At 36.2% G+C, this 56,935-nt stretch carries 62 protein-coding genes and 1 tRNA gene (2 of these 63 running past the window's edge); 47 read left to right on the top strand and 16 right to left on the bottom strand.

Annotation, left to right across the window (positions count from 1 at the left end; all coding sequences use genetic code 11):
* On the top strand, positions 1–341 hold the 3' portion of the coding sequence (locus ACK4R1_RS04960) for an O-methyltransferase (RefSeq protein ID WP_409684298.1). It extends 301 nt beyond the left edge of the window; 341 of the gene's 642 nt are visible here — the last part of the coding sequence; its start codon lies beyond the left edge, outside the window; it ends in the stop codon at positions 339–341.
* A gap of 39 nt (positions 342–380) precedes the next feature.
* On the opposite strand, the gene ACK4R1_RS04955 is transcribed toward ACK4R1_RS04960, so the two are convergent.
* The 5 genes from ACK4R1_RS04955 to ACK4R1_RS04935 are packed head-to-tail and all read right to left on the bottom strand — an operon-like array spanning position 381 to position 4,881.
* Positions 381–935 (bottom strand): phosphatase PAP2 family protein, encoded by a 555-nt coding sequence (locus tag ACK4R1_RS04955; RefSeq protein ID WP_409684296.1) that lies wholly within the window; start codon positions 933–935, stop codon positions 381–383.
* On the bottom strand, positions 935–1,258 hold the full coding sequence (locus ACK4R1_RS04950) for a twin-arginine translocase TatA/TatE family subunit (protein ID WP_409684294.1): 324 nt from the start codon (positions 1,256–1,258) through the stop codon (positions 935–937). The genes ACK4R1_RS04955 and ACK4R1_RS04950 overlap by 1 nt, the downstream gene beginning before the upstream one ends.
* Positions 1,259–1,302: 44 nt before the next feature.
* Positions 1,303–3,552, bottom strand: coding sequence for a M1 family metallopeptidase (locus ACK4R1_RS04945; RefSeq protein WP_409684292.1), 2,250 nt, complete (start codon positions 3,550–3,552; stop codon positions 1,303–1,305).
* A gap of 59 nt (positions 3,553–3,611) precedes the next feature.
* On the bottom strand, positions 3,612–4,112 hold the full coding sequence (locus ACK4R1_RS04940; RefSeq protein ID WP_409684290.1) for a DUF6702 family protein: 501 nt from the start codon (positions 4,110–4,112) through the stop codon (positions 3,612–3,614).
* Between the two features lie 10 nt (positions 4,113–4,122).
* A complete protein-coding gene (locus ACK4R1_RS04935; protein ID WP_409684288.1) occupies positions 4,123–4,881 on the bottom strand; it encodes a hypothetical protein in 759 nt (252 codons plus the stop codon).
* Positions 4,882–5,185: 304 nt separating this feature from the next.
* On the opposite strand from ACK4R1_RS04935, the gene pepE reads away from it, so the two are divergent.
* Entirely contained in the window at positions 5,186–5,896 is a 711-nt protein-coding gene (gene pepE / locus ACK4R1_RS04930; RefSeq protein WP_409684286.1) for a dipeptidase PepE, read from the top strand.
* Between the two features lie 142 nt (positions 5,897–6,038).
* On the opposite strand, the gene ACK4R1_RS04925 is transcribed toward pepE, so the two are convergent.
* Positions 6,039–6,111: transfer RNA gene (locus ACK4R1_RS04925), tRNA-Gly, on the bottom strand.
* A gap of 122 nt (positions 6,112–6,233) precedes the next feature.
* Between ACK4R1_RS04925 and ACK4R1_RS04920 the strand changes: the two genes are divergently transcribed.
* Positions 6,234–6,677 (top strand): GNAT family N-acetyltransferase, encoded by a 444-nt coding sequence (locus ACK4R1_RS04920; protein WP_409684284.1) that lies wholly within the window; start codon positions 6,234–6,236, stop codon positions 6,675–6,677.
* On the opposite strand, the gene ACK4R1_RS04915 is transcribed toward ACK4R1_RS04920, so the two are convergent.
* A complete protein-coding gene (locus ACK4R1_RS04915; protein ID WP_409684283.1) occupies positions 6,666–7,373 on the bottom strand; it encodes a murein L,D-transpeptidase catalytic domain family protein in 708 nt (235 codons plus the stop codon). The two genes, ACK4R1_RS04920 and ACK4R1_RS04915, sit on opposite strands and share 12 nt — an antisense overlap.
* Before the next feature lie 191 nt (positions 7,374–7,564).
* On the opposite strand from ACK4R1_RS04915, the gene ACK4R1_RS04910 reads away from it, so the two are divergent.
* Together ACK4R1_RS04910 and gpmI are read left to right on the top strand one after the other, a co-directional pair.
* Entirely contained in the window at positions 7,565–10,021 is a 2,457-nt protein-coding gene (locus ACK4R1_RS04910) for a DUF5916 domain-containing protein (protein WP_409684281.1), read from the top strand.
* Between the two features lie 73 nt (positions 10,022–10,094).
* Positions 10,095–11,621: a 2,3-bisphosphoglycerate-independent phosphoglycerate mutase gene (gpmI, locus tag ACK4R1_RS04905; protein ID WP_409684279.1), complete on the top strand. Its 1,527-nt coding sequence runs from the start codon at positions 10,095–10,097 to the stop codon at positions 11,619–11,621.
* A gap of 395 nt (positions 11,622–12,016) precedes the next feature.
* On the opposite strand, the gene ACK4R1_RS04900 is transcribed toward gpmI, so the two are convergent.
* The gene (locus tag ACK4R1_RS04900) at positions 12,017–13,285 is read right to left on the bottom strand and encodes an acetyl-CoA hydrolase/transferase family protein (protein WP_409684277.1); all 1,269 of its coding nucleotides are present in this window, start codon (positions 13,283–13,285) and stop codon (positions 12,017–12,019) included.
* Between the two features lie 145 nt (positions 13,286–13,430).
* Between ACK4R1_RS04900 and ACK4R1_RS04895 the strand changes: the two genes are divergently transcribed.
* The 10 genes from ACK4R1_RS04895 (at position 13,431) to ACK4R1_RS04850 (ending at position 26,303) form a co-directional block, all read left to right on the top strand.
* Positions 13,431–14,105, top strand: a complete 675-nt coding sequence (locus ACK4R1_RS04895) for a TetR/AcrR family transcriptional regulator (RefSeq protein WP_409684275.1) — start codon at positions 13,431–13,433, stop codon at positions 14,103–14,105.
* A gap of 2 nt (positions 14,106–14,107) precedes the next feature.
* Entirely contained in the window at positions 14,108–15,775 is a 1,668-nt protein-coding gene (locus tag ACK4R1_RS04890; RefSeq protein WP_409684273.1) for a peptidase domain-containing ABC transporter, read from the top strand.
* A 2-nt stretch (positions 15,776–15,777) separates the two neighbouring features.
* Complete coding sequence (locus tag ACK4R1_RS04885; RefSeq protein WP_409684271.1) at positions 15,778–17,124, top strand: HlyD family secretion protein; 1,347 nt, start codon at positions 15,778–15,780, stop codon at positions 17,122–17,124.
* A complete protein-coding gene (locus ACK4R1_RS04880; protein WP_409684270.1) occupies positions 17,124–18,509 on the top strand; it encodes a TolC family protein in 1,386 nt (461 codons plus the stop codon). The genes ACK4R1_RS04885 and ACK4R1_RS04880 overlap by 1 nt, the downstream gene beginning before the upstream one ends.
* Before the next feature lie 75 nt (positions 18,510–18,584).
* The gene (map, locus tag ACK4R1_RS04875; protein ID WP_409684268.1) at positions 18,585–19,403 is read left to right on the top strand and encodes a type I methionyl aminopeptidase; all 819 of its coding nucleotides are present in this window, start codon (positions 18,585–18,587) and stop codon (positions 19,401–19,403) included.
* 169 nt (positions 19,404–19,572) lie between these two features.
* On the top strand, positions 19,573–20,343 hold the full coding sequence (locus tag ACK4R1_RS04870; protein WP_409684266.1) for a class I SAM-dependent methyltransferase: 771 nt from the start codon (positions 19,573–19,575) through the stop codon (positions 20,341–20,343).
* Between the two features lie 65 nt (positions 20,344–20,408).
* The gene (locus ACK4R1_RS04865) at positions 20,409–21,662 is read left to right on the top strand and encodes a DUF5103 domain-containing protein (RefSeq protein ID WP_409684264.1); all 1,254 of its coding nucleotides are present in this window, start codon (positions 20,409–20,411) and stop codon (positions 21,660–21,662) included.
* A 73-nt stretch (positions 21,663–21,735) separates the two neighbouring features.
* Positions 21,736–22,122 (top strand): Co2+/Mg2+ efflux protein ApaG, encoded by a 387-nt coding sequence (gene apaG / locus ACK4R1_RS04860; protein ID WP_176305912.1) that lies wholly within the window; start codon positions 21,736–21,738, stop codon positions 22,120–22,122.
* 143 nt (positions 22,123–22,265) lie between these two features.
* The gene (gene pruA / locus ACK4R1_RS04855) at positions 22,266–23,894 is read left to right on the top strand and encodes an L-glutamate gamma-semialdehyde dehydrogenase (protein ID WP_409684262.1); all 1,629 of its coding nucleotides are present in this window, start codon (positions 22,266–22,268) and stop codon (positions 23,892–23,894) included.
* A 111-nt stretch (positions 23,895–24,005) separates the two neighbouring features.
* On the top strand, positions 24,006–26,303 hold the full coding sequence (locus ACK4R1_RS04850; protein ID WP_409684260.1) for a T9SS type A sorting domain-containing protein: 2,298 nt from the start codon (positions 24,006–24,008) through the stop codon (positions 26,301–26,303).
* A 31-nt stretch (positions 26,304–26,334) separates the two neighbouring features.
* Here ACK4R1_RS04850 and rsmG read toward each other — a convergent pair whose 3' ends face one another.
* Complete coding sequence (gene rsmG, locus ACK4R1_RS04845) at positions 26,335–26,964, bottom strand: 16S rRNA (guanine(527)-N(7))-methyltransferase RsmG (RefSeq protein ID WP_409684258.1); 630 nt, start codon at positions 26,962–26,964, stop codon at positions 26,335–26,337.
* A 107-nt stretch (positions 26,965–27,071) separates the two neighbouring features.
* Between rsmG and ACK4R1_RS04840 the strand changes: the two genes are divergently transcribed.
* From ACK4R1_RS04840 to ACK4R1_RS04770, 15 genes are all read left to right on the top strand, one after another.
* Positions 27,072–28,166: a fatty acid desaturase family protein gene (locus tag ACK4R1_RS04840; RefSeq protein ID WP_409684256.1), complete on the top strand. Its 1,095-nt coding sequence runs from the start codon at positions 27,072–27,074 to the stop codon at positions 28,164–28,166.
* A gap of 57 nt (positions 28,167–28,223) precedes the next feature.
* Positions 28,224–29,408: a pyridoxal phosphate-dependent aminotransferase gene (locus ACK4R1_RS04835; RefSeq protein WP_409684254.1), complete on the top strand. Its 1,185-nt coding sequence runs from the start codon at positions 28,224–28,226 to the stop codon at positions 29,406–29,408.
* A 128-nt stretch (positions 29,409–29,536) separates the two neighbouring features.
* A complete protein-coding gene (gene purT / locus ACK4R1_RS04830; RefSeq protein ID WP_409684252.1) occupies positions 29,537–30,700 on the top strand; it encodes a formate-dependent phosphoribosylglycinamide formyltransferase in 1,164 nt (387 codons plus the stop codon).
* Positions 30,701–30,706: 6 nt separating this feature from the next.
* Positions 30,707–31,075 (top strand): DUF6370 family protein, encoded by a 369-nt coding sequence (locus tag ACK4R1_RS04825; protein ID WP_409684250.1) that lies wholly within the window; start codon positions 30,707–30,709, stop codon positions 31,073–31,075.
* Positions 31,076–31,158: 83 nt separating this feature from the next.
* On the top strand, positions 31,159–31,734 hold the full coding sequence (locus tag ACK4R1_RS04820) for a Crp/Fnr family transcriptional regulator (protein WP_409684248.1): 576 nt from the start codon (positions 31,159–31,161) through the stop codon (positions 31,732–31,734).
* A gap of 204 nt (positions 31,735–31,938) precedes the next feature.
* Entirely contained in the window at positions 31,939–32,655 is a 717-nt protein-coding gene (locus ACK4R1_RS04815) for a pirin family protein (RefSeq protein WP_409684247.1), read from the top strand.
* A gap of 70 nt (positions 32,656–32,725) precedes the next feature.
* Positions 32,726–33,010 (top strand): GNAT family N-acetyltransferase, encoded by a 285-nt coding sequence (locus ACK4R1_RS04810; RefSeq protein ID WP_409684245.1) that lies wholly within the window; start codon positions 32,726–32,728, stop codon positions 33,008–33,010.
* Between the two features lie 10 nt (positions 33,011–33,020).
* Positions 33,021–33,428 carry an OsmC family protein gene (locus ACK4R1_RS04805; protein ID WP_409684243.1) on the top strand — a complete coding sequence of 136 codons (408 nt, stop codon included), beginning with the start codon at positions 33,021–33,023 and terminating at the stop codon, positions 33,426–33,428.
* Positions 33,429–33,432: 4 nt separating this feature from the next.
* Positions 33,433–33,663: a (4Fe-4S)-binding protein gene (locus tag ACK4R1_RS04800; protein WP_409684241.1), complete on the top strand. Its 231-nt coding sequence runs from the start codon at positions 33,433–33,435 to the stop codon at positions 33,661–33,663.
* The gene (locus ACK4R1_RS04795) at positions 33,660–34,187 is read left to right on the top strand and encodes an NADPH-dependent FMN reductase (protein ID WP_409684239.1); all 528 of its coding nucleotides are present in this window, start codon (positions 33,660–33,662) and stop codon (positions 34,185–34,187) included. Before ACK4R1_RS04800 ends, ACK4R1_RS04795 begins: the two co-directional genes overlap by 4 nt.
* Before the next feature lie 153 nt (positions 34,188–34,340).
* On the top strand, positions 34,341–35,213 hold the full coding sequence (gene fabD / locus ACK4R1_RS04790) for an ACP S-malonyltransferase (protein WP_409684236.1): 873 nt from the start codon (positions 34,341–34,343) through the stop codon (positions 35,211–35,213).
* 77 nt (positions 35,214–35,290) lie between these two features.
* Positions 35,291–36,079, top strand: a complete 789-nt coding sequence (locus ACK4R1_RS04785; RefSeq protein WP_409684234.1) for a HipA family kinase — start codon at positions 35,291–35,293, stop codon at positions 36,077–36,079.
* On the top strand, positions 36,057–36,440 hold the full coding sequence (locus ACK4R1_RS04780; protein WP_409684232.1) for a DUF3037 domain-containing protein: 384 nt from the start codon (positions 36,057–36,059) through the stop codon (positions 36,438–36,440). Before ACK4R1_RS04785 ends, ACK4R1_RS04780 begins: the two co-directional genes overlap by 23 nt.
* Before the next feature lie 10 nt (positions 36,441–36,450).
* Entirely contained in the window at positions 36,451–37,131 is a 681-nt protein-coding gene (locus tag ACK4R1_RS04775; protein WP_409684230.1) for a peptidoglycan DD-metalloendopeptidase family protein, read from the top strand.
* A gap of 5 nt (positions 37,132–37,136) precedes the next feature.
* Positions 37,137–37,394 (top strand): hypothetical protein, encoded by a 258-nt coding sequence (locus ACK4R1_RS04770; RefSeq protein ID WP_409684228.1) that lies wholly within the window; start codon positions 37,137–37,139, stop codon positions 37,392–37,394.
* An 84-nt stretch (positions 37,395–37,478) separates the two neighbouring features.
* On the opposite strand, the gene ACK4R1_RS04765 is transcribed toward ACK4R1_RS04770, so the two are convergent.
* From ACK4R1_RS04765 to ACK4R1_RS04755, 3 genes are all read right to left on the bottom strand, one after another.
* Positions 37,479–38,378, bottom strand: a complete 900-nt coding sequence (locus ACK4R1_RS04765) for a DMT family transporter (protein ID WP_409684227.1) — start codon at positions 38,376–38,378, stop codon at positions 37,479–37,481.
* Positions 38,379–38,425: 47 nt separating this feature from the next.
* On the bottom strand, positions 38,426–39,439 hold the full coding sequence (galE, locus tag ACK4R1_RS04760) for a UDP-glucose 4-epimerase GalE (RefSeq protein ID WP_409684225.1): 1,014 nt from the start codon (positions 39,437–39,439) through the stop codon (positions 38,426–38,428).
* Positions 39,440–39,518: 79 nt separating this feature from the next.
* The gene (locus ACK4R1_RS04755; RefSeq protein WP_409684223.1) at positions 39,519–40,658 is read right to left on the bottom strand and encodes a DegT/DnrJ/EryC1/StrS family aminotransferase; all 1,140 of its coding nucleotides are present in this window, start codon (positions 40,656–40,658) and stop codon (positions 39,519–39,521) included.
* 96 nt (positions 40,659–40,754) lie between these two features.
* Here ACK4R1_RS04755 and ACK4R1_RS04750 point away from each other — a divergent pair, with 96 nt between their 5' ends.
* The 3 genes from ACK4R1_RS04750 (at position 40,755) to ACK4R1_RS04740 (ending at position 44,522) form a co-directional block, all read left to right on the top strand.
* Positions 40,755–41,990, top strand: coding sequence for a 3-deoxy-D-manno-octulosonic acid transferase (locus tag ACK4R1_RS04750; protein ID WP_409684221.1), 1,236 nt, complete (start codon positions 40,755–40,757; stop codon positions 41,988–41,990).
* A gap of 43 nt (positions 41,991–42,033) precedes the next feature.
* A complete protein-coding gene (locus ACK4R1_RS04745) occupies positions 42,034–44,178 on the top strand; it encodes a S46 family peptidase (protein ID WP_409684219.1) in 2,145 nt (714 codons plus the stop codon).
* A 158-nt stretch (positions 44,179–44,336) separates the two neighbouring features.
* The gene (locus ACK4R1_RS04740) at positions 44,337–44,522 is read left to right on the top strand and encodes a hypothetical protein (RefSeq protein ID WP_409684217.1); all 186 of its coding nucleotides are present in this window, start codon (positions 44,337–44,339) and stop codon (positions 44,520–44,522) included.
* 82 nt (positions 44,523–44,604) lie between these two features.
* Here ACK4R1_RS04740 and ACK4R1_RS04735 read toward each other — a convergent pair whose 3' ends face one another.
* From ACK4R1_RS04735 to ACK4R1_RS04725, 3 genes are all read right to left on the bottom strand, one after another.
* Positions 44,605–44,958, bottom strand: coding sequence for a DUF1508 domain-containing protein (locus ACK4R1_RS04735; protein ID WP_409684215.1), 354 nt, complete (start codon positions 44,956–44,958; stop codon positions 44,605–44,607).
* Between the two features lie 339 nt (positions 44,959–45,297).
* Positions 45,298–45,768, bottom strand: a complete 471-nt coding sequence (locus tag ACK4R1_RS04730; protein ID WP_409684213.1) for a hypothetical protein — start codon at positions 45,766–45,768, stop codon at positions 45,298–45,300.
* Between the two features lie 59 nt (positions 45,769–45,827).
* Positions 45,828–46,214: a hypothetical protein gene (locus ACK4R1_RS04725; protein ID WP_409684211.1), complete on the bottom strand. Its 387-nt coding sequence runs from the start codon at positions 46,212–46,214 to the stop codon at positions 45,828–45,830.
* Between the two features lie 154 nt (positions 46,215–46,368).
* On the opposite strand from ACK4R1_RS04725, the gene ACK4R1_RS04720 reads away from it, so the two are divergent.
* From ACK4R1_RS04720 to ACK4R1_RS04670, 11 genes are all read left to right on the top strand, one after another.
* Positions 46,369–46,677 carry a hypothetical protein gene (locus ACK4R1_RS04720; protein WP_409684209.1) on the top strand — a complete coding sequence of 103 codons (309 nt, stop codon included), beginning with the start codon at positions 46,369–46,371 and terminating at the stop codon, positions 46,675–46,677.
* Between the two features lie 146 nt (positions 46,678–46,823).
* Positions 46,824–47,042 carry a hypothetical protein gene (locus tag ACK4R1_RS04715; protein ID WP_409684207.1) on the top strand — a complete coding sequence of 73 codons (219 nt, stop codon included), beginning with the start codon at positions 46,824–46,826 and terminating at the stop codon, positions 47,040–47,042.
* Between the two features lie 198 nt (positions 47,043–47,240).
* The gene (locus ACK4R1_RS04710; protein ID WP_409684205.1) at positions 47,241–47,432 is read left to right on the top strand and encodes a hypothetical protein; all 192 of its coding nucleotides are present in this window, start codon (positions 47,241–47,243) and stop codon (positions 47,430–47,432) included.
* Between the two features lie 10 nt (positions 47,433–47,442).
* Positions 47,443–47,709 (top strand): hypothetical protein, encoded by a 267-nt coding sequence (locus tag ACK4R1_RS04705; RefSeq protein ID WP_409684203.1) that lies wholly within the window; start codon positions 47,443–47,445, stop codon positions 47,707–47,709.
* A 5-nt stretch (positions 47,710–47,714) separates the two neighbouring features.
* Positions 47,715–48,107 (top strand): hypothetical protein, encoded by a 393-nt coding sequence (locus ACK4R1_RS04700; RefSeq protein WP_409684201.1) that lies wholly within the window; start codon positions 47,715–47,717, stop codon positions 48,105–48,107.
* Positions 48,108–48,256: 149 nt separating this feature from the next.
* On the top strand, positions 48,257–48,511 hold the full coding sequence (locus tag ACK4R1_RS04695) for a hypothetical protein (RefSeq protein WP_409684199.1): 255 nt from the start codon (positions 48,257–48,259) through the stop codon (positions 48,509–48,511).
* Positions 48,512–48,665: 154 nt separating this feature from the next.
* Positions 48,666–48,989 (top strand): hypothetical protein, encoded by a 324-nt coding sequence (locus ACK4R1_RS04690; RefSeq protein WP_409684198.1) that lies wholly within the window; start codon positions 48,666–48,668, stop codon positions 48,987–48,989.
* 172 nt (positions 48,990–49,161) lie between these two features.
* The gene (locus ACK4R1_RS04685; RefSeq protein WP_409684196.1) at positions 49,162–50,040 is read left to right on the top strand and encodes a hypothetical protein; all 879 of its coding nucleotides are present in this window, start codon (positions 49,162–49,164) and stop codon (positions 50,038–50,040) included.
* A gap of 254 nt (positions 50,041–50,294) precedes the next feature.
* Entirely contained in the window at positions 50,295–50,705 is a 411-nt protein-coding gene (locus ACK4R1_RS04680; RefSeq protein ID WP_409684194.1) for a hypothetical protein, read from the top strand.
* A gap of 259 nt (positions 50,706–50,964) precedes the next feature.
* On the top strand, positions 50,965–51,423 hold the full coding sequence (locus ACK4R1_RS04675; protein ID WP_409684192.1) for a hypothetical protein: 459 nt from the start codon (positions 50,965–50,967) through the stop codon (positions 51,421–51,423).
* A 183-nt stretch (positions 51,424–51,606) separates the two neighbouring features.
* Entirely contained in the window at positions 51,607–51,837 is a 231-nt protein-coding gene (locus ACK4R1_RS04670; RefSeq protein ID WP_409684190.1) for a hypothetical protein, read from the top strand.
* 865 nt (positions 51,838–52,702) lie between these two features.
* On the opposite strand, the gene ACK4R1_RS04665 is transcribed toward ACK4R1_RS04670, so the two are convergent.
* Positions 52,703–53,434 carry a hypothetical protein gene (locus tag ACK4R1_RS04665; RefSeq protein ID WP_409684188.1) on the bottom strand — a complete coding sequence of 244 codons (732 nt, stop codon included), beginning with the start codon at positions 53,432–53,434 and terminating at the stop codon, positions 52,703–52,705.
* Positions 53,435–53,783: 349 nt separating this feature from the next.
* Between ACK4R1_RS04665 and ACK4R1_RS04660 the strand changes: the two genes are divergently transcribed.
* The 3 genes from ACK4R1_RS04660 to xerA form a co-directional block, all read left to right on the top strand.
* Positions 53,784–55,361, top strand: coding sequence for a SulP family inorganic anion transporter (locus tag ACK4R1_RS04660; RefSeq protein WP_409684186.1), 1,578 nt, complete (start codon positions 53,784–53,786; stop codon positions 55,359–55,361).
* An 8-nt stretch (positions 55,362–55,369) separates the two neighbouring features.
* Positions 55,370–56,530: a Na+/H+ antiporter NhaA gene (nhaA, locus tag ACK4R1_RS04655; protein WP_409684184.1), complete on the top strand. Its 1,161-nt coding sequence runs from the start codon at positions 55,370–55,372 to the stop codon at positions 56,528–56,530.
* Between the two features lie 172 nt (positions 56,531–56,702).
* On the top strand, positions 56,703–56,935 hold the 5' portion of the coding sequence (gene xerA / locus ACK4R1_RS04650) for a site-specific tyrosine recombinase/integron integrase (protein WP_409684183.1). 595 nt of this gene lie beyond the right edge of the window; the window shows 233 of its 828 coding nt (coding positions 1–233); the start codon lies at positions 56,703–56,705; its stop codon lies beyond the right edge, outside the window.

The following is a 56,935-nucleotide window of genomic DNA, read 5'->3' as shown; positions in this document are numbered from 1 at the left end:
ATTTTGATAGAAGTGAATGGTCAAGCCAAATTTCACAACATCTTGGCGACGCTTTAGAAATTATTCCAACTTTAAATAAGAAATACGATTTGGTCTTTATTGATGCTGATAAGGAAAACTACATCAACTACTTTCACTTGATTGTTCCGATGATGAACAAAGGTGGCATCATACTTTCCGACAACGTTTTGTGGAGTGGCAAAGTTTTGGAAGAATTGAATCCAAAAGACATTACGACTAAAATCATTTTAGAATACAACCAACTATTGAAAAATGATCCAAGGGTTGAAACCGTTTTACTGCCGATTCGCGATGGGTTGACAGTTTCAAGAGTGAAATAAAAATTACGCCCCGAGGTTGAAAAGCTGCATTGAACGAAGTTAATTACGAATTACGAATTTTGCGTACAGTTTGTAACAAATGAATCCTAGCGTTGCTCCGAAAATATAGCCGGTTAAAATATCCGATGGAAAATGCAACCCAAGGTAAATTCTGCTGTAAGCGAATATCAAAGGGAAAAGAAACAATAAATAAGCATGTTTGTAATATCGCTTTAAAATCATAAAACCAAAAACAGTACTTGCCATTGAATTGGCAGCATGACCCGAGAAAAAGCTAAACGATTTACTGGTTTTCACCAATCTGATGATGCCTTTGATTTCTTCGTCGTTGCAAGGCCTCATGCGTTCAAAATTATATTTGAAAAGATTCACCGTTTGATCACAAATCAAAATCATCACTGCGGTAAAAAGCACATAATAGCCAAAATTTTTCCAGCCAATCTTCTTTTGTAAAAGATAAAAAATGAATAAGAATATCGGAGCCCAATATACTTGCTTGGTAATAATCAACCACAGTCCATCGAAACGTTCAGAACCCAAACCGTTCAAATAGACTAATAATTCCTTATCGAGTTGAATTATTTTTTCGAGCATTAAAATTGGCGTTTAATTGGACCGGTTAGAGAGTCTAAATCTTCTGCAGCTTTGTTGACTTCTGGCAATATATTTTCGGAGACATTGCTTTTTACTTTTTCAACTTCGTCCGTAAATGTTGATGTTAATCCTTTTACCGAATCATTAATTTCTTTAACCTCTGCGCTTTTTTGAATTTCAGATTTAATATCGTTGGTTGCATTTTTTACTTGCGCCATTATTTTACCCAAAGTTCGTGCGATTTCCGGAACTTTATCAGAACCGAAAAGCATCAATGCTATGAAAACGATAAAAATTAATTCGCCACCGCCTATTCCAAACATATTTGAAGTGCTTAATTATAAAGTCGCAAAGTTACAAAGTTCTGCTAATCAAATTTTGATTTTTCCGTTGTTTTTGGCCAAGAATTATTTGAAGTGTTAATGTCAGCCGTTTCCTCTTTCGGATCGACTACAATTTTAGCAATGGCTTTTTGAGTGGCAAAAGTTCTGTTGACTTCTTTGTCATTCATTCTCCAAATTTGAGCCGGAAAATAATGGTTTTCAGTCGTTCCGTCTTCAAAGGTAATTTCGACGATAATCGGCATTACCAATCCGCCGGGTTTGTCAAAAGTCACTTGGTAAAAATACTTTGGCTCACTTAACTTGGCTCTTTCCTCTGCGGTGAATTGTTTGTTCACATAATCCTCCAAAGCTTGAAAGTCTTTAATTTTAAAAGGTTTATTCAACTCCGGTTTGAAATCTGAACTTCCTTCAGCAATCATGTAAACCATAGCTCCGTTTCTTGAATCACGACGACGTCTGGTCTTTAAAAAATCGCTGACTTCTTTCGAAGCTTCATTGGATACAAAATATTTTTTTACTTCTTTAATTCCTATATCAGTGTAATCAGTAGTGTAAAACCAACCACGCCAAAACCAATCTAAATCGACTGCCGAAGCGTCTTCCATCGTTCTGAAAAAATCTTCCGGTGTTGGATGTTTGAACTTCCATCGGTTCGCATAAGTTTTGAAGGCATAATCAAATAATTCATGACCCATAATCGTTTCCCGCAAGATGTTTAAGGCCGTTGCCGGTTTTCCGTAGGCGTTGTTCCCAAATTGACGCAAACTCTCTGAATTGGTCATTATCGGTTCCAAACCGGTTTGGTCACCACTCATATAAGGAATAATATTTTTGGCCGGACCACGACGGGTTGGAAAATTTGGATCAAATGACTTTTCAGCTAAATATTCCATAAACGAATTCAAACCTTCATCCATCCATGTCCATTGACGTTCATCGGAGTTGACAATCATCGGGAAAAAATTGTGCCCAACTTCGTGACAAATTACGCCTAACATGCCATATTTTGTTTGGTCGGAATATTTTCCATTTTCGTCAGGACGACCATAATTCCAACAAATCATTGGGTATTCCATTCCTTGGTCGCGTGCATTAATTGAAACTGCTTTTGGATAAGGATAATCGAAAGTGTAGGAAGAATAACTTTTTAGCGTATGCGCTACAATTCGGGTAGAATATTCTCCCCAAAGCGGATTGCCTTCTTTTGGATACAACGAAATCGCCATTGAAGTCGTGCTACCGGTTTTGACTGCCATCGCATCATAAATGAATTTTCTGGAAGTGGAAATTCCAAAATCACGTACATTTTCGGCTTTGAATTTCCAAGTTTTTTTCTTTTCAGAAAAGCCTTTTTCTGCCGCTTCGGCTTCGGCTTGTGTAACTACTACAATCGGTTTGTCGAAAGACTTTTCAGCTTCGGCATATCTTTTTAATTGTTCGGCTGTAAAAACTTCGCTTCTGTTCATTAATGAACCTGTAGCTTCCATGATATGATCGGCCGGAACAGTAATGTTTACTTCATAGTTTCCAAAAGTCAAAGCAAACTCGCCTGAACCCCAAAACTGCATATTTTGCCAACCTTCAACATCGTTATAAACCGCCATTCTTGGATAAAATTGCGCTAAAACATACAGATTGTTACCATCTTTTTCAAAATGCTCATAACCCGAACGACCGCCATCAATAGTATAATTGTTGATGTTGTACCACCATTTGATGGAGAAAGTAATTTTTTCTTTGTGCTTTAAAACCTTAGGCAACTCTATACGCATCATGGTTTGGTTGATGGTGTACGCCATAGGCTTTCCTTGCACATCTTTTACATATTCGATTCTGAATCCACCATCAAAATCTTCTTCTAAATATTTTCTGGAAAAAGCTTGCGCTGAAAAAGCGGGATCAGTTTTTTTATTTTCAACCAAAGGCGAATTGGAGTTTCTCGCTTTTTCGTTTTGGTCTAATTGTAACCATAAATAATCTAATGATTCCTTAGCATTATTAGTATAAGTAATGGTTTCTGTTCCGTATAACTTTTGGTTTTTATCATCTAATTCGACATCGATTTTGTAATCGGCTTGTTGTTGATAATATTCTGGACCCGGTGCTCCCGATGCTGTACGATACATATTAGGCGTTGCCATTAGGTCGTACATTTGTTTAAACTTATCCGGATTTCTTTCTTCTGATTTGGAATTTTTTGGAGTTTCTTGTGCTTGAAGTAATCCCATCAGCAGCAAGAAAAAAAATGATAAAACCTTTGTTTTACAATTCATAGCCTTATTTTTAAGGTCATAAATGTAGATAAATTTCTGTTACAGAATAAAATCGAAAATTATTTTAACATTCCTTTAGTGATTGATGCAGACAATAAAAGGTTTTGCTTCTTACCGTTATTATTAAATTGAATAATATTTTGTTGTTCAGAATGTACGTCAATAAGGATTGAATTTTCAACCTCGAGCGAAGTAACTTTAGACACTTCTTTAATACTTAAATAACAAATCACAACATTACTTTCCACTTCACTACTCAAATAATTATAGGCTTTGGATTTGCCGTTTACAATAAGTTTAAAGTTTTCTGCCAAATATTTTTTTAGTAGAGCAACATCTTCCGGCGTTTCCTTTTGGGTGCCGATATTGGTGCTTTTTTTATAGGCTTTGGTCACAGCATCATTCAAATCGTCCATGAAAATTCTGGTGGTAATTTCAATCCTTTTTTTCTGTGGTACAAAATCAATTTGGTAAATTGACACATAAAATCGATGCGAATCAGCCGATGTAAGTCCGACAAAAATCAATGACAAAAGGAATATTTTGAGCAATCTTTTCATAGTCATATTATTATTTCTCAGGTTTTATCAATGCCAAAAAATGGGTCGCTAATTCACTCATCCTAAACTTAGCCATCTCTTTATCTTTGGCATTTATTAACTCCATTAATTTTGGGTCTTCTACTATATAGTACAAAAACCCTTTGACATTCTCTTCAGGGATTTTCAATTTTTCAGTGAAATAATTGGTTTCGAATTGGTTTTCAATTTTGGTCATCAAAAGCTCTTTTTTCTCCACTTCGAGCTCTTTTTTCAACATAGCCGTTCTTCCGCTGATGGAGTTGATTAAGCCATCGAAACTCATTCCGCCAAGTGGAATTAACAACGGACTATACCAATGGAACTCTTCAGCGGCAGCCAATCTTCTTTCGGCCGGTGTATATTTTTTTGCCGGTTTGTCAAGGATGCCAAGTGAAACCGCATTAATGTCTTTGTATTCTTTGATTTCAACTTCTTGCAATGCAATCACTTTCGGAATGAGTGTAGTGGCCAGAAGCTTTTTGGCTAAATCATCTTCTTGAATAATAATGTCCTTAGTTTCAGTTTGTAAACTTTTGAATCGAAGCGTATCACCTACTTTCACAAACATTGAATAATCGCCGGTTTCATTAGTTGTAGTCGATGATTCTGAACGAAGATTGAAAACATTAATTTGGTTAAGCTCTTTGATAGCGCAAACAATTTTACCTTTAAGAAACACCAATTCTGCGGATTGTGAAAATCCAATATTGTGAATAAAAAAAAGTAAAATCAGTATTTTGTACTTCATTCGAATTGCTTTAATTAATAGTCAAAAGTAGTAACTATTTGCCATCAACCTGACAAGGATTAATACATTTTAGATAGTTAATACAAAAGCAGTTTACATTTTATTTTTGGTGTTGAATAAAATTTAGCTAATTAAACCAGTTATCACAAGAATCATTAGACTTGGTAAAAATATCTTACTGTTTCCTAAATAAATGCCAACATCTTGGTAATTATTTGTTAAATAAAATCAGTAAAAACACTATTTTTGAGATTTAATATTTGAAGGAAGACTACCATTGGAAGTCAGATAAAATGAATTGTAAATGAAAAAACTAATTATAGCCAGTACCTCAACGATACACGGAGGAAGTTATTTAGACTACTTGTTGGCAACCCTGGAAAATCACTTCAAAGACTGTAGTGAAATCCTTTTCATACCGTATGCTCGTCCAGGCGGAATATCTCATGACGATTATACGGCTAATGTTCGTCAGGCTTTCGCCAAAATTAACTTAACTGTGAAAGGTTTGCATGAATTTGAAAATCCTGTAGAAGGTATTCAAAAAGCACAAGGAATTTTTACCGGCGGTGGCAACACTTTTTTATTGGTTACCCAATTGTATCAAAATAAGGTGATGGACGTTTTAGCTAAAACGGTTGAAAGCGGAACACCTTATCTAGGTTCAAGTGCCGGAAGTAATATTACCGGCTTAACGATGCAAACGACCAATGACATGCCGATTATTTATCCGCCTAGTTTTAAAACTTTGGGGTTGATTCCGTTTAATTTGAATCCGCATTATTTAGATCCGGATACCAACAGCAAACACATGGGCGAAACCCGTGAAACCAGAATCAAAGAATTCCATGCTTTCAATTCGACTCCCGTTTTAGGGTTACGTGAAGGCAGTTGGTTAGAAGTTTCCGGCGAAAAAATAATTTTAAAAGGAAATTTAACCGCACGATTGTTTCAGCAGAATCAAACTCCTGTAGAGCTGGAGCCGGAAACAGATTTGGCTTATTTAGGAAAATGAAATTTAACCGCAGATTCGCAAATTAAAATAAAAAATCGTTTGAGACTTTCAGAGCGGAAGACGAGGCTTCCCGATGAATCGGGATAAACTTCTCGCCAAAACCAAAATAAAAAAGTCCCAAACTATAGTTTGAGACTTTCAGAGCGGAAGACGAGGCTCGAACTCGCGACAACCAGCTTGGAAGGCTGGAGCTCTACCAACTGAGCTACTTCCGCATTAATGTGGGTGCAAATATATAGAATAACTTTGCTTTGATGCAAATTTTTTTCAAAAAAAATGTTACAAAAAACAGTAGTGCATATAACCTTAAGAAAACCATTTAGTTATAAAAATAAAAATGTTAACCATTAGAAAAATTTCAGCCCAAGAGACCATTACAGTCCGTCATCCGGTGCTCAGAAAGGGAAAACCGATTGAAAGTTGCTACTTTGATGGTGACAATTTGACAAGTACAAAGCATTTTGGTTTGTATGAAAATGGAATTCTTCAAGGTGTAATCTCTCTTTTCGACCATAAAAGTCATCTATTTGAAGACAAAAATCAATCTCAAATTCGAGGCATGGCAGTTTTAGAAAACAATCAGGGAAAAGGATTCGGAAGCCTATTAGTTGAACATGCTGAAAAGATCCTCAAGGCTCAAAACGTTTCTTTAATTTGGTTCAATGCTCGTGAAAATGCCGTTGGCTTTTATCAAAAAATGGAATACGAAATCATTGGGAATTCCTTTGATATTCCTGACGTAGGCAAACATTATATAATGTGGAAAAGACTAAGAAGCTAACTTAGAAACTATTTCTTGCTTAACCGTAGGATGGTAAATAAACAAACAAGATTTGTCCTTAATCACATTGATGATTTTCTGGTTAAGCTCAACCGGAACTGCAGGACAACCCAAACTTCTGCCTAATCTTTTGTTTTGCTTGATAAAAGATTCCGAAACATAATCGGCACCATGCATTACTACCGCTCTTTCTCTGGCTTTATCGTTCAAGCCTTTTTGCAATCCGTCTAATTTTAGGGACATGCCGTGTTTTCCATTATAGATTTCGGCGGTAGCATAAAAACCCACGCTACTTTTAAAAGACTCGGCTTGGTTAGAAAAAGCTTGCGCAAATTCTTCACCTGTATTTCTACCGTGTGCTACTAATGTTTGAAACAAAACGATATTTTTATCCAAATCTATCACCCAAAGTCTTTTAGTATTAGAAGACAAACTAAAATCAACAATCGTCAATATATTTTTTTGAATCAACCCTTTTTCCTTGAGATGATTGAATCCGTCAAAAGCCAAATTAAAACACTCAAAACTAGGCAACGCAAAAGAATTAGCATCTATTTGACTATAAACAGATGCATTTGCTGAAGTCGCTTTCTCGGTTTTCTCCAAACTTGAAATTACTGGGTTTATTTTATCAGTTACAGTGTCGAAAGACATCAACAACACGAAAAACAACAAAGAGAAGGATTTATAATTCATTGACTGCTATAGGTTTAATATTAGACTTGGGTTGGGCAAATATATATTATATTTATCCAAAACCAAATTATTTGCCTTTTATTAAGCTAATTTTAATTTTCATAATACTTTATAAATCAATAGCTTTTATTTGAACAAAGATTGTAAATATCAATTAAATAGTTATTTTTGTTCGTCAAACAAAACCATCAATGCCTAAATTTTCTTACTTATTTCTTTATGCTTTTTTGCTTTTTTCCTGCTTAGTTTTTAGTCAAAAGAAAACACTTCAAACAAAATCTACTGATAACAAAATCACTATTGACGGTAAGTTTGACGAATTGGCTTGGAAAGATGCTAAAATGGCCACTGATTTTGTAATGATTGAACCTGACAACGGAAAACCTGCACCCAATGAAAGACGTACAGAAGTAAAAGTTGTTTATGACAATACTGCTATTTACATTGCTGCTACCTTATATGATGACGAACCTCAAAAAATACTAAAAGAGTTTACCTTAAGAGATGATTTTGCTACAGCTGATCATTTTGGCGTTCTCATCAACGGTTATAATGACGGACAACAAGAGTTTCGTTTTTTTGTAAGTGCCGCCGGTGTGCAACAAGATGGTGTTTATACCGAGGCCAAAGGTGAAGATTTTTCTTGGGATGCTATTTGGGAAAGCCATGTTGATGTTACTAATTTCGGATGGCGTGTTGAAATGAAAATACCTTATGCTGCACTCCGATTTCCTTCAGAAAAAAAACAAACTTGGGGCATCAATTTTTACCGCGAAGTTCGCCGTTTCAGACAACAATATTCATGGTCAAAACTAGATAGAAGTATTACCAACGAAAGTACACAAGCCGGAATTTTAGAAGGCATTGAAAACATTGAAACCCCTACCCGATTATTCCTAATTCCGTATGCTTCGCAATATTTGTATTCCAATAAATCGCAAAAAACTTTTGGTGAATTCAAAGGCGGAATGGACATTAAATATGGCATCAATGATGCTTTTACTTTGGATGCCATTTTAATTCCCGATTTTGGCCAAACCAAATTTGACAATGTCGAATTAAACCTGACCGCTTTTGAACAACAATTCAGTGAAAACCGACCGTTTTTTACCGAAGGAACCGATATGTTCAGCAAAGGCGATTTACTTTACACCCGAAGAATTGGTGAAACACCCGAAATTAATATCGCCGATGATGAAACAATAATTGACCAGCCCGGTTCTATTAGATTGATTAATGCTTTGAAAGTTTCCGGTAGAACCAAAAGTGGTTTGGGTATAGGTGTTTTAAATGCGGTAACAGAAAACACCAGCGTAGTGGTCAAAAATAACGACACCGGTGAAACGCGCCTACAAAATATAGCACCGCTGGCCAATTACAACGTCTTAGTTCTTGACCAACGTTTCAGAAAAAACTCTTCGGTGTCATTAATCAATACTAATGTAACTCGGAACGGCGAATTCAGAGATGCTAATGTTTCGGCTTTGGTGTGGGATTTAAACACCAAGAAAAATACCTATAACTTGTCGGGTGCTGTTAAATATAGTTATGTGAATAACATGGCTGACATAGATGATAAAAAAGGAATAGCGGCCAATATTAATTTAGGAGAAACGAGTGGCAACTATCGCTATAGTATTGGGAGTGTTTATGCCTCAACAGATTTTGACAACAACGATTTGGGCATCAATTTTATGACCCATTATCACGGTTTCTATATTAATTCTAATTACAGGACTTTAAATCCCAATAAAATATTCAACTCATTTCAAGCCTTTTTGAATACTTACACAGAGTTTGACAACAGAACCGGAAGAATTCAAGCCGGAAACCTGAATTTGTATTTTAACGCCTACGACAAACTAAACGACTTTTATGGCTTTGGAATTTACAGCAACCCATTGGATGTGTCCGATTTTTATGAGCCCAGATCCATAGGTGAACAGCGTTTTGTAAACATTCCAAGAAATGTTAGAACTTACTTTTTGTATTCTACCAATTACAACCGACCGTTTGCCCTTGACATCAATCCTTCCATCACTGTTTTTGATGAAAAAGGCAGAAAAAACTATACCGTTTTATTCAGTCCAAGATACCGTTTTAGCGATCGATTCTCTTTAATATATAGCTTTACCTTTAGCAGACAGAACAACAATGTAGGTTGGATTGATTTTGATGCAGATGACAACACCATTTTTGCCCGAAGAAACAGAATTACACACATCAATACTCTGCAAGGAAAATACTCTATCAACAACACGATGAACTTTAATTTAAATGTTCGCCACTATTGGTCTCATGCCACCAATAATGAAATATTAACTCTAATGGACGATGGGAGTTATGTAAACAATTCAAGTTATACCACCAATAAAAATTCGAATCTGAATTTATGGAATCTTGACCTCACTTATTCTTGGTGGTTTGCTCCGGGAAGTCAAGTTTCTGTTTTATATCGAAATAACGCCTTTTTGTTTAGTAGAGAATTTAACCGCCAATATGAAAGCAATCTCAATGATGTTTTGGACAGCGAAAACCTGAATCACGTTTTCTCTATCAGCATTCGTTATTTTATTGATTACAACTCGGTAAAAAATTCTCGCTTTTATAATTCGTTCACCAAACCTAAAACCAGAGAACGCTTCTAAAAAACAGAAAATTAGCCTTAACTTTGCTACTCACTCAAGGCTGAAGACCAAACTACAAGTAATAAAACACCCAATGAACAAGAAAGTAATCCTAATGATTTTAGACGGATGGGGAAAATCACCCGACCCAAAAGTATCTGCCATTAACAACGCCAATGTTCCGTTTATAAATAGTTTATACAAACAATATCCCAATGCCCAATTAAGAACCGACGGCCTAAACGTAGGCTTACCCGATGGTCAAATGGGGAATTCCGAAGTAGGCCACATGAATCTTGGCGCAGGCCGAATTGTATATCAGGATTTGGCCAAAATCAATTTGGCAGTAGAAAATAAAACTTTCAATAAAGAAAAATCGATTGCAGATGCTTTTGATTATGCTAAAGAATATGACAAAGCAGTCCATTTTCTCGGGCTGGTGTCTGATGGTGGGGTGCATTCGCATATCAATCACCTCAAAGGATTAGTAGATGCTGCTTATGATGCCCAACTTTCTAAAGTCTACATCCATGCTTTTACCGATGGTCGCGATGTTGACCCTAAATCGGGAGCGGGTTTTATAGCCGATATTACCAATCATATCAAAGGTACAACTGTTAAATTGGCCTCTGTCATCGGACGTTATTATGCCATGGATAGAGACAAACGCTGGGAACGCGTTAAGCTCGCCTATGATTTAATTGTAAACGGAAATGGGGTGCATTCAACCGACGCCGTAAAAAGCATTCAGGAATATTATGCCCACAATATTACCGATGAATTTTTGGCCCCAATAGTCATGACCGATGATAATGACGACCCAATTGCCACCATTAAAGAAGGCGATGTGGTTATTTTCTTCAACTTCCGAACCGATCGTGGCCGACAATTGACCGAAGTACTTTCGCAAAAAGACCATTTGGATCACAACATGCACAAAATGAATTTGTACTATGTAACGATGACCAATTACGATGATACTTTTAACAACATCTACCGAATTTTTGACAAAGACAACCTAAACGAAACCTTAGGCGAAGTTTTAGAAAAGTACGGTAAAAAGCAAATCCGCATAGCCGAAACCGAGAAATATCCGCACGTTACTTTCTTTTTTTCGGGCGGACGCGAAGAACCTTTTGAAGGCGAAACCCGAATTTTAAGAAACTCACCAAAAGTCGCCACCTACGATTTACAACCGGAAATGAGTGCCTTTGAACTCAAAGACGCTTTAATCCCAGAGTTACAAAAAGGTGAAGTCGATTTTGTGTGTTTGAATTTTGCCAATGGCGATATGGTAGGTCACACCGGCGTTATGGAAGCCGCCATCAAAGCTTGTGAAGCGGTTGACCTTTGTGTGGCTGCAGTTGTAGAAACCGCTTTGGCCAATAATTACACTACAATCATTATAGCCGATCACGGTAACTGTGAAACGATGATTAACCCTGATGGCTCGCCAAACACCGCACACACCACCAATCCGGTGCCGATAATTATGGTTGATAAAGACCACATAAGAGTGCACGATGGTGTTTTGGGTGATTTGGCTCCAACTATTTTAGAACTGATGGGCATTCCAAAACCTGAAGTTATGACTGGAAAATCGCTTTTAGTAAGATTATAAAGACCCTATACCACCAAATAAAAACTTTGCTATATCATCCCTAACGGGATTTCGACATCAGTGTAACTAGTTTTACTTTTACCTAGATAAAATCCCTAACGGGATAGTTTGAAAGAGCTGATTTTTTTCAAAAAAACTAAGCGATTATGACACCGTAGGTGTCAAATGTCGGCAAGTAGAGATTGTAAAATCAAACAAAATCCCGTTAGGGATGATATGACTTGGCTTGGCTAATTTAACACTTATGGTTGTTGATACCGCTTGTTTTGCAAAAGACAATCCCCATCTAGCCCTGATTGCAGTGAAAATAAAAAATGCTTCCTCAATTTGGAAGCATTTTTTATTGCAACGGAAAGCGGGAAAATGGACTGCAAATATGCCCTAGCCTTTCGCTCCTATTTCAACAGCTCATAATAACTTCTTTCGATATTTTCCTGATGCGTTGGATGAGCAATTTTGACCATTTCATTGAGGCGTTGCTTTAAGGTTTTGCCATACAAGTCGGCGATGCCATTTTCGGTAATGATGTATTGCACATGAGATCGAGTAGAAACCACACCGGCTCCTTGTTTTAAATAAGGAACAATTCTGCTTTCGCCTCTTTTGGTGATGGAAGGCAAAGCAATAATCGCTTTTCCACCTTCGCTTAAAGAAGCACCGCGAATAAAATCCATTTGGCCTCCAACGCCCGAGTACATTTTGGCACCAATAGAATCGGCACAAACTTGCCCGGTTACATCGACTTCGATAGCCGAATTAATAGCAACCATTTTAGGATTTTTTCGAATACGAGCCGTATCATTTACCATAGAGGATTCCTTCATTTCTATAAACGGATTGTCATTCACAAAGTCATACAACCGTTTGGAACCAATTAAAAAAGTAGCCAAAACTCTGCCGCGCAAGGTGCCTTTGTAGTTGCAATTGATCACATCGCTTTCAATCAAATCGATTACGCCGTCGGAAAACATTTCGGTATGCAAGCCTAAGTCTTTGTGATTTTTGAGTTTGCTCAAAGCCGCATTCGGAATCGAACCGATACCCATTTGCAAAGTGCTTCGGTCTTCGATTAACGAAGCGACATACTCGCCTATTTTTTCTTCTTCTTTGGAAAAAGGCGTTGGCGCATGACCATAAATAGCTTCATTAACTTCAACTAAATAATCAATTTCAGAGACGTGAAGAATACCGTCGCCAAAAGTTCTCGGCATTTGCGGATTGACTTGGGCAATGACAATTTTGGCATTTTCAATTGCCGCCACAGTGGCTTCGACAGAAACGCCTAACGAACAATAACCGTGTTTATCCGGTGGCGAAACGTGAATAAAAGCCACATCAATCAGCAATACTTTTTTGCGAAACAAATGCGGCAATTCGCTTAAAAAAACCGGTGTATACGAACCGTTTCCGGCGGTTAACGTATGCCGAACATTGGCCCCGATAAAAAAAGAATTCACATGAAAACTATCCGCTAATTCAATATTAGCATAAGGTGCCGGTCCTTCGGTATGCAAATGACAAACCTCAACATTGCGGAGTTCTGAGGCTCTTTCGGCTAAGGCTTGGGTTAAAATGGTTGGAGTAGCCGCCGCCGCTTGAACATAAACCCTATCGTTTGACTTTACTACTTTGACTGCTTCTGCAGCCGTAACATATTTGCTCATAACTAAAATTTAGGTCAAAATTAACTCGGAATCTTGTATAAAAATATGACATTTCTCATAAGACATTCGGTTAATAATTATAAATAAAAGTTAAAGTTTCAATATTAATAGTATTACTATTATATTTGCAAAAAACATTATCGACATGGATACCATTCTATCCAACATAAAAATTCAAGTAAACGAAAAGATTTACGTTAAAGATCCGGAAACCTCAGCGCTTGGAAAGAAAATCGTTCAAGAAAGTATTCTATTGATTGACGAAGTTGGGTTTGAAGTTTTCACTTTTAAAAAACTAGGTGAAAGAATTGGTTCCAATGAAAGTTCAATATATCGCTATTTTGAGAGCAAGCACAAACTCTTATTGTACCTGTCTTCGTGGTATTGGGGTTGGATGGAATACCGCTTGGTCTTTTCTACCTCTAATATAGTTGACCCGATGGACAAACTCAAAAGAGCCATCACCATAGTTACCGAAAAAATTGAAGATGATTCGACCACGTTACACGTCAACGAATCGATTTTGAATAAAATCATTATAGCTGAATTTACCAAAACACTACTAACCAAAGAAGTAGATGAAGAAAACAAAGAAGGCTTCTTTTTGGTTTACAAAAGAGTAATCAACCGTATTATTGAAATCATTCAAGAAGTAAATCCACAATATGGTTATGCCAAGAGCTTGGCTTCTTCAATGGTAGAAGGTTCGCTGCACCAACACTTTTTAAAAGACCATCTGAAAACCATTACCAATTGTAATGAAAATAATTCGCCTTCACAATTTTATATCGATTTGGTTCAAAAAACTTTAAGCAAATAACTATGGCACTAACAGCATCTCAAAGATTAGTCAACTTATTAAAACTCGACCGAAAAGACATTTATCAAGTGTTTTTTTACGCTATTTTCGCCGGATTGGTGAGTTTGTCACTTCCGTTGGGCATTCAAGCCATTATCAACCTAATACAATCGGGAAGAGTGAGTGTTTCTTGGATCGTTTTGGTATTTATTGTTATTGCCGGTGTCGCCTTGGTAGGGATTTTATCCTTAATGCAATTGCGCATTACCGAAAATTTACAACAAAAAATATTCATCCGTTCTTCATTCGAATTCGGTTTTCGCTTGCCTAGAATTAAAACTGATGCATTGCACAATCAATATCCGCCCGAATTGGCCAACCGCTTTTTTGACACTTTAACCATACAAAAAGGAGCTTCAAAATTACTGATTGACTTTTCTTCAGCCTTGTTACAAATTGTTTTCGGAATCATTTTGCTCTCGCTTTACCATCCGTTCTTTATCTTCTTTGGTATTTTTCTAATCTTGTTGTTGTATGTGATCTTTCGCTTTTCCTATAATTCAGGATTGTCAAGTAGTCTAAAAGAGTCGAAATACAAGTATAAAGTGGTGAGTTGGCTTCAAGAAATGGCGCGAAACAATTTTAGTTTCAAAAAAACATCCAACTTCGATTTTGCTTTAACCAAAAATGACCGTTTAGTTTCAGAATACTTGACTTATCGCGAGAGACACTTTGAGATCATCAAAAGACAATTTACCCAATTGATTGTTTTCAAAATCATTATCACCGCAGGATTATTGCTTATTGGCGGATATTTGGTACTGAACCAAAAGATGAACATTGGTCAATTTGTAGCCGCGGAAATCATTATTTTATTGGTCATCAATTCTGTTGAAAAGCTTATCATTGGGTTAGAAACCTTGTATGATGTTTTAACCGCAGTAGAAAAAATAGGGCAAATTACCGATTTGGAAATAGAAGAAACCAATTCAAAAACCGCCGATTATTGCTATACCAATATTCAATTAGCGGCAGAAAACCTGAGCTATAAATTCCCGGATGCCAATGATTATGTACTGGAAAAAATAAACCTAACCATTGAGCAATCTGAAAAAATATATTTAGAAGGATTAAACGGTTCCGGAAAAACAACCCTGATTCGCATCCTTTCCGGATTGTTGCAACCAACATCAGGTTCGTTATACATTAATGATGATACTTACCGAAAAATTGATTTGGAACAATACCGCTCGCAAATCAGCACCATTATCATTGGCGAAACACCATTTGAAGGAACAATTATGGAAAACATCACTTTCAACAATCCGCTGATTTCTCAAGAAGATTTGAAATGGGCGATTGAAAGCGTCAACTTGGGCGATTTCATCAAGTCTTTACCGAAAGGTTTAGACACGAAAATTTATCCCGAAGGCAAGCAATTGTCATCTTCGAATGCACAAAAAGTGCTTTTAGCGCGTAGTATTATTAATCGTCCTAAGATTTTATTCTATGAAGATGCATTAGATAAAATGGATAATGATGCTGCGAAAGAAGTCATCGATTTCATTACTGCTAAAGAAAACCAATGGACACTAATCGTTTCTTCAAAGAACGACTATTGGAAAGAAAAATGTTCCCGAAAAATCATCATGAGCGAAGGAAAAATTATTAATGACACTAAAAAACAATAACGATGCTTAACATTTCAAACAACAACAGAATTGGCGATAGCATAGAAAAATACAGCACGTTTAACACGCTAAGCAACCGACCGCATTACAAAATTTTGAACAAAATTATTGTAGGGGTTTCTCTATTGGGTTTATTGATATTGTTTTTGCCATGGACACAAAACATCTCGGGAACCGGTGCCGTTACTACTTTAAAGCCCGATCAAAGACCACAAACCATTCATTCTGCTATTGCCGGTAGAATTGAAAAATGGTATGTCAAAGAAGGTGATTTTGTACAAAAAGGCGATACCATTCTTTTTATTTCGGAAACCAAAGAGGATTATTTGGATCCCAACTTGGTTAAAAATACCGAAAGCCAACTCAAAGCCAAAGAACAAGCCGGAAAATCCTATGGTGGAAAAGTGACCTCGCTCGAAGCTCAAATTGCCGCCATTCAAAACGAACGCCAATTAAAGTTGCAACAAGCACAAAATAAAATCAAGCAATCACGACTTAAAGTCAAAAGCGACAGTATGGACTTAGTGGCCGTGAGAACCCAAATTAAAATCGCTACCACGCAATTCAATCGATCAGTAGCTTTAAATAAAGAAGGCTTAAAGCCGATGACCGATGTGGAAGAAAAACGCTTGAAATTACAAGAAACCGAAGCCAAAATCATCACGCAGGAAAATAAATTCTTAGCCAGCGAAAACGAGTTAATTAATGCTAAAGTAGAAATCAACCGAATTATTGCTGAATACAACGAAAAAGAACAAAAAGCCCGAAGCGACCAATTCACGGCGCTTAGCAGTCAGTACGACACTGAAGCACAAGTCAACAAACTCAAAAACCAATATACCAATTACCAAATTCGTAATGGCATGTATTACATCAAAGCACCACAAAGTGGTTATGTCAACAGAGCGTTACAATCAGGAATTGGTGAAACGATTAAAGAAGGCACACAAATAGTTAGTATCATGCCGGCAAAATATGATATTGCCGTAGAAACTTTCGTTACGCCAACAGACTTACCGTTACTACACAAAGGGGAAAAAGTGAGAATTTGGTTCGATGGTTGGCCTACAATAGTTTTTTCGGGTTGGCCCAATATGTCTTACGGAACTTTTGGCGGAAAGATTGTCGCCATCGAAAATTTTATCAGCGATAACGGAAAATTCAGAGTTTTGATTGCGCCGGATGAAAATGATATTCCGTGGCCAAAACAAATCAGTATTGGTTCGGGTGCACAAACCCTGGCATTATTAGACAATGTTCCTGTTTGGTTTGAGATTTGGCGAACGCTCAATGGTTTTCCGCCGAATTATTACCAACCGAAAAGCAATCTTCAAAAAGACAAAAAGTAATGAGGACGATAATTATAGCTTTTTTATTTTTCGGGATGTCGGTTTGGAGTCAAAACACTTCCAAAGAACTCACATATAACGAGTTTTTAGGCTATGTCAAAAAATACCATCCCTTAGTAAAAAGTGCCGATTTAGAACTTAATCAGGCGCAAGCCAATTTGATGATGGCCAGAGGTGGATTTGACCCAAAGATTGAAGTCGATTTTGAACAAAAAAAATTCAAAGACAACGAATACTATTCCATTTTAAACAGCAGTTTCAAAATCCCAACCTGGTATGGCGTTGAAATCAAAGCCGGATTTGACAACAATGATGGTATTTATCTGAATCCCGAAAATACGGTTCCGAATCAAGGATTGACCTCTCTTGGCATTTCAATTCCGCTTGGACAAGGTTTGTTCATTAACCAGCGCATGGCCGATCTGCGAAAAGCTAAAATTCAAGTCAATTTAAGTCAGGCCGAACGAAATTTAATGGCAGTTTCCGTTTTGTACGATGCTTCGGTAGCTTATTTCAATTGGAAGCGAAATTTTAACGAAGTTACCTTGTACCAAAGTTATTTAACCAATGCCGAAGTCCGTTACAATGGTATAACCAAATCCATTGAACAAGGCGACAAACCTGCGATTGACAGTGTTGAAGCCGGAATCATTGTTAGAAACCGAAAGCTCAGTTTAGAAGAATCCCGATTAAAATTGGCGAAAGCCCAATTGGAATTGTCAAATTTTCTTTGGTTAGAGAATAATGTACCGCTTGAATTGCAAGACGACATGATACCGGAGGAAAATTTGGCCGCGACCATCAAAGAAACCTTGCGAACCAACGATTTGATGTTGGAAAATCCATCACTGGAAAACCATCCGAAAATCAATGCGCTAGAAAACAAAATCGCAATGCTCGAAGTAGAACGGAAGCTCAAGGCCAATATGCTCTTGCCTAAAATCGACTTAGGCTATTCTTATTTATCCGAACCGAGTTACTTTGACAATTATCGTTTTCAGGATTATAAAGTTGGGGTGAATTTCTCATTTCCGGTATTTTTGAGAAAAGAACGCGGGAGTTTGCTATTGACTAAATACAAAATACAAGACACCAAATTCGATTTAGATTTAGAACGAGTGCAATTGAAAAACAAAATCAAAGCCCAACAAACTGAAATCGCTTCTTTAGAAAGACAGCAACAGTTAATTGAAAGCCTGGTGAACGATTACAGCACAATGTTGTCTTCTGAAGAACGGCTTTTTTCCTTTGGCGAAAGCTCTATTTTTTTAATCAATACGCGCGAAAACAACTTGGTTGCTGCTCAATTATCAAAACTGCAACTTGAAAACCGATTTTTGGACTCGAATGCCGCTCTGTTTAAAATCATGGCCAATCCTGAGTAAGTATGGCTAAAATAATTACTTTTGCAAACTGATTCAAAGTCACAAACGAATCGAAAAGAAGTTAAACTACAGCAGATGATTATCCAAAAAACAAGAGAAGAGATTGAATTGATGCGCGAAAGTGCTTTGATTGTTTCCAAAACTTTAGGCATGATAGCCTCCGAAATCAAACCCGGAGTAACCACTTTATATTTAGACAAATTGGCCGAGGCTTTTATTAGAGACCATGGTGCAGAACCGGGATTTTTAGGCATGTACGGCTTTCCAAACTCGCTTTGTATGAGTCCGAATGCACAAGTGGTTCACGGTATTCCAAACAATGTTCCTTTACAAGAAGGTGATGTGATTTCGGTAGATTGTGGCGCTTTGAAAAACGGTTTTTACGGTGATCACGCTTACTCTTTTGAAATTGGTGAAGTTGCTCCGGAAGTCAAAAAATTATTGCAAGTCACCAAAGAAAGTCTGTACGTTGGAATTCGCGAATTCAAAATCGGAAACCGTGTGGAAGATGTTGGCAATGCTATTCAAAAATATACCGAAGCACATGGTTATGGTGTGGTTCGTGAGTTAGTCGGACATGGTTTAGGCCAAAAAATGCACGAAGAACCGGAAATGCCAAACTACGGAAAACGTGGTCGCGGAAAATTATTCGTTGAAGGCATGGTTGTAGCGATTGAACCAATGATCAATATGGGCACCAAAAATATCAAGCAACTCAAAGACGGTTGGACAATCCTAACTGCCGATGGAAAACCAAGCGCTCATTTTGAACATGATGTAGCCTTGATTGACGGAAAACCGGAATTACTTTCGACCTTTGCTTATATCTACAAAGCTTTAGGAATTGAGAGCAATGAAGAAGATGAGTTTAGAAAACAAGCATTGGTTATTTAAGTTACACAGAGATTCACTAAGAAAAAATGAGATTCACTGAGAAATTAAGAATATATAATATTTATTTAACTATTAAAATTAAATCATCACATAGAGAAATAACAAATTAAATTCTCTGTGAATCCCTGCGATACTCCGTGTAACTCTGTGTAATTACTCTACAACAACCATGAAAAAAATATTCAAATTCATTTTAAATACTATTCCAAGACCAATACTTATTCGTTTAAGTATTGTGGTTCGACCTATCTTGGCTTTTATCCTAAAAGGGAATCGGTTCACTGACCCGATTGACGGGAAAAGTTTCCGTATGTTTTTGCCTTATGGTTACGGAAATCAAAGAAACAATGTATTGTCACCAAGTACACTTTCGCTAGAAAGACACCGTTTGCTTTGGTTGTATTTACAAAATGAAACCGATTTTTTTACCGCAACTATCAAGAAAAAGGTACTGCACTTTGCACCTGAGCAAGAATTCTACAAGCGTTTCAAGAAGCAAAACAATATCGATTACACGACTACTGATTTACTTTCACCATTAGCTGATGTAAAAGCGGATATTTGCAACTTGCCATTTGAAGATAATGCGTATGATTTAATCCTTTGCAACCACGTTTTGGAACACATTCCCAATGACACCAAGGCCATGCAAGAGTTATACCGAGTTTTAAAACCCGGCGGAATGGGCATCTTTCAAATTCCACAAGATTTATCAAGAGAAACGACTTTTTCTGATGATACGATTGTTGACCAAAAAGAGCGCGCTAGGATTTTCGGGCAATATGATCACGTTCGTGTTTATGGAAGAGATTATTTTGATAAGTTGAGAAGTGTAGGTTTCACAGTAATTGAAGAAGATTACACCAATAAAATTGCGTCTGAATTAGTAGAGAAGTATTGTTTGGCCAAAGGAGAAATAATTCCGGTCTGTTTTAAATAATTCTCTTTCTGGCACAATTCTCGCTTGATAAAATTAGTATCTTTACCATTCTGATATATAATAGTATGCCAAAAAACAATCTCTTTTTATTCGGTTTTCTTTTTTTCTTCAGTACAATTTTCGCTCAAGTCGAAAAAGAAATAGCACCTCCTTACAATATTAAAACCGTGAGTTTTGTTCAAAACGGACAAAATGCTATTCCCATGTTCAGATTAGGGGATAGTTTTCAATTTATGTTTGACGATTTGTACGGCAATGAAGCCAATTATTTTTACACCATAACCCATTGTGATTACGATTGGAAACCATCACAATTGGCCAAAGCTGAATACCTCAATGGCTTTGACGACCAAAGAATTCAGGATTATACCAATTCTTTGACAACACTTCAACTCTATTCACACTATCGACTATCATTTCCTAACAGATTTACCCAGTTTAGGGTAAGTGGTAATTATGTAATCAAAATTTTAAACGATGATAAAGAAGTCGTTTTTTCAAAAAAATTCATTCTTTACGAAGAACTGGTGAGTGTTCCGATGCAAGTAAGAAGACCGAGAACTTTAGCAGTTACCAATCAGAAACACAACTTAGATTTTGCTATAAAATCGGCTACTATTAATTTCCAAAGTCCGCTTAAAAACGTAAAAGTACTGTTGTTGCAAAACGGAAAATTTGACAATGCCATTACTAACATTGTCCCACAATATACCATTGGCAACGATTTGATTTATAAATATGATACGGAAACCCAATTTTGGGCCGGAAATGAATACCTGTTTTTTGAAAACAAAGATATTCGGGCAGCCAACAACAGTATAGCCAGAATTGACTCTAAAGGCGGAATTTACAACGCATATCTTTATCGCGCTGAAGCAAGGGCCAACATGCCTTACACCTACTATCCCGATATTAATGGTAATTTTATTGTAAAAAATATCGGAGCACAAAACAGTGAGATTGAAGCCGATTATGCTTGGGTGTTTTTTAGCCTATCGGCACCAAGTTATTATGGCAAAAAACCCATCTATGTGAATGGCATGTTTAATAATTTTGCTCTTAGCGAAGAAAATAAAATGGAATACAATGCTGAAAAAGGGGTTTATGAAAAAGCCATTATGATTAAGCAAGGTTTTACCAATTACCAATATGTAATTGCAGACAGCAAAGGGGTAATTGATGAAGAAAATGCCATCGACGGCAACTTTATCCAGACAGAAAATAATTATTTTGCGTTAGTTTATTACCGAGAAAACAACCAACGATATGATAGAATTATAGGTAAAGGAATTGCAAATTCTATTGATATTACCAACTAGAAAATTTAACATCTAATTCACTTATCAAAACGTATTTTTCGTAAATTTGACATCGCAATAGAATGAATTCTACATGGTTTCACAAATAACAAGAGGAATAAAGATTTCGGTCTTGACTAGTTTTGAAGGTACTTACTTCAAAAACTACAAGATTCATTTTGCTTTTAGTTATGAAATCACCATCGAAAACCATAGCAAAGATTCTGTACAGTTAAATACCCGTCATTGGGAAATTCTTGACTCACTCAATGATAAAGAAATAGTAGATGGTGAAGGTGTGATTGGCAAAAAACCGGTTTTAAAACCAGGCGAAAAACACACTTACAATTCGGGTTGTCTTTTATCTTCTCCTTTCGGAGCGATGAGCGGTTACTTCAACATGATTAATTTTACGACTACCAAAACATTTAAAGTAATTGTGCCAACCTTCAAATTAAGCGCACCATTTGCATTGAACTAAAAGATCGTGTTAAAGACGGATTAATCTTTGTCGGCTCTTATTAAAAATTCAAAATTTCCTTTGTACTTTTGTGTCAAATTTAGAAATTCTTAAAAAAGAATCTTTTAAGTTATTCATTTGTCAAATTTTAATCTTTTCATATCATGCCAAAAGGTTTTTTTCATGTCCCAAAAGCGGTTAATGAACCCGTAAAATCATACGCTCCCAATTCGCCCGAAAAAGCAGCTGTTCTAGCGGCTTATAAAAAAATGTGGAACGAGACTATCGATGTCCCAAACTACATAGGCAGTGAAGAAATTCGCACCGGAAATACCCGAAACATGACCGCGCCTCATGATCACCAACATGTTGTGGGAAAATACCATTTAGCCGAAAAAGCGCATGTAGAAAAAGCCATTGTTGCCGCTTTAGAAGCGAGAAAAAAATGGGCCAATATGGCTTGGGAACAACGTGCCGCTATCTTTTTGAAAGCTGCCGAATTGATTGCCGGACCCTATAGAGCCAAAATCAACGCCGCAACAATGATTGCGCAATCGAAGACTATTTTCCAAGCCGAAATTGATGCTTCTTGTGAATTAATTGATTTTTTGAGATACAATGTTGAGTTTATGACTCAAATTTATAACGACCAACCTAAATCAGTTTCTGATATTTGGAACCGAGTGGAATACCGTCCGTTAGAAGGTTTTGTTTATGCGATTACGCCGTTTAACTTTACAGCAATTGCCGCAAATCTTCCGGCGAGTGCCGCTTTGATGGGCAACACAGTCGTTTGGAAACCAAGTGACAGCCAAGTTTTTTCGGCAAAAGTGATTATCGATGTCTTTAAAGAAGCCGGAGTTCCTGATGGTGTAATCAATGTAGTTTTTGGCGATCCGGTGATGATTACCGATACTATTTTAAAACACCCTGATTTTGCAGGAGTTCACTATACCGGTTCGACTTTCGTTTTCAAAGAAATTTGGAAAAAAATTGGTGAGAACATTCATACTTATAAAACTTACCCAAGAATCGTAGGCGAAACCGGTGGAAAAGATTTCGTTTTAGCGCATCCGAGTGCCAATGTGAAACAAGTCGTAACCGGAATTACCCGTGGTGCTTTTGAATTCCAAGGTCAAAAATGTTCTGCGGCTTCCAGAGGTTATATTCCGCAAAGTTTATGGCCTGCGGTAAAAGAACAATTGATTACCGATGTAAAATCGATGAAAATGGGTTCGCCGGAAGATTTCGGAAACTTCATTACAGCCGTAATTCATGAAGGTTCATTTGACAAATTAGCGAGTTTTATCGACCAAGCTAAAAAAGACAGCGATGCCGAAATTATCGTTGGTGGCAACTATGACAAATCAAAAGGTTACTTTATTGAACCAACTGTAATTGTGACCACCAATCCAAAATATGCTACGATGGAAACTGAACTTTTCGGACCGGTGATGACGATTTATGTTTATGAAGATGCCAAATGGACTGAAACTTTACAATTGGTAGACAGCACTTCAGAGTATGCTTTAACCGGAGCGATATTCAGTCAGGATCGATATGCGATAGAAGAAGCTACCTTGGCTTTGCAAAATAGTGCCGGAAACTTCTATATCAATGACAAACCAACCGGAGCTGTTGTAGGAATGCAACCATTCGGCGGAGCAAGAGCTTCGGGAACGAATGACAAAGCAGGTTCCATGCAGAACTTATTGCGTTGGGTTTCGCCAAGAACAATCAAGGAAACTTTTGTTACTCCGGAAGATTACAGATATCCTTTCTTAGGAGAATAAAAAGTATTTATAAATAAGATGATAAGCTCAAGTTTTTACTTGGGCTTTTTTTATTTCATTGAAAATGAATTTTTTGTATATTCGAATGTCAAAAACCAAAACCAAACTGTTATGAAAATAATAATTACTCTTTTATCACTTTTCGTTTTCACCATTTCCACTTTTGCTCAAGACAAATCTTATGATTTATTAAAAGACAAAACGGAAACTAAAATTCTTTACGACAGAGTTTTTGGAATTTCAAATGCTTCTGAGCAAAAAAAACGAGAAGTAACCTCAACCTATTTCTTGCAAGCCTATCATGAAATCCAACGTGCCGATTTTTTACAACGTTTACCAAAATTGGAAAAACTTCGCGAAGCTGCTAGTTTGGGAAAAGTACAAAACCAAGTGCCTTTGAGTATTTTGATTGCAGATTTTGAAAAAATAAATCAGGCTGCTTCTGAAAACGGTGATTTGTTTTTGAGTGCCGATAATCAATTACAATTAAAACCTAATGGTTTAAATGCATTTACAAAACATTCTATTAATTTGATTTCTCCACTGCTTTCAAAAGTAAAAAGCAATCAAGTAAATTTTATTTTAAAAGAGGAATTCATATTCAATACAACGGACAGAGTAATTCAAAATATTGCTATTCAAACCAATGAAGAAGGAATTTGGAAAACCATTTCAACAAATAAACCATTCAAAATTGATTTTGGAACCAATGAAAAACAAATCGTAAATTGTAAAATACAGTTTACCAATGGAGAAACGATACTACAATCATTTGCAATCAATATCGACAACCAAAATAACGGTGTTGTCAATAGAAATACTCAAAACAACTACCAACCTAATGCCATAACTTCAATTACGGCCACAATTCCTTATCAAGGTTTTGGCGAAGCAGCGCCTTATTTAGGCCAAGGTGAATATGAAATTTTTCCGGATACGGTCGATGGAATTTTAGACAAACCGGTTTTTGTGGTTGATGGTTTTGATCCCGGCGATTCCAACACTATTCCTTCATTTTATGCGAGTTTAACTTATGGTGTCGGGCAAAATTTAGCCGATTATTTAAGAACGCAAGGCTTTGATATCATCTTAGTAAATTTCCCTACTTACACAAGACCAAACACAACTACTGTGGTTGATGGCGGAGTGGATTTTATCCAAAGAAATGCTTTTGTTTTAGTGGAAATAATCAATCAGATTAACGCGCAAAAAGTTGGCAATCAAAAAAATGTTGTCATCGGTCCAAGTATGGGTGGATTGATTTCCCGCTATGCTTTGCGATATATGGAAATGAATGCCCTTAACCACGACACGCGTTTGTACATCTCCTTTGATTCACCTCATCAAGGAGCGAACGTGCCCATTGGCTTCCAACACTTATTCAACTATATGGCATACGGACCATTAGGAAATGCCGCTGTTCAACCGGTTGTTGATGGCTTAATCAAAAGTCCGGCCGCACGACAAATGCTAATCGACCACATGGAAGGACATTTACAAACCGGAAGTACTTTCGAATTCAATACTGATGCTGCAAGTTTATTGCCAACAGGAGCACCAAATTTCAGGAATGCATTCCAAAATGAATTAAATGCCATGGGCTTTCCAACTACTGTTAGAAACGTCTCAATCTCAAACGGTGCTGGCAATGGCACTATGAATTACACTCCAAATTTTGAAGTGATGAACCACACTTTTAATTTAACTGCAACACAGCGCGCTATTATCAACTTGCGTTTTACGCCGGCAGCCAATCAAACCAATCAAGTTAGTCGTTTTAGAGGACAACAATTTGTGATAGCTTTTTGGGTTACCGGTTTTGAAAGTTTGGCCAATTCCAAATCTCCCGCAAATACTGATGGTTTAGACACGGCTCCTGGCGGAAGATTTGACATGAGTGGTTTTGAAGATGGATTAGGCACCGATCCTTTGTTAACCGAATTTTTCACCAATTTAAATGCAGATTATTTTACCTTCATTCCAACTTGGAGTTCAATGGCAATTTCAAATACTAATAATTTATATACGCCTGTAACCGGTACCTCGGTAACACCATTTGTGGCCTCCTCAATTCCAACCGTGAATGAAAATCATGTAACGTTAAGTCAAACCAATGTAACTTTTGCTTTGAATGAAATCATTAACGGTGCTTTGACAACAACCAACCCGGCATTTGAATCGCTTTGGATAAAAAATCCTGTAGAAAATAATATTGAAATCAATACTTCCTATGCGATTGAAAATGCTAGTATCATTGTGACTGATATGTTAGGTAAAATAATTTATTCAACAAAAAATCAAACCATCAGCGGAACTTTTGAAATTCCTGTGTCATTGAACAAAGGTATTTACCTCATCACCATCGGTAATGGAAGCGGCAGTACAACGAAGAAAATTGTAAAAGGATAAAAATAAAAAACCTCTCAATCGAGAGGTTTTTTTATGGCTTAAACTTCAAAGGCAAATGCACCACTTTCTTAGTTTCAAAGAACTCATCTTTGAAAAACGCTGCTATGTTGTATTCTTTTGCTTTTGGAAAATCTTTTAATTCTTCCGTCAAATCGCCACCTTTTAAGTAGAGAATTCCGTTTTGCAATTCATGCTTGTTCTGCTTTTTAATTTTATCTTTAATCCAAGACACAAAATCGGGCATATTAGTCACGGCACGGCTCACGATAAAGTCATAATCGCCTTTAACGTTCTCAGCACGCATTTGCTCGGCTTTGACATTTTTTAACCCCAAACCTTCCGCAACGGCTTGCACCACTTTTATTTTTTTGGCAATCACATCAATCAAATAAAAACGGGTTTCCGGAAACAATATCGCTAACGGAATTCCGGGAAATCCACCACCGGTTCCAACGTCTAAAATGTACGTTCCGGGTTCAAAGGGTTGGATTTTGGCAATCGCTAATGAATGTAAAACGTGCTTGGTGTATAATTCATCTATATCTTTTCGGGAAATTACGTTGATTTTCGCATTCCAATCTTGGTATAGCGCTTCTAATTTTTGAAACTGTAGGAGTTGATTTTCAGTAAGATTAGGAAATTGTTTGATAATTTCTTCCATAAATTGAATTTTCAACAAAAATAGTGCTTTTGGTTGATAATTATGATTTGTTTATAATCTTTGAAAAATTATAATAATTATCTTTGGACAAAATTTGAAATATTATAATGAATACCACATCACCTATTTTCTCTAAAACCGATAGTTTAAAATTCTTCAGAACTCTAAATTCAAGAGTAAACAACTACTTCAAAGAAAACAACCTCGACAGAACCGGAAATTGGAAACTACATTTAAAAACAATTGTAATGTTTACCATTTTCTTAACGCCTTACTTTATTTTATTGGCGTTGGACATGCCTTTTTGGGCTTATCTTTTACTTAACGTTGTCATTGGCGTTGGAATGGCCGGCGTTGGCATGAACGTTATGCACGACGGTAATCACGGTGCCTACTCAAACAAATCATGGGTCAATAAAATCATGGGCGGCAGTATTTATATTTTGGCCGGAAATGTTTACAATTGGCAAGTGCAACACAATGTTTTACACCATACTTACACCAACATCTTAGGTCACGATGAAGACTTAGAAGCCGGAAGAATCATGCGCTTCACCAAAGAAGCCAAATGGTATAAATTCCACAAATTCCAACATTATTATTCAGTATTTCTATATGGATTATTGACATTCAATTGGGCCATTACTACCGATTTCCTTCAAATGAAACGTTACTTAAAAAGAAATTTATCTTATGGTGAATTCAAAAAACCGGTGATTCGTTGGACAACTTTAATCATTACCAAAGTGATTTATTTCTCTATCTGGTTGGTTATTCCAATGGTAATGGGTATCACTTGGTGGAAAGTAGTTTTAGGATTTTTAGTAATGCATTATACGGCCGGAGTGATCTTGAGCGTTGTTTTCCAATTAGCTCACGTAGTGGAAGAAACCGAAAATCCCATTCCGGATGAAAATGGTGAAATCGAAAATACTTGGGCCATCCACCAATTATTTACTACTGCTAACTTCGCTCCTAAAAACTGGTTGGTTAACTATTACACCGGTGGCTTAAATCACCAAGTTGAACATCATTTGTTTCCAAACATCAGTCATATTCACTACGACAAAATTGCTGAAATCGTGAAACAAACTGCCAAAGAATGTGAATTGCCGTATTACGAATTCAAAACCACTCGAGCGGCTATCGCTTCGCATTTCAAACACTTAAGGGAATTAGGAAGACAACCTCAATTAGCATAACATAAAACCGGACGCCTTTATTGGCGTCTCTTTATTTAACTTGACAACAACAACACAATGAGTATTTTATCCGACAGAATTAACAATTTATCTACTTCACAAACATTGGCCATGGCAGCGTTGGCCAGAGAATTAAAAGCCCAAGGAAAAGACATTATCAGCTTAAGTTTAGGCGAACCCGATTTCAACACACCCGATTTCATCAAAGAAGCCGCCAAAAAAGCTATCGACGAAAATTACAGTACCTATACGCCAGTTGACGGTTACGGAGAATTGAAAGACGCCATTTGCAGAAAATTCAAAAGAGACAACAACCTTGATTACAAACCGGCCAATATCGTTGTGTCAACCGGAGCGAAACAATCTTTATACAACGTGGCGCAAGTAATGTTAAACGACGGTGATGAAGTAATTTTGCCTGCACCATATTGGGTTTCTTATTACGAAATTATCAAACTATCCGGCGGTGTTCCGGTGGAAGTTCCGACTTCTGTAGAAAGCGATTTCAAAATGACCGCAGCAGAATTAGAAAAAGCGATCACGCCCAAAACCAAAATGATGTGGTTCAGTTCGCCTTGTAACCCAAGTGGTTCCGTTTACAACCGCGAGGAATTGGAAGCCATTGGTAAAGTTTTAGAAAAATACCCAAACATCTATATTGTTTCCGACGAAATATACGAACACATCAATTTCTCAGGAACTTTCTGCAGCATCGGAACAATTCCGGGCTTATTCGACAGAACCATTACCGTAAATGGTGTGGCCAAAGCTTTCGCCATGACCGGTTGGAGAATAGGTTACATCGGCGCTCCCGAATTTATCGCTAAAGCTTGTACCAAAATGCAAGGCCAGGTCACTTCCGGCGCAAACTCCATCGCACAAAGAGCTACCATTACTGCCGTTGACGCCGATCCAAGTGTTCTAAACGAAATGGTGACTGCATTCAAAAACCGAAGAAACTTAGTAGTCGATTTAGCCAAAGAAATTCCGGGATTCAAAATCAACATACCTGAAGGTGCTTTCTATTTGTTTCCGGATGTTTCTGCCTATTTCGGTAAAACGTTACGCGGCAAACTAATCGCCAACGCCGATGATTTCTCCATGTATTTGTTATCAGAAGCCAACGTAGCCACTGTTACCGGCGACGCTTTCGGAAACCCAAACTGCATTCGATTGTCTTACGCCACCAGCGAAGCATTGCTAACCGAAGCTTTCAAAAGAATCAAAGAAGCACTAGCTTAAATCATTATATGCCTCAAGGAAACTTGGGGCTTTTTATTTAATAATTTGGGCGCGCCCTTTGGGCCAGGCTTTCCGCAGTACGCGGTACTTGCTCCAATCCTTCGCGCAATCCCTGCTAATTATAAACCATGATAAAAAAAATACTACTACTCGGTTCCGGAGAATTAGGAAAAGAATTTGTAATCGCTGCACAAAGAATCGGACAAACCGTAATTGCAGTCGACAGTTATGAAAATGCGCCGGCCATGCAAGTCGCCCACGGATTCGAAGTCATCAACATGCTCGATGGCGCCGAATTAGACCGAATCGTCGCCAAACATAAGCCCGATTTTATAGTTCCCGAAATAGAAGCCATTCGCACCGAACGTTTTTACGATTATGAAAAACAAGGGATAACCGTTGTGCCATCGGCAAAAGCGGCCAATTTTACTATGAACCGAAAAGCGATTCGCGATTTAGCTGCCAAAGATTTAGGTTTAAGAACGGCCAATTATCGCTATGCAACATCCGCTGAAGAATTGCAAAAAGCGGTTGCTGAAGTTGGCATGCCTTGTGTTGTAAAACCATTGATGAGTTCGTCAGGTAAAGGACAATCTACCATCAAAACCGAAGCCGATATTGAAAAAGCTTGGCAGTATGCCGAAGAAGGTTCCCGTGGCGATATTATTGAAGTGATTGTAGAAGCCTTTGTGAATTTCAATTCAGAAATCACTTTACTGACCGTTACTCAAAACAATAACCCAACGCTATTTTGCGCACCAATCGGTCACCGACAAGAACGCGGCGATTATCAAGAAAGTTGGCAACCGGCAATAGTTTCAGATAAAGACTTGTTTGAAGCACAAGATATGGCTGAAAAAATTACGGAAGCACTCGGTGGTGCCGGACTTTTCGGAGTAGAGTTTTTCCTGACGGATGAAGGTGTTTATTTCTCGGAATTGTCACCAAGACCGCATGATACCGGAATGGTTACTTTAGCCGGAACCCAAAACTTTAACGAATTCGAATTGCATTTGCGAGCCATTTTAAGCCTGCCTATTTTTGAAATTACTTTGGAAAAAGCTGGTGCAAGCGCTGTAATTTTAGCCCATGGCGATTCTACTAACCCAACTTACACAGGAATTTCGGACGTTGCTTCATTACCTAAAACTGATTTTCGTATCTTTGGGAAACCAACTTCAAGACCATACAGAAGAATGGGTGTTGTTTTGACTAATGATTCATTGAGCACACCAATTGAATCCATAGTTGAAAAAGCTAAAGAAACCGCAAAATTAGTAACCGTAAATTGATAAAAAATGAAGAAATTATTGTTAGTAGTAACATTTGCCTTAGGCATAACTACGGTAAATGCACAAAATGCACACGAAAAAAAAGTAGCCCAAAAAACTCAAATTGTTGAAGCCTCTTGTGGTCAATGTCAATTTGGAATGAAAGACAAAAAAGGCTGTGATTTAGCTGTTCGCATCGATGGAAAATCGTATTTCGTTGAAGGAACCGACATTCACAAACATGGGGATGCTCACGCCGCTGACGGATTTTGCTCTACAGTCAGAAAAGCAGAAGTTGTCGGAGAAATAAAAGACAACAAATTTGTGGCATCACAGTTCAAACTACTTCCCGTAGAAAATAAAAAACAGGATGACCATGAGGGTCATAAACACTAAAAATACAAGCGGTCTTGTTCTTAAGAACAAGACCGCTTTTTTTACACTTTATTTTCAATAACTTTTATTGTACTTTTGAAAATATGAGTCTGATTCTACAAAACATTTCCAAACACATTTCTTTAACTCCGGAAGAAGAATTGCTTTTTCTATCTAAAACCGAAACCAAACAATTTAAATCTAAGACTATTCTTCAACATGCCGGTCAAGTGTGCAAAGAAGGTTATTTTGTCAATTCAGGTTTACTTCGAAGTTTCAACATCAATGACAACATAGTCGAACACGTACTGAGTTTTGCCTGCGAAGGTTGGTGGATTAGTGACATGTACAGCCTATTGTCACAAAAACCCGGAAATCTTTTTATTGAAGTTTTGGAAGATGCCGAAGTAGTTGTGTTGTCAAAAGAAAATCAAGACCAACTTTATCTTGAAATCCCAAAACTCGAACGCTTTTTCAGAATCCTTATCGAAAATTCTTTGGTGGCCAACCAAGAAAGACTAATGGACAATCTAAGCCTAACTGCCGAAGAACGCTTTGACAAGTTCTGCAAAAAATATCCAACACTCATCCAAAAAGTTCCGCAAAAACAAATCGCTTCCTTCATTGGCGTAACACCTGAATTCTTTAGCAAAATGAAAGCGCGTATGCTTAAAAAATAGTCTCAGTACTCAGTCTCAGCTTTCAGTTTTTGCATTTCTGGAAACTGAGACTGCGACTGTAAACTCACTTCTTAATCTACATTAAGTTCTCCAGACACAACATGATTGTAAATTTGTATCATAATAATTACTAAATTTAAACATCATGACACCGAAACTTGTTTCGGCTGCATTTGACCATTAAAAAACAAATATTAAATACAAATGAAAAATACCGTTTTACACAAAGCACACACTCGCGGACACGCCGATCACGGTTGGTTAAACGCACACCATACTTTTAGTTTTGCAAGCTACTATAACCCTGAAAGAGTTCAGTTTGGCGTTTTGAGAGTATTAAACGATGACATCGTTGCCGGCGGAATGGGTTTTGGAACACATCCACACGATAATATGGAAATTATTACTATTCCATTGGAAGGCGATTTGGCTCACAAAGACAGCATGGGCAATACTGAGGTAATCAAATTTGGTGACGTACAAGTGATGAGCGCCGGAACCGGAATTCAGCACTCTGAGTTCAACCCGAATCCGGACAAAAGAACCAATTTGCTACAAATTTGGGTTTTTCCAAAATACAGAAACGTTGAACCGCGTTACCAACAAATTACGTTAGACACGACTGACCGTCACAATAAATTACAACAAATTCTTTCGCCTAATGCAGATGATGCCGGAGTTTGGATTCACCAAGACGCTTGGTTTCACATGGGCAATTTAGACAAAGGTGTTACTTTAGACTATGACCGCAAAAAAGAAGGTAACGGATTGTATGTTTTCGTAATCAAAGGAAGCGTAAACGTTGACGGAGAAGCATTAGGAGAACGCGACGGTTTGGGGATCACAGATTTCGAAAAAGTAACCTTTGAAGCTACCACAGATGCGGAAGTATTATTAATGGAAGTTCCAATGATACAATAATAAAATACCGCAGATTCGCAGATTTATTTTGAATTTGATAATCTGCGAATCTGCGGTTAAAACAAAAAACATGAACAACGAAGTACAACTCAAAATCGATGGTAAAAAAGGCTTTTTTTACATTGATGTAGATGGCCAACGCGAAGCAATGATGACCTTTGTTTTTGCGGGCGAAGACAAAATTATTATTGATCACACCGAGGTAAATCCGGGAAACGAAGGCAAAGGTTTTGGTAAAAAAATGGTCACCAAAGCGGTGGAATATGCTCGTGAAAACGGCATTAAAATTATCCCGCTTTGTCCGTTTGCAAAAAGTGTTTTTGATAAAGTTCCTGAATTTAGAGACGTTTTATAAGAATACAATTATGGCAAATCTTTTAGAAAATAACGTAGAAGGAAAAATTGGCGCACAAAAATACTTGTGCACCATTTCTTGGCGCAACGGCACTTTATTGATGGACGAACCGGAAAATGTTGGTGGAAAAAATATCGGACCTGATCCGTTTTCCACTTTTTTGGCCTCATTAGCGGGTTGCACTTTGTCAACCTTACGCATGTACATAGACCGCAAAGGTTGGGATATTCCTGAGATTAATATTTCACTGAATTTATCTCAAGAAAACAATGGCGAATTGGTTACTACTATTACTCGAGACATTTCTTTTTCTAATGAAGTTTCGGCCGAAATCAAAGAGCGATTATTGTTGATTGCCGAAAAATGTCCGGTATCCAAAATCCTCAAAAACCAGATACAAATAAACACCAAAATATAAAATTATGGATCCGAAAGACCTAACCAAAGAATACACCAATGGCGAAGTGACCATAGTATGGCAATCGGGGAAATGTATACATTCTGCCAATTGTGTTCGCAACAATCCCGATGTTTTTAAACCGGCAGCAAAACCATGGATTACTCCGGAAGATTCAACAACCGATAAAATTATTGATACTGTAAAAAAATGTCCGTCCGGCGCTTTGACCTATTACTTAAATATCGAAAAATGAAGAAAATAATAGCCTTTGGTGGTTCATCGAGCAAGAATTCCATCAATAAACAATTGGCGGTTTATGCTGCGAATTTGTTTCAAAATGTTGACATTGAAGTGTTAGACTTGAATGATTATGACATGCCTGTTTTTTCGGTGGATAAAGAAAAAGAAAATGGCATACATCCTTTGGCACAAGATTTTTATGCCAAAATTGGCAGTGCTGATTTCATTGTACTTTCTTTAGCGGAACACAATGGTGCTTATTCTTCGGCGTTTAAAAATACTTTGGACTGGGCTTCGAGAATTAACAATAAAACCTTTCAGCAAAAGCCAATGTTGTTACTAGCTACTTCTCCAGGGGCTCGTGGTGGCGGAAGTGTTTTAGACATTGCTACCAAAAGATTTCCGTTCCAAGGTGCGGAAGTTAAAGGCAGTTTTTCTTTACCAAGTTTCAACGATAATTTTGATATTGTAAACGGCATTACTAATTCTGAACTGAAAAAACAATTGTTGGAAATTATCAACTCGATTGAAATATAAGATTACAAAGAAGCGAATAGTAGCCTTTTAGCCCCGATTGTAGCTAGCTACCGTGTAGCGCGAAAAGCGGGAAAATGGAAACCAAAAAAGCCCAAGCCATTCCGCTCCAAAAAAATTAGTATTTTTGCTATTCAAAACAACAAAAATCACTTTATGAAAGCATACGTTTTCCCTGGACAAGGAGCGCAATTTACCGGTATGGGTAAAGATTTATACGAGCATTCGGCCATGGCCAAAGACTTATTTGAAAAAGCCAATACCATTTTAGGTTTCCGCATCACCGATATTATGTTTGACGGCACTGCAGAAGAGCTGAAAGAAACCAAAGTAACGCAACCGGCAGTGTTTTTACACTCGGTAATCTTAGCCAAAACCTTAGAAAATTTTAAACCTGATATGGTGGCCGGACACTCGTTGGGCGAATTTTCTGCTTTGGTGGCCAATGGTGCATTGTCATTTGAAGACGGATTGAAATTGGTTTCTCAACGTGCGATTGCGATGCAAAAAGCTTGTGAAATCACTCCATCAACAATGGCGGCAGTTTTGGGTTTAGACGATAAAATTGTAGAAGACGTTTGTGCTTCGATTGATGGTGTTGTCGTAGCGGCGAATTACAACTGCCCGGGACAATTGGTAATTTCAGGTGAATTTTCAGCCGTAGAAAAAGCTTGTGAAGCGATGAAAGAAGCCGGTGCAAAACGCGCTTTATTGTTGCCGGTTGGCGGTGCCTTTCACTCGCCAATGATGGAACCGGCTCGCGAAGAATTAGCGGCAGCGATTGAAGCTACCACTTTCAACACTCCGAGTTGCCCGGTATATCAAAACGTTACGGCTAGTGCGGTTTCTGATGCTAACGAAATCAAGAAAAACTTAATTATTCAATTGACCGCTCCGGTAAGATGGACGCAATCAGTACAACAAATGATTAAAGACGGCGCGACTAGTTTTACGGAAGTTGGTCCCGGAAAAGTCTTGGTTGGTTTGGTCAATAAAATTGATAGAGAAGTGGAAACCCATTCTGCATAACCTCAAAAAAATTGAAAACTCCGATAAAAACATCGGAGTTTTTTTATGCTATCTTTGTTTTAAAGAATTCCGAGTTGATGGACTTAAATTTACGAACGGTAAACGTAACCCGATATATTACGCCACTTCGCGAAGGTGGTTCGCTACCGGCTTTGGCTGAAGCCGATGATGATTTTAAATATGTGTTGAAATTTCGCGGCGCCGGTCATGGCGTAAAAGCTTTGGTTGCCGAATTTTTGGGCGGACAAATTGCGCGTTATTTAGGCTTGCCGGTTCCTGAATTGGTTTTTGCCCATTTAGACGAAGCTTTTGGAAGAACTGAAGCCGATGAGGAAATTCAGGATTTGTTGAAGTTCAGTCAAGGTTTGAATTTGGGTTTGCATTATCTATCAGGCGCAATAACTTATGACGCGGCGACTAATGATTGTGAGGAACTTTTGGCGTCAAAAATCGTTTGGCTCGATGCTTTTATCACCAATGTCGACCGAACTTTTAAGAACACTAATCTCTTAATTTGGAGAAAAGAACTTTGGTTGATTGACCACGGCGCGGCTTTTTATTTCCACCATTCTTGGGACAACTGGAAAGCCAATGCGGTTTCGCCATTTGCTTTGATCAAAGACCATGTTTTGTTACCCAAAGCAAGTCGATTAGAAGAAGTCAATACCGAATTCAAAACAAAATTAAACGATACCATTCTCAAAGAAATTGTAAATCAAATTCCAGAAGATTGGCTACAATGGGAAGATGGCGCCATATCTTCGGATGAAATAAAAGAAATTTATTTTCAATTTTTATCTATCCGATTGGCCAATACCGATGTATTTTTAAAACAAGCGCAAGATGCAAGAAAAACACTTATATGAATATGCCGTTATTCGTGTTGTGCCCAAGGTAGAGCGCGAAGAGTTTATCAATATCGGATTGTTGCTTTTTTGCAAAAGGCAAAAATACTTGCGGATTGAGTATCACATCGTACCCGAAAAAATACAGTCGATTTGTGCTGAGTTTGATATTAATCAATTAAAAGAAAACTTGGAATCCTTTGTAAAAATCGGTCATGGCAAAAAAGATGGCGGACCAATTGGTGCATTCGAAATTTCGGAGCGTTTCAGATGGTTGACAGCGGTTAAGAGTTCGAGCATACAAACGTCTCGACCTCATTCTGGATTCAGTGCTGATTTGGATGCTACTTTTGAAAAATTATATTCAGAGTTAGTTTTGTAAATTGCTTGCCATGGAAAAAATCATTGACCTATTTAGAAATATTCAAGACGTCAAAGTCATTTCGGCAGCCATCGATTATGCTGATTATGTTGCTTTGGATTTATCGGTGACCAATGAAAATTTGGTTGGTCAAAAACTAGCTACTGCTAAAGATTACGAAGAATACATTCAAAATTATTTAGATAAACATCAAGCTAAAATTGCTTTTGGTGGTTACATTGAACATCGGAATTTGTACCAAAGAAGTAGTGTTTTCAAAAATGACAATACTGACGAGCGCAACATTCATATTGGTTTAGATTTATGGATTAACGAATCGGCACCGATTTACGCGGCTTTGGAGGGCAAAATCCACAGTTTTCAAGACAATACTGCTTTAGGAGATTATGGACCGACGATTATTTTGGAACATGAAATCGACGGATTAAAGTTTCACACTTTGTATGGTCATTTGAGTTTGGATAGCTTAAATAACAAAAAAGTAGGTAACTTTGTCAAGAAAGGAGAACAAATAGCGACTTTAGGTTTGCCTCCAATTAATGGCGATTATGCGCCACATTTGCATTTCCAAATCATTATTGATATGGAAAATAAAACGGGTGATTATCCCGGAGTTTGCAGTTCAAAAACGTTGGCATTCTATATGGAGAATTGTCCTGACCCGAATTTGTTATTAAAAATTAAATCCTAAATATCATGAAGAAACTAATTGTATCATTTGCCTTAATTGCCTTGTTAGCTTCGTGCAAAGATGAAACTAAAGAAAAACTCGATGCCGCTAAAGACGCAGTAACCGGAGAAGTAAAAGAAACTGTAGATTCTGTGACGGTAAAAGCCAAAAAAGAATTGGATACTTTAAAGCAGAAAACAAAAGCCGAAATGGATACGATGAAAATAAAAAGCGCGACCAAATTGGAAGAAGCAGCCAAAAAATTAAAAGAATCGGCTAAATAAAAAAACTAAATCCTCATCAAAAATGGGGATTTTTTATTTGGCTCCGCCCTGTTCGGCTTTAGCCTTGCTCAGTTCGCCTTTGGCTCATGTGCCTCGGGTTCTTTTATAATTGGTAATGAACACTCCGAGAATAATTAGAACTGTGGCAATCAAAAAGTCAAGTGTAATGACTTCATCTAACAAAAGCCAACCTAAAAATACGGCAATGATGGTATTGATGTAATTCAGCACTGAGACTTGAATGGCGGTCACTCTTTTCAAGGCATAATGGTAAGCAAAAAAAGCAATCACTGAACCAAAAACAGACAGGTATAGAGTTGCAAAAACACTTCTGGAACTCCAAGCACTAAAATCTACATCCGGATTAATGATAAGCGCTAAAACATATTGAACAATGGCTGCTATCGAAAACTGATAAAACAAATTCAGCGCAATATTATTCGACTTGTGTGTGTGTATTTTGGTGTAAACCGTTCCGGCTGACCAAGACAAAATGGCGATACTTAAAAAGAGAATTCCGGTTTTGTAATTCGGATCTAAAATATCTCCCAAACCATCTCTGAATATAAAAACAACGCCAAGGAAGCCAACAATTACACCCAAAAAACCTTTGAGTGTTGCCTTTTGCTGACCAATCATCGTTCCGCCTAAAAAGACTACTAACGGCGATAAAGCACTTAAGATTGAAGTCAATCCGCTCGGAACACTTTGCTCAGCAATCGTGGTAAAACCATTCGCCAAAACAATCATCAAAATCGCCGGAATAAATTGGAGTTTGAAGTTTTCCCATCCAATCCAAGCCAATTGCTTTTTGTACAATAAAATAGCCAAAACTATCAAAGCCGCTAAACCTTGTCTGGTGGAGGTGATGTACCAAGGCTCCATCGTTTCGACAGCAATTCTAATCCCCAAATAAGTTGTACCCCAAACTACCGCTACTATAAATAGACAGAAAAGTAATTTGAAATCAGTTTTTTCACTCATGTAGTGGATAGGGTTGACTACAATGAAGTAATCGGTATTTTAAGGTCTTAACTTCTAACTTTTTGTTCCCATTTCCAAGCCGAAGCTAAAGCATCTTCCAAAGACAATTTGGTACTCCAACCTAAAACCTCTCTTGCTTTGTCGGTATTGGCGTATGCTTGAATTACGTCACCTTCTCTCCGAGCTACGATTTTATAGGGTAATTTTTGCCCGGAGACTTTTTCGAAAGCGTGTATCACTTCTAAAACAGAGCTTCCGGTTCCGGTGCCTAAATTGAAGGTTTCTACTTTTTCCGAATTTTGTTTGTTTAACAAACGCTGTAAAGCTATAACGTGAGCTTTTGCTAAATCAACCACATGAATATAATCGCGAATACAAGTACCGTCAACCGTTGGGTAATCATTACCAAAAACCGACAATTCTTTACGCAAACCCATAGCCGTTTGGGTAATAAAAGGCACTAAGTTTTGTGGAACACCTAGCGGCAATTCTCCTATTTCAGCGCTTGGATGTGCTCCGATTGGATTAAAATAACGAAGTAAGATCGAATTTAAATTGGTCACTCGGGCGACATCATGAATGATTTCTTCACCAACTTGCTTGGTGTTCCCATAAGGAGACATTGCAGGTTGAACGGAAGCATCTTCGGTAATAGGCATGCTTTCGGCTTGACCATAAACCGTACAAGAAGAACTGAAAATTAAGTTGGCTTGCGACATTACAGTCATTTCTTGAAGCACATAAACCAACGTATTGATGTTATTTTCGTAATACAACAATGGATTTTCAACACTTTCGCCAACCGCTTTTGAGGCCGCGAAATGAATCACACCAACAATATCATTGTGTTTTTTGAAGAAATTTTGAACCGCTGCTTTCTCTCTTAAATCGATATTTTCAAAAAGAGGTTGCTTTCCGGTAATTTTTTCGATACCATCTAAAACACTAATTGAAGAGTTAGATAAATTATCAATGGCTACTACTTCAAAACCTTGATTTTGTAATTCAACAACCGTATGTGAACCAATAAATCCTAAACCTCCTGTTACTACTACTTTCATATTTTATTTAGATTATAGAGAATAGACTAAAAGATGACAGATGGATATCCTAATCAATTGTCTATTATCTAATTGTCTATTATCTCTTATCTTCTAAATATTCTAAAACGCTATCGGTTATGAATTTAATTTGTTCATCGTCTAATTCGGTGTGCATTGGTAACGAAATTACTTCTTTCACCAACTGGTTGGTTACCGGAAAATCTTCTTCTTTGTAACGCGAATCCAAATAAGCCTTTTGAGAATGCAACGGAATCGGGTAATAAATGGCACACGGAATGCCTTTCGCAAGTAAATGTTCCATCAAACCATTTCGGTCGGCATCAATAATTCTTAAAGTATATTGGTGGAAAACGTGACAATCACAAATATCACAAATACTTGGCGCAATAATATTTTTATGTCCTTCAAAAGCGGCTGAATACTTTCTTGCAGCATCTTGACGAGCTTTACCGTAAGCATCTAAAAATGGTAACTTAGCATTCAAAACACCTGCTTGAATACTGTCTAAACGGGAATTTACGCCAACCACATCGTGATGATATCGAACATACATTCCGTGATTTACGATGCCGCGGATTTTGTGTGCCAAATCATCATCGTTGGTAAAAATCGCACCACCATCACCGTAACAACCTAAATTTTTAGAAGGAAAAAATGATGTTGAGGAAACGTGTCCAATTGTTCCGGCTTTCTTTTTGGTTCCGTCAGAGAATTTACAATTCGCTCCAATAGCTTGAGCATTATCCTCGATTACATATAAATTGTGTTCGTTGGCAATGGCCATAATCGCTTCCATATTCGCCGCGCGACCAAACAAATGAACCGGCACAATCGCTTTGGTTTTTGGGGTAATCGCTTTTTTAATCGCCTCAATAGAAATGTTCATATTCACGATATCGACATCAACTAAAACCGGCGTCAATTGCAATAAGGCAATCACTTCAACAGTTGCAGCAAAAGTAAAATCGGCTGTAATTACCTCATCGCCTGGTTTTAAATCCAAACCCATCATCGCGATTTGCAAAGCATCAGTTCCGTTGGCACATGGAATTACATGTTTCACCTCTAAATATTCCTCAAGATTTTTTTGGAATTCGTGAACCAATGGTCCGTTGATGTAAGTTGTGGTATCTAAAACTTCTTGAATCGAAGCATTAACGGTATCTTTTATTTTTTCGTATTGACTTTTTAAGTCAACCATTTGAATTTTTCTCATCTTCTAAAAAATTATGAGTAGCAAAAGTAAGAAATTCTGAAGTAGAATTTCATCTTCCGTAAAAGAAACGTATTTTAGCGCATCAAATTTTTCGGGATGTTTTTTTTATATAATATTTTGCTGGTTTTAGCTTCACAAATCGTGAAAATATTGGCGCTTTTCAGTCCCAAAATAAAGCTGTTTGTCAACGGGAGAAAAACCGTTTTCGAAACTTTATCGGCTAAAATAAATCCGGAAGACCAAACCATTTGGTTTCACGCAGCCTCTTTGGGCGAATACGAACAAGGTTTGCCTGTAATGGAAAAAATAAAAGAAGAGTTTCCCAATCACAAAATTGTACTGACCTTTTTTTCGCCTTCGGGTTATGAAGTTCGAAAAAACAATACAATCGCTGACGCAACTGTTTATTTGCCTTTGGATACTAAATCGAATGCACAAAGGTTTTTAAAACTCGTTCATCCCGAATTGGTTTTCTTCATTAAATATGAATATTGGCCCAATTATTTGAACGAATTAAAAAGAGCGGATGTTGAAACCTATTTGATTTCGGGAATTTTCAGAGAGAATCAAGCATTTTTCAAATGGTATGGCGATTTTTACCGAAATGCTTTGAAAGCTTTTGACTGTTTTTTTGTGCAAAATGAAAGTTCGAAAAAATTGCTACAGTCTTTAGGTCACCAAAACATAAAAATATCAGGTGATACTCGTTTTGACCGAGTGGTTTCGATTTTAGACCGAGACAATTCGTTAAATTTTATTGAACAATTTAAAAACAACACTACCACTATTGTGATTGGAAGTTCTTGGCCAAAAGACGAAAATTTATTGGTGAATTTTATCAATCAAGCCGATGCCAATGTGAAATTTATTATCGCGCCGCACAACATTAAAACAGAACAAATTTCAAATCTTAAATCACAAATAACAAAATCTGCAATTTTGTTTTCGGAAAAAGAAAATCAAAATTTGGCGGAATTTCAAGTTTTCATCATCAACACGATTGGCATTTTAACCAAAATTTACAGTTATGCCGATATTGCATATGTTGGCGGTGGATTCGGAAATCCCGGCGTACATAACATTTTGGAACCGGCAACTTTTGGCATCCCGATTGTGGTTGGGCCAAATTATTCCCATTTTGCAGAAGCGACGGCTTTAGTGAATATGGAAGGTTGCATTTCAATAAACAATCAAACCGAGCTCAACGACGCTTTAGACAATTTGATTTCAAATGATGATATTCGTCATGAAAAGGGTCACATTTGCGAAACTTTTGTGCAAATGAACAAAGGGGCAACAGAGGTGATTATAAAGCATATTTGTAACAAATAAAAACAAACACAAACTCATTACTTTACTTCAAACAATCTAAACTATGAAATTTTTAAGATTACTGCTATTACTTTTAGTATTCCAAGTTCAAGCACAACAAGGCGGCATGTGGATTCCTTCGTTATTGAAAGGAATGAACGAAACCGAAATGAAAAATCTGGGCATGAAAATCAGTGCCGAAGATATTTACTCGGTAAACAAATCGAGTTTAAAAGATGCTGTTCCTCATTTTGACGGAGGTTGTACAGCAGAAGTTATCTCAGACAAAGGATTAATTTTAACCAATCATCATTGTGGTTATGACAACATCCAAAGTCATTCTACTGTTGAAAAAGATTACCTGACAAATGGTTTTTGGGCCTACAAAATGGAAGAGGAATTGCCAAACAAAGACTTATTCGTAACTTTTATCATTCGTATAGATGATGTTACTGAAAAAATACTTGCCGGAGTTGCCTCATTGACTTCAGAAGCGGATAAACAGAAAAGAATAAAAGATAACATTGCTGAATTAAGCAAAACATCGCCTAAAGAATCTTGGCAAGAAAACAGCATCAAGACTTTCTATGACGGAAACCAATACATTTTATTTGTAACCGAAACTTTCCGTGATGTTCGTTTGGTTGGCGCGCCACCGAGTTCCATCGGAAAATTTGGTTCCGACACTGATAATTGGGTTTGGCCTCGCCATACCGGAGATTTTTCTTTATTTAGAATTTATGCCGACAAGAACAATCGTCCGGCGGCGTATTCTAGCGACAACGTGCCTTATAAACCTAAATACTTCTTCCCAATTTCTATACAAGGATTAAAGGAAAATGATTTTACTATGGTTTTAGGTTTTCCGGGAACAACCAGAGAATATTTGCCAGCTGTTGCGGTTGAACAAATTGTAAACACGTTAAATCCGGCTAAAATTGAAGTTCGCGACGCTACTTTAAAAGTGCAAAATGAATTTATGCGAAAAGACAAAGCCATTAAAATACAGTATGCGGCTAAAAACTCTTCTATTTCTAATGCTTGGAAAAAATGGATCGGAGAATCCAAAGGATTGAAAAAAGCCAATGCAGTAGAAGCCAAAAAACAGTTTGAGGCTGATTTTCAAAAGAAAGTTATTGCTGCAGGAAAACAAGCAGAATATGGAAATCTATTAGCTGATTTTGAAAAAAACTATACAGAAATCAATGACTATGCCCTTGCCAGAGATGTCTTTACAGAAGTCGCTTTGCGAAATACTGAAATCCTGAATTTAGGTTACAAATTATACCAATTAGAACAAATTTACAATACCAGAGGCGAACAATCCTTCAACGACAGAAGGAATAATTTAATCAATGGATTAGGAGATTTCTATAAAGATTACAATACTAACATTGATCAAAAGGTTTTTGAAAAAACCATTGAGATTTATGCTAAAACTTACCCAAAACAATTCTTGCCAAGTACATTCGAGAATGTAAATATTGTTAATTTGTCTAATGAAATTTTCACCCAATCACAATTGGTTACTTATGAAAAAGTGAAGGTTTTACTTAGTGGCGATTCTAAAACTGTATTGGAAAACCTCAATAAAGACAAAGGCTTTCAGCTTGTAAAAGTTATGGCAGACAATTATTTAAAAACTGTATTGCCGAAATACGATGAAATCAATTTGAGAATTACCGCTACACAAAGGACTTACATGAAGGCCATTTTGGAACTGAGTAAAAAATCAGATCGAATTTTTCCGGATGCCAATAGTACCTTCCGTGTGACTTATGGTAAAATTAAAGGTTACAAACCTAATGATGGTGTGATTTACGAACCGTTTACTTATTTAGATGGTGTAATAGAAAAATACATTCCGGGTGATTATGAATTTGATGTTCCCCAAAAACTAATTGATTTGTACAATGCTAAAGATTACGGAAATTATGGTGTGAAAAGTAAAATGCCTGTCGCTTTTATCGCTACCAATCACACTACCGGTGGGAATTCAGGAAGTCCGGCACTTGATGCTAATGGAAATTTAATTGGTTTAAACTTTGACCGTGTTTGGGAAGGCACAATGAGTGATATATTTTATTCTCCTGAAATCTGCAGAAACATCATGGTCGACATCCGTTATGTTTTATTTGTAATAGATAAATTTGCCGGTGCTGATAACTTAATTAAAGAAATGAAGATTGTTGCACCAAAGAAAAAATAAAGAAATTAAGCGTTTCTTAAGTTTTGGCACGATTGTTGTAAAATGAAAATCGAAGCAAAATAGAGATTTTTTAAAAAAAGTTAAATAAAAAATTTTCCAAATAAAAAAATTTATATCTTTGCTCCGAATTAATAATTAACCTTTTATAATTAAGTAAGATGAAAAAAGTATTTTTAAGTTTAGCTGTTGTTGCTGCATTAACTGTAGTATCTTGTAAACAAGCTGATGCTGCTGCTGAGCCAGCTGCTGACACTACTGCTGTTGAAGCTCCTGCTGCTGACACTACTGCAGTTGACACTGCTGCTGCTGACACTACTGCTGCTCCAGTTGAAGCTGCTAAGTAATTTTAAATTACAGTAAGAAATTAAGCCACGCATTGCGTGGCTTTCTTTTTTTATAATTGTCTCAAAAACAAACTGAATCATCTCATTCTACATCAGAAAAAATAGAGTCGCCTGCTGAGAAATCTAATATTTCTGCTTTTGACCCATACCTAACAATCTCATCAATTCCCTTTTGCAACATTAGTTCTGTTGAATACTTTCTGCTGATTGCAAAAACTTTTTCTTCATTCATCAATTTAAAAAAACATTTTCCTTTAGCGGTTTTAAACTTAAGAAAATGATATGAATCAATAGAAACCTTAAAAACCTCTATCGCTTCTTCACATTCAAACCTAAGCTCATAATCGGTACTGGTGAAGATTGTCTTCCCTTTTCTGGAAACAAACTCAAATTTATAGAAGTCATTCAATCTTTTAGTTACAACAAAAGTTCCCATACAATATTTAAGTATTTAAAATAAAAAAGAGCTGATTTTAGTTAGAGACATTGTTTTGAAATCAGCTTCGAAGTTACAAAGTTGAATTGGTATAAAACATTAAACCTATTAAAAACCCAAACCAAAGCGCATAAAAAAAGCCTCTAACTTTAAGTTAGAGGCTTTGTACTCAAGGCGGGACTTGAACCCGCACGAACATTGCTGTTCACTGGATTTTAAGTTGTGTAAACCTCTTATTTACACAATATTCAAAACCTAATCGCCTGACAATCAAACTCTTTACTTTTCAGATTTTCAAAGAAATTTTGTTTTACAGGTGCGTTTATAGGTTATTAATTATTATTTACTTCTAGTTGCATTCAACATATTTGTATATAAGTCTAAATAAACCGGCAAATATTTACTAAGAGCAAAAGCAACAAATGTTGTATTAGTTTCTCCAAGTTCATTTAATGAATTTTGATAAGACTTCATTAAATCATCGTTATTAATAGGAATTGCCAAATAATACGACACGCTAAATACTTGTAGAATAATAGAAATCCCCTTCACCGTGTTGGTATCATTTTTTAAAAAAACGCCAAAGTTTACTTTGTAATTTCCATCTTTTGATTTTAATGGCTCATTCCATTTAATAGAATAACCCAGTTTCATGTCTGTTCCCTTTTCAATGTGATCTCTTAACCCAGCAACTAAAAATTTATATTCTTCATTAGTAGTTGGAGAAACTTTAGAATAAATTTCTTTGTCTGCTTCTTGAGAAAATGCACATGCGCTAATTAGTAGAAATGCAAATAATAATCTTTTCATCTTTGTACGAATTTTGTTAATACTATGGTTTACGAATATACACAATTTTCATACAATTTTTATGCCGTGTTATTTTTTTCGTGTAATGCCAGTTTATCCTCTAGCATATTAATAATTTTATCCTTATCAATAATAGCCTTTTCAAGTGCTTCAACATAACGTGGGCTTATTTCATATTCTTCGCCTTCTTCATTTGTAAATAATAATTTTCCTTGTTTTATTCCATAAACATTCTCTTTAGATAAATCTTTATTGATAAAATCATCAATCGTTATTTCAAAATGAATACAAATTTTTTGAATGGTTTCAATTTTAGGAATTACATTTTTGGTTATGTAAGAACTAACAATACCTGTTCCCAAACCAAACATTTTACCAAATTCGTTTTGAGACGAATTCATTTTTTTTACTAAAAAATCAATATTTTGAGAAATATAGTTTTTCATTTTAAAAATATATTTTTAAATACTTAAATATCAGTTATTTATAATTTAATTAGTATTTTTAACTAAAATAATTAGTGTAAAATACTTTTAATTAGTTTTTTATTCTTAAGTTTGTTTCAGAAATATAAGAAAACAAAATCTAACTCATACTAAAATGACAACAAAAACCCTTCAAGAAAAGGCACAAAGCCGAAAATCAAACAAGCATAAACGCAAGCAACTGCCACAAGAAATTATTTGTAAAACAGTTGGTATTGATGAACTCAAAACAAAAATTGAAAATAAAATATTCAATTTATTTAAACGATCAATGAGTGCTAAACATGAAAAATCAACTTCTTATGTAACTAAAGCTATTAATGGAGAATTACCAACCATGAGAATAGCCAACAAAATTCGTGTTGATTATGCCGAATATCAAAAAACTGTTTTCCAACTAATAGAAATATTAAAATATGAATAAATACTGTGCCAAAAATAAAACCATTAAACCTTTTACATAAAAAAAGGGCGCTAGCTACCAACTAACGCCCCAACCATTAAACATTTGCCTTTCGAACAAACGTTCTTGCAATCAACCACGATTGCAGGACAAATATAACAAATTATATGTTGTCAACTCAAACCCACATTGCTCTACAAATAGTCGCCACATTATCTCCGGCGGAAATTGCAGCTTTTGAAAAAGAGTTTTCAAAAAGTTTCGCAGCACAAAAGGCAAATTCCGTGCCAACGAAAATCAAAAAACAAAACCTTTTCGACCCTAAAGTAATGGCCGCTAATTATTTGGCCAATTGGCGAAAAAAACACAATATCCAATGCAAGTGAAAACTTGCCATATTCCTTGACGTTTGCGGTTGCACGAGAGTAACCGCATCCCGATAGGCTTTCCAACGTTCTTACATCAATTACCACTTTTTTAGCCATGCATAGGCAAATACGTTCTTACCAAAATTTTTCTTTTAGAAAAGTTTTAAAGCAGATTAAAAAGTCCTATGCAGCGGTTAAAAGCCAACCAACCAAACTATGTCAATACCAAAGCTAATTACCAAGACCGAACACTTAAAAACGGCCATCGAAAGCATTGAAATGTTAGTCAATGACCATGAAGAAGAAGTTTTGAACCCAATAAAAACCTATCTCAAGCAACAACTTGAAAAGGCAAATATTGAAATTGACAGGTTAAAATCATTAGACGAAATCACTACTAATTTTTAATCTCAACAGTATGAACCAACTACCAGTTAATGAAATTTATGTTACTCCTTTTACTATGTTTCTTCGGAAAATAGTTACTGCATTTAGGATTTTGACCAATAAAAAAACGACCGTTACCATTTTTAATTCAGCCACAAAACAGTATGAAATGCATTATTATAACATGGATAAAAGCGAAGCTGCCATTTGTTGTAAAATGGGATTGATGAAACTTTCTCAAGATCAAGATTTGCAAAGTAAGATAAAAGGCATTTTGCCAGAAAATGTATTGTTATAAGCATTATGGAAATCAGCCAAATAAAAAAAGTGAAAGGCCATTTTTGCTGTGCTTATAGCTGCAATCAAAAACCCGCTCCAAGAAGTGGCGGCCTTTGTGCAAAACATTACGCCCGACAATTAAAAAAACGTGACCCGGTTTATTATAGATACCGAAATTTTAAAGGAAATGCACAACGTCGAGGCAAAGAATTCACAATCACTCTTGAAGAATTTAGACAGTTCTGCATTAGGATAGGTTACATACTAAAAAAAGGCGTATGCGGTAGAGCGGCAACAATAGACAGAAGGTGTAATGCACAAGGTTATCATATTTGGAATATTCAACTTTTAACAATGAAACAAAACATAAGGAAATATTTTGAACATGATAGACTTCATGATGATGTTCCTTTTTAGTGTTGGATAACGGAACGCAGATTGTAGCAGTAGCGTATTAATTAACCAAAACACTACACAATGTGTAGTAGATAGCAAACACAAAAATAATTATTAATCAAACACTATCGTAGCTATTGCTACAATGTGGTGTTATAAACAGTCTTAATATGGCAAGCCAATTAAAAACAGCCGAAATGCAATTATTGGGTTTTGGTCACGCATCAAAAGGGTTTTCAATAGAAAGTTTAGCCGATGCAATGGGTTTAAAAAAATCAGAGTGGATGAAATTAAGAAATCTTGATGATTTAAAACCAAACGACAAACAATCTCTTGATGATAAGTTTCAGGTTAAAGTTTGTAAATGCTCAAGAGTGATAGGAATTAAGAACGGTATCTGCATGACTTGCAACGGCGTTCGCTGAGATTGTTTATAACGTTTCACCGCTATAATTTCGGCGTGGAATAAACAAGTATTACACTTTCGGTTATTACCAAAGCAAACAGAGAAGCAAAATAATTAAATTAATCACTACACCAACGCTGAAATATAGCGGGTGTTAGCAAATCGGTTTTATTATGACAAAAACTAAACAACAAATGGACGAACACATTCAAGATTTAATTGTTTTTGAATTAGAGAGAGCAAGAGAGAAATTTCCAAAAATTACAAATTCACCTCACGAGGGTTTTGCAGTTTTAAAAGAAGAAATTGACGAACTTGATGAAGAAATGGATTTATTAAGGGTTTACAATGATGTTCTTTGGAAATGCGTTAGAAACGATGATTTGACAAGGCAAAAAGAAACTTTAGCTGAAATGAGAATTGTAGCAGTAAGAATGTTGAAAGAAGCAATACAGGTTGGAGCAATGATTGACAAGTATAGTCAAGACGTTCTCTAAACTGTTTGCTAACGAAAACGTATAAGATACGTTGCCTTTTTCGGCAATGGATTTTATACAGTGTTACCTGACTGGTGCGGTTAGATAGCATTAAACTTTGATAAAGCACTAAACTAATAATACACTCTTTTTTGAGCGTTGGCAAATGCCTGATAAGGCAAATTACAACACTATGAAACTACAAGGCAATAAAAATATATTTGGTTCAATATCTGCTGGATATAGTAGCGTTATGATGGCTATAATGTTACGAAAATGGTATCCTGACCATAATATCGTTTACGGAATGGCAAATACAAGTAAAGAAAGAAAAGAAAGTTTGCATTTTATGAATGAATGTAATGACTATTATAACCTTAATATGGTTTGGATTGAAGCAGAATTTCACGAAAAAGGAATTGGCGTTACTCCTAAAATAGTTGATTATAAAAATCTAAAAACTAAAGGCGAAATATTTGAATCTGGAATTAAAAAACTTGGAATACCAAATAAAGAAAACAAATGGTGCAATAGAGATATGAAACTTGAAGTTTTGAGAAAATATGCTGATAGTATTTTTGGTAAGGATAATTACTCTGTTGCAGTTGGTTTACGAATTGATGAAATGGATAGAGTAAGAAAAGATTATAAAACGAATAACGTGTTCTATCCTTTAATGGATCATAAAATTGATAGTAAGGCAAGAAATAAATTTTGGAAAGACCAACCAATACAAATTACAATACCTGCATACAAAGGAAATTGTGATTTGTGTTTTGCTAAATCTAACAGAAAGTTAATGACTATTTTAAAAGAAGAACCAAATACAATGTTTTGGTGGGATAAAATGATTAAGACTTATGGATCTATTACTATTGATGGAAAACCAAGTTATAACGAATTAATGGAACAGAATAATGGTACACAAACCTTTTATAGAGGTTATAATACTATTGAAGATTTAGTAAAAATGGCTGAACAACCATTTACAAAAGCAAATGATGAGTATGTTTATGAAAATGATTTGTTTGATTTAGAAGAAGAATGTGGCTATGGATGCGTAGTTTTTTAACCGCAAACTATCTAAAAAAGGAAGGAAAAAAAAGAGTGTATTATGGGTAAATATAAACAAACCTTTGAATTAATCACTTATTTAGCACTTGCAGGTAACGTTTTGCGGGTTTATTTCAGTTGTGGAAAAACACAAAACAAAGTTTCGGATTGAAACCAAAAATAAAAAGTACAAAATAAACATTAAATTAAGCCTTTTGCCACAATTGAATAAACACGCTGTTAGCAAATCGCTATTTTATAAAATTTTTAAAGATGAAAACAAAAAACATTTTACTTACAATTGGTGGTATTTTATTAGCTGATTATTTGTTAGCTAAAATTAATACTAAACCTCAAATAATTATTAAAAAAAATCTACCATTTAATTACAACGCACAAACTATTCCACCATTCGGAATTTATATAAAAGAAAGCGAAAAAGATAATCAGAAACTTTTAGAACACGAATTAGTACACTGGAAACAATATAATAAATCGGGTGCAATTTTATTTTATTTAAAATATTTGGCTCAAAAAAGTTTATATGGTTACGATAAAATGCCACTAGAAATTGAAGCAAGAAAAATCGTGGGCGAAAGTAATTATTGTCAAAATAATTATACTGATTGTGTCAAAAAAGGCGATTCAATAACTGTATCAAATTCTCAATTTCGTGAGTTCTGATATAGTGTTTGCTAACGAGTGACAGCTTGGCGTCAGTTGCGGAATTTTTAAACAAAAAGTAAAACGAAATGAAAAATTTGAATAAACCGAGTATTCTCCAACGAAACGGAAACCAGCAATTGCGCCAAACTGCGGTTATGCGCTGCTTTTTTCTTAATTTTCAGGCAGAAAAAAACCCGAAAGAAATAATTCAATCGGGCATTTCTAATCTTCTACCCAAAAGGATAGAATCTTATCACATCACAAATATATAGAAATTATGGCAAAACCAACAAAAGCAGAACAAGAAAAAATTTTCGCAAAAGGATTTGGGAAAATCAAAATGTTTAAAGTTGTTTCCTATGGAATGACAACGGAATACATTAAAAATCCAAAAATGTCGCAATCGCAACTTAAAAAAGCACCAACACACACAATTGATGCAACCGAAGCAATGCGCAAAAAAGCGAATGAAAACAAAAAGAAATATGAAGCTGCGCAACCTAAAGAAATATCAATTTTAGAGTATGCTAAAAAAGTTTCTAAAGCGAATAAAGGCAAAATAACACATAAATCTAAAAGTGGAAGCGTGTACTTATTGGTCGGAAGAAAAACAGTTAGAATTTCCGACCATTACATTTTAGACCGTGATGTTATGAACCCAAAAGAACGACACGATTACGAAATTGTACAAAAAGGATTTACGGAAAATGATGGTGTTATTTTAGATTTTAAATAACCGTTTCAACTTCCAGCGCAATCTTGGTAAAGTAGCGCATAACGTCCTGCGGCTATAATTTCGGCGTGGAATGATAAGCATTGCACTTTCGGTTATTACCGAACCAAAACAGAGAAACAAAAACAATTAAATTAATCACGACAGCAACGCTGAAATATAGCCGCTGTTATATGCAGTTTTATTATGAACGAATACCATTTAAAAGAGCAAAAAAGGCTTAACGCTAACAACCCAAAAGTAGAGTTAAATCAGGATGTAAAAGGAGTTGGCAAAAAAGGAAAATCTGGTTGGTTATTTTGGCATCCTGATAAAGATTTGGTTGAAAGAAAAGCATTTGACTATATCACAGTAGAATTTGAAGGAAATAAGAACTTCCGTAAAGTTTCTGCGAGGTTTCTTCAAAATTGCATATAACGTCTTGCGGCTTGCAACTGCTGCGACGATTTATTACTGTTGATTCCAAATATAAAACTTACTTTTGAATTTTCAGAGAAAATTCGTTGAGAAACCCAAGCCACGCAGTTGTTGCAAACTGCTGTTAGCGGCTGGACTTTTACAAATTCAGGAACCAAATTATAATTCCAATATCAATTAAACTCTCAGTTATGTTTATGTACAAATATTTTGGAACAACATATTGTAACAATAAATCCAAAAAAAAATAAAGTAATGATATACCAAATGTAATATATGCAAAAACATATCCCCAACCTCCATAACCTGGAAATAATATATAGTAAATTCCAATAAACAAACCTAACAATACGGTAAGATTTCCAACTGTTACTTTATATTTATTTGGATTGTGTATAGTATTCATTTCGTCTATTTTTTTAGCTCTTTTGCAGAAAATTTGTGGTCTTGCCGCTAACGTGCCGCAGATTGTGATAGTTGCGACGATTAATTACTGATGATTACAAATATAAAATTCCTTTTTGAGTTTTCAGAGAAAACTCGGGATAATCCCAAGCCACGCAATTATCACAAACTGCTGTTGTAGGCTGCCCTTGTTTATCCGTTATTATTTGTCAACTTTTTCGTGGCTAATAGATTTCTGTTGACGGATGCCATAATTCTTTTGACGGATGTTATATTTCTTTTTGCGTATTGTACATACTTTAAGGCGGTTGTTATATTTCTATTTGAGGTTTTAATATTTCTAAGTGCGGTTATTATATTTCAAGTTACTGATTAAATAAGACTTATTGCGGAAGCAATAAGTCTTATTTTGTATGCTGTATTTCTTTTAGTGGTTGGATACTTTCTTTTAGCGGAAAGCTTACATCTTTGGTTTCTTGAATTCTATTCCTTTTACTTGTGCGAATTGTGGACTGTTGGCACCGAAAACGGATTTGATGTATTTTTTTACTTCGTTGGCGGTCTCAACTAATCCTGTAGCGGTTGAATATAACGTTTCGTTTCGTGCAATTCTTGAATTGCTGATTCCTGCATAAGCAGTGGCAACGGCTGTATTCTTTGCGGTTAACTCGGTGATTTTTGCTTGGATGGTAACTACTTTCAAATCGTTCTCGTTTGGTACATAGCTTGGCTCAGCTTCTAATACTGAGTTTAGACCTGCTAAATGTTGAATGAGTTGGTCGTAAGATTGTTGGCTTGTAGAAATTGTTGTCGGGGCAGGAGTGTTTGGGTCGGTTTGTGTTTGTGTTGACGATGTTCTTTTGCCTTGCATTTTACGGTTAAACGTTTTAGCATCGCCAATTGTTTCGGGTGTTGCATCGGTGGTTTGTAAAGCATTAACCAATCGTGTTGACAATGACTTTAGTCCGCTGAAAGCAATGATGCGTTCATTTACTTTGTTGTTGTAATTAGTGTTTTTGGTAATTACGTCTGCCAAATTGGTTTCGGCTGTCGCTTTTAATGTAATAAGTTGTGGAAGTTTTAAACTGTTTTTGGATGGATTGTAAGTAGCTCCATACCCTGTAACGAATTCGATTAAATCTTGGAAATTCGCTACATTTTTTGCGTGTCCTGTTTCTGATGTAGATGCCATGTTTATAGGTCTTTAAAAGGTTAATGATTCTCAAATATAATTAAAAAATTGTATTTGTTTAGTTATTTTCTTATAAATTTCACAGTTCATAGAAACAGTTTACTACTGCCGTTTTGTAAGGGTTTTGGATGATATGTTTTTGTTAAGTTTGGACTTTGAATTTGTTTCTTTGTTTTAAAAGTTTACTTTTGCACCATGATTATGAAAAACACTATTCATTTTATCACAGTTACTCCGCCCTGATTTATAGTCTTTAAATCGAGGGATTACTCCCAAACTATTTTATCGAATTTTTTTCGGTACTGTTTCAGTATATGAAATTGTATCATTCATTTATTTACATCACTTTATGAAAAAAGTATTTAACTTATTTGATTTATCTCAAAAGGTAAATTATAAAACAGAAATTTTATCAGGTTTAACAGTTGCTTTGGCTCTTGTGCCAGAAGCTATTGCGTTTGCAATGATTGCAGGTTTTTCTCCGCTTACGGGATTGTATGCGGCATTTGTTATGGGATTAGTAACGGCTATTTTAGGCGGAAGACCCGGAATGATTTCGGGTGCAACTGGGGCTATTGCCGTAATTTTTGTTGGACTGATTTTGGAATTACGAACAGCTTTTCCTGATATTACTTCGGAAACCATTTTGCAATATGTTTTTGCTACGGTAATTATTGCGGGACTTTTACAAATATTAGCAGGAGTTTTGAGGTTAGGGAAATTTATTCGATTAGTTCCTCATCCTGTAATGTTTGGTTTTGTCAACGGATTGGCGATTATTATTTTTATGGCGCAGTTTCCTAATTTTTACCAAAAGGGAACAGATAGTTTATTACAAGGTTCTGCGATGTGGGTTATGTTAGGATTGACTTTGCTTACGATGTTAATCATTTGGGGTTTACCTAAATTAACTAAAGTTGTTCCGTCTTCCTTAGTGGCTATTTTAGTTGTTGCGGGAATTGTAATTGGTTTTGGTGTTGACACCATGACAGTTGGCGATACTTTGAATGCTGGCGAAACTATTAAAGGTGGTTTTCCACCGTTAACAGTACCTAATTTACCATTTGATTTTGCCACTTTGAAAATTATTTTCCCTTATGCTTGTATTGTTGCAGGTGTTGGTTTGATTGAAAGTTTATTGAGTTTGAACTTGATTGATGAAATTACTGAAACTCGCGGAAGTGGAAATAAAGAGTGTGTTGCACAAGGTTTAGGGAATATTGCGTCAGGGTTTTTGTCTGGAATGGGTGGTTGTGCTATGTTAGGACAAAGTTTAATTAATATTTCAGCAGGTTCAAGAGCACGATTGGCAGGAATTGTTGCAGCTATAACACTGTTAGCATTTATAATGTTTGGTTCTGATTTAATAGTTCAGTTACCTATGGCTGCCTTGGTTGGTCTGATGTTTATGGTTGCCATCGGAACTTTTGAATGGGCAAGTTTGAAAGCTTTTAGAAAAATGCCGTGGTCTGATGTTATTGTAATGGTTTTAGTCACATTGATTACTGCAATTACTCATAATTTGGCTGTTGCTGTTTTAATAGGTGTTATTTTGGCGGCGTTGGCTTATTCGTGGGAAAATGCGAAACGTATTCGTGCAAGGAAATATGTTGATGAAGCAGGAGTGAAGCATTATGAAATATTTGGGCCGTTATTTTTTGGCTCTGTTAGTGGGTTTGCTGAGAAGTTTGATGTGTTGAATGACCCGAATGAAGTGATAATTGATTTTAAAGATAGCCGTGTTGCTGATATGTCAGCTATTGAAGCTTTGAATGTAATTACACATCGTTATCATAAGGTTGGTAAAAAAGTGCATCTTCGCCACTTAAGTAAGGATTGTATTTTGTTGCTCAAAAATGCTGAGGCGATTATTGATGTTAATATTATGGAAGATCCAACTTATAAATTGGTTGTGGATAAAATATAACTGAAATTATGAAATTAACTAAACTATTTAGGGGTTTTTTTGAAAGTGAAAAGTCAGGTGGATTATTATTAATTCTCTGTACTGTTGTTTCATTAGTTTTAGCCAATTCATCTTTGGGTGAAAGCTATCATCATTTTTGGCTCACTCAGTTTTCAGGTAAAAGTATAGAGTATTGGATAAACGATGGACTGATGACAATTTTCTTTTTATTAATTGGTTTAGAGTTAGAGAGAGAAATTTATAAAGGAGAATTGTCAAATATAAAAGATGCTTTGTTACCCATTTTTGGCGCAATAGGCGGAATGTTTATTCCAGCTTTGATTTTTATAATGTTTAATTATGGAACTAATACTCAAGCTGGAGCAGGAATTCCGATGGCAACAGATATAGCTTTTGCCTTGGGTATTTTGTCTTTATTAGGAAATAAAGTGCCAATATCTTTGAAGGTGTTCTTGACTGCTTTGGCTGTAATGGATGATTTAGGAGCGATTTTAGTAATTGCCATTTTTTATACAAAGACGATACTTTGGTCAAATTTATTCATTGCTTTAGGAGTTTATGTTGTTCTTTTTATAATGGGTAGACTGAAAGTTAATAATCTGATTCCATATATAATTGGCGGTGTTGTGATGTGGTATTTTATGTTACATTCTGGTGTTCACGCAACCATAACAGGAGTTTTATTAGCATTTGCTATTCCTTTTGGAAAAGGTGGCAAAAAATCGACTTCCTATATGTTGCAACATTTTTTACATAAGCCTGTTGCGTTTATAATTTTACCCATCTTTGCGTTGGCCAATACCGCGATTGTCTTGAGTTCTGACATAGGTGCAACACTTACTCAAAACTATAGTTTAGGAATAGCATTAGGATTAATTGTTGGAAAGCCCTTAGGGATTTTTGCATTGACCTTTTTTGCGGTTAAAGTTGGAATCTGCCAATTGCCAAGTGATATCAATTGGAAATCTATTTTGGGTGTTGGATTTTTAGCGGGAATAGGGTTCACAATGTCAATTTTTATAACGTTGCTTGCTTTTGAAAGTGAAACTATTATCAATAATGCAAAGTTTGTAATTCTTATTGCATCATTGATTGCAGGACTGTTAGGATTTTTATTTTTAAAGTTTGCTTTAGTTGAAGCTCGTGATGAAGTTAATGAATTGAATTAATTGAAGATTGTATAGAACAATAAGAAAAGGCATTGCGATTCGCAATGCCTTTTTCTTTTCTTGCACTTTTCTTTTTCGGGGTTTTCGTTTAGCAGATGGTTGTTAAGGGTTGCCTACAACTACTATATGTACCAAACTTCCTAAAACACCAACAAAATCAATACTTAAAACTATGAATATCTCAAACTTTACTCAAAACTATGAGCGTGATTTAAGAATGAAGAATTACGCCGTTAACACCATAGAAAACTATGTTTGTCAGATAAAAATGTTTTTAAACTTCTTTAGTAAAAAAGACAGTCCTAAACATATTTCTAGTGATGAAATCAAGGATTATTTATTGACCGCAAAAGAGGTTAATTCTCAACGCCACATGCATTCTGCAATTAAGTTGTTTTACAAACT

This window comes from Flavobacterium sp. (assembly GCF_046293665.1).
Lineage (GTDB): Bacteria > Bacteroidota > Bacteroidia > Flavobacteriales > Flavobacteriaceae > Flavobacterium.
Note: the sequence above shows the minus strand (reverse complement) of the source record. Positions and strands in the feature narration are given on the sequence as shown.

Coding starts and splice junctions, on each gene's coding strand:
- ACK4R1_RS04955 (WP_409684296.1), bottom strand. CDS start 935: ATGCTCGAAAAAATAATTCAACTCGATAAGGAATTATTAGTCTATTTG.
- ACK4R1_RS04950 (WP_409684294.1), bottom strand. CDS start 1,258: ATGTTTGGAATAGGCGGTGGCGAATTAATTTTTATCGTTTTCATAGCA.
- ACK4R1_RS04945 (WP_409684292.1), bottom strand. CDS start 3,552: ATGAATTGTAAAACAAAGGTTTTATCATTTTTTTTCTTGCTGCTGATG.
- ACK4R1_RS04940 (WP_409684290.1), bottom strand. CDS start 4,112: ATGAAAAGATTGCTCAAAATATTCCTTTTGTCATTGATTTTTGTCGGA.
- ACK4R1_RS04935 (WP_409684288.1), bottom strand. CDS start 4,881: ATGAAGTACAAAATACTGATTTTACTTTTTTTTATTCACAATATTGGA.
- pepE (WP_409684286.1), top strand. CDS start 5,186: ATGAAAAAACTAATTATAGCCAGTACCTCAACGATACACGGAGGAAGT.
- ACK4R1_RS04920 (WP_409684284.1), top strand. CDS start 6,234: ATGTTAACCATTAGAAAAATTTCAGCCCAAGAGACCATTACAGTCCGT.
- ACK4R1_RS04915 (WP_409684283.1), bottom strand. CDS start 7,373: ATGAATTATAAATCCTTCTCTTTGTTGTTTTTCGTGTTGTTGATGTCT.
- ACK4R1_RS04910 (WP_409684281.1), top strand. CDS start 7,565: ATGCCTAAATTTTCTTACTTATTTCTTTATGCTTTTTTGCTTTTTTCC.
- gpmI (WP_409684279.1), top strand. CDS start 10,095: ATGAACAAGAAAGTAATCCTAATGATTTTAGACGGATGGGGAAAATCA.
- ACK4R1_RS04900 (WP_409684277.1), bottom strand. CDS start 13,285: ATGAGCAAATATGTTACGGCTGCAGAAGCAGTCAAAGTAGTAAAGTCA.
- ACK4R1_RS04895 (WP_409684275.1), top strand. CDS start 13,431: ATGGATACCATTCTATCCAACATAAAAATTCAAGTAAACGAAAAGATT.
- ACK4R1_RS04890 (WP_409684273.1), top strand. CDS start 14,108: ATGGCACTAACAGCATCTCAAAGATTAGTCAACTTATTAAAACTCGAC.
- ACK4R1_RS04885 (WP_409684271.1), top strand. CDS start 15,778: ATGCTTAACATTTCAAACAACAACAGAATTGGCGATAGCATAGAAAAA.
- ACK4R1_RS04880 (WP_409684270.1), top strand. CDS start 17,124: ATGAGGACGATAATTATAGCTTTTTTATTTTTCGGGATGTCGGTTTGG.
- map (WP_409684268.1), top strand. CDS start 18,585: ATGATTATCCAAAAAACAAGAGAAGAGATTGAATTGATGCGCGAAAGT.
- ACK4R1_RS04870 (WP_409684266.1), top strand. CDS start 19,573: ATGAAAAAAATATTCAAATTCATTTTAAATACTATTCCAAGACCAATA.
- ACK4R1_RS04865 (WP_409684264.1), top strand. CDS start 20,409: ATGCCAAAAAACAATCTCTTTTTATTCGGTTTTCTTTTTTTCTTCAGT.
- apaG (WP_176305912.1), top strand. CDS start 21,736: ATGGTTTCACAAATAACAAGAGGAATAAAGATTTCGGTCTTGACTAGT.
- pruA (WP_409684262.1), top strand. CDS start 22,266: ATGCCAAAAGGTTTTTTTCATGTCCCAAAAGCGGTTAATGAACCCGTA.
- ACK4R1_RS04850 (WP_409684260.1), top strand. CDS start 24,006: ATGAAAATAATAATTACTCTTTTATCACTTTTCGTTTTCACCATTTCC.
- rsmG (WP_409684258.1), bottom strand. CDS start 26,964: ATGGAAGAAATTATCAAACAATTTCCTAATCTTACTGAAAATCAACTC.
- ACK4R1_RS04840 (WP_409684256.1), top strand. CDS start 27,072: ATGAATACCACATCACCTATTTTCTCTAAAACCGATAGTTTAAAATTC.
- ACK4R1_RS04835 (WP_409684254.1), top strand. CDS start 28,224: ATGAGTATTTTATCCGACAGAATTAACAATTTATCTACTTCACAAACA.
- purT (WP_409684252.1), top strand. CDS start 29,537: ATGATAAAAAAAATACTACTACTCGGTTCCGGAGAATTAGGAAAAGAA.
- ACK4R1_RS04825 (WP_409684250.1), top strand. CDS start 30,707: ATGAAGAAATTATTGTTAGTAGTAACATTTGCCTTAGGCATAACTACG.
- ACK4R1_RS04820 (WP_409684248.1), top strand. CDS start 31,159: ATGAGTCTGATTCTACAAAACATTTCCAAACACATTTCTTTAACTCCG.
- ACK4R1_RS04815 (WP_409684247.1), top strand. CDS start 31,939: ATGAAAAATACCGTTTTACACAAAGCACACACTCGCGGACACGCCGAT.
- ACK4R1_RS04810 (WP_409684245.1), top strand. CDS start 32,726: ATGAACAACGAAGTACAACTCAAAATCGATGGTAAAAAAGGCTTTTTT.
- ACK4R1_RS04805 (WP_409684243.1), top strand. CDS start 33,021: ATGGCAAATCTTTTAGAAAATAACGTAGAAGGAAAAATTGGCGCACAA.
- ACK4R1_RS04800 (WP_409684241.1), top strand. CDS start 33,433: ATGGATCCGAAAGACCTAACCAAAGAATACACCAATGGCGAAGTGACC.
- ACK4R1_RS04795 (WP_409684239.1), top strand. CDS start 33,660: ATGAAGAAAATAATAGCCTTTGGTGGTTCATCGAGCAAGAATTCCATC.
- fabD (WP_409684236.1), top strand. CDS start 34,341: ATGAAAGCATACGTTTTCCCTGGACAAGGAGCGCAATTTACCGGTATG.
- ACK4R1_RS04785 (WP_409684234.1), top strand. CDS start 35,291: ATGGACTTAAATTTACGAACGGTAAACGTAACCCGATATATTACGCCA.
- ACK4R1_RS04780 (WP_409684232.1), top strand. CDS start 36,057: ATGCAAGAAAAACACTTATATGAATATGCCGTTATTCGTGTTGTGCCC.
- ACK4R1_RS04775 (WP_409684230.1), top strand. CDS start 36,451: ATGGAAAAAATCATTGACCTATTTAGAAATATTCAAGACGTCAAAGTC.
- ACK4R1_RS04770 (WP_409684228.1), top strand. CDS start 37,137: ATGAAGAAACTAATTGTATCATTTGCCTTAATTGCCTTGTTAGCTTCG.
- ACK4R1_RS04765 (WP_409684227.1), bottom strand. CDS start 38,378: ATGAGTGAAAAAACTGATTTCAAATTACTTTTCTGTCTATTTATAGTA.
- galE (WP_409684225.1), bottom strand. CDS start 39,439: ATGAAAGTAGTAGTAACAGGAGGTTTAGGATTTATTGGTTCACATACG.
- ACK4R1_RS04755 (WP_409684223.1), bottom strand. CDS start 40,658: ATGAGAAAAATTCAAATGGTTGACTTAAAAAGTCAATACGAAAAAATA.
- ACK4R1_RS04750 (WP_409684221.1), top strand. CDS start 40,755: ATGTTTTTTTTATATAATATTTTGCTGGTTTTAGCTTCACAAATCGTG.
- ACK4R1_RS04745 (WP_409684219.1), top strand. CDS start 42,034: ATGAAATTTTTAAGATTACTGCTATTACTTTTAGTATTCCAAGTTCAA.
- ACK4R1_RS04740 (WP_409684217.1), top strand. CDS start 44,337: ATGAAAAAAGTATTTTTAAGTTTAGCTGTTGTTGCTGCATTAACTGTA.
- ACK4R1_RS04735 (WP_409684215.1), bottom strand. CDS start 44,958: ATGGGAACTTTTGTTGTAACTAAAAGATTGAATGACTTCTATAAATTT.
- ACK4R1_RS04730 (WP_409684213.1), bottom strand. CDS start 45,768: ATGAAAAGATTATTATTTGCATTTCTACTAATTAGCGCATGTGCATTT.
- ACK4R1_RS04725 (WP_409684211.1), bottom strand. CDS start 46,214: ATGAAAAACTATATTTCTCAAAATATTGATTTTTTAGTAAAAAAAATG.
- ACK4R1_RS04720 (WP_409684209.1), top strand. CDS start 46,369: ATGACAACAAAAACCCTTCAAGAAAAGGCACAAAGCCGAAAATCAAAC.
- ACK4R1_RS04715 (WP_409684207.1), top strand. CDS start 46,824: ATGTTGTCAACTCAAACCCACATTGCTCTACAAATAGTCGCCACATTA.
- ACK4R1_RS04710 (WP_409684205.1), top strand. CDS start 47,241: ATGTCAATACCAAAGCTAATTACCAAGACCGAACACTTAAAAACGGCC.
- ACK4R1_RS04705 (WP_409684203.1), top strand. CDS start 47,443: ATGAACCAACTACCAGTTAATGAAATTTATGTTACTCCTTTTACTATG.
- ACK4R1_RS04700 (WP_409684201.1), top strand. CDS start 47,715: ATGGAAATCAGCCAAATAAAAAAAGTGAAAGGCCATTTTTGCTGTGCT.
- ACK4R1_RS04695 (WP_409684199.1), top strand. CDS start 48,257: ATGGCAAGCCAATTAAAAACAGCCGAAATGCAATTATTGGGTTTTGGT.
- ACK4R1_RS04690 (WP_409684198.1), top strand. CDS start 48,666: ATGACAAAAACTAAACAACAAATGGACGAACACATTCAAGATTTAATT.
- ACK4R1_RS04685 (WP_409684196.1), top strand. CDS start 49,162: ATGAAACTACAAGGCAATAAAAATATATTTGGTTCAATATCTGCTGGA.
- ACK4R1_RS04680 (WP_409684194.1), top strand. CDS start 50,295: ATGAAAACAAAAAACATTTTACTTACAATTGGTGGTATTTTATTAGCT.
- ACK4R1_RS04675 (WP_409684192.1), top strand. CDS start 50,965: ATGGCAAAACCAACAAAAGCAGAACAAGAAAAAATTTTCGCAAAAGGA.
- ACK4R1_RS04670 (WP_409684190.1), top strand. CDS start 51,607: ATGAACGAATACCATTTAAAAGAGCAAAAAAGGCTTAACGCTAACAAC.
- ACK4R1_RS04665 (WP_409684188.1), bottom strand. CDS start 53,434: ATGGCATCTACATCAGAAACAGGACACGCAAAAAATGTAGCGAATTTC.
- ACK4R1_RS04660 (WP_409684186.1), top strand. CDS start 53,784: ATGAAAAAAGTATTTAACTTATTTGATTTATCTCAAAAGGTAAATTAT.
- nhaA (WP_409684184.1), top strand. CDS start 55,370: ATGAAATTAACTAAACTATTTAGGGGTTTTTTTGAAAGTGAAAAGTCA.